Origin of the sequence: Shimia abyssi (assembly GCF_003014475.1) — a bacterium.
GTDB classification, from domain to species: domain Bacteria; phylum Pseudomonadota; class Alphaproteobacteria; order Rhodobacterales; family Rhodobacteraceae; genus Shimia; species Shimia abyssi.
Genome location: NZ_PYGJ01000004.1, coordinates 1 through 55,446 on the forward strand (window position 1 = coordinate 1; position 55,446 = coordinate 55,446).

At 58.0% G+C, this 55,446-nt stretch carries 62 protein-coding genes, 1 tRNA gene and 1 pseudogene (1 of these 64 only partly in view); 26 read left to right on the plus strand and 38 right to left on the minus strand.

Translation table 11 applies throughout. The annotated features are described in order from the left end of the window. Positions 1-296: 296 nt before the first annotated feature. Positions 297-373, minus strand: a tRNA-His gene (locus CLV88_RS08510). 44 nt (positions 374-417) lie between these two features. Beyond that, on the minus strand, positions 418-909 hold the full coding sequence (locus CLV88_RS08515; protein WP_106607975.1) for a GNAT family N-acetyltransferase: 492 nt from the start codon (positions 907-909) through the stop codon (positions 418-420). Positions 910-977: 68 nt separating this feature from the next. Between CLV88_RS08515 and CLV88_RS08520 the strand changes: the two genes are divergently transcribed. The 9 genes from CLV88_RS08520 to pdeM all read left to right on the plus strand — a co-directional run bounded on the left by CLV88_RS08520 (position 978) and on the right by pdeM (position 9,685). Beyond that, positions 978-1,166 carry a DUF6324 family protein gene (locus CLV88_RS08520; RefSeq protein ID WP_106607976.1) on the plus strand — a complete coding sequence of 63 codons (189 nt, stop codon included), beginning with the start codon at positions 978-980 and terminating at the stop codon, positions 1,164-1,166. Positions 1,167-1,331: 165 nt separating this feature from the next. Next, positions 1,332-2,546, plus strand: a complete 1,215-nt coding sequence (locus CLV88_RS08525; protein WP_106607977.1) for a TCR/Tet family MFS transporter — start codon at positions 1,332-1,334, stop codon at positions 2,544-2,546. A 91-nt stretch (positions 2,547-2,637) separates the two neighbouring features. Then, the gene (locus CLV88_RS08530) at positions 2,638-3,723 is read left to right on the plus strand and encodes a zinc-binding dehydrogenase (RefSeq protein WP_106607978.1); all 1,086 of its coding nucleotides are present in this window, start codon (positions 2,638-2,640) and stop codon (positions 3,721-3,723) included. Positions 3,724-3,795: 72 nt separating this feature from the next. Then, positions 3,796-5,025, plus strand: a complete 1,230-nt coding sequence (locus CLV88_RS08535) for a mandelate racemase/muconate lactonizing enzyme family protein (protein ID WP_106607979.1) — start codon at positions 3,796-3,798, stop codon at positions 5,023-5,025. A 79-nt stretch (positions 5,026-5,104) separates the two neighbouring features. Continuing rightward, entirely contained in the window at positions 5,105-5,518 is a 414-nt protein-coding gene (locus tag CLV88_RS08540) for a thiol-disulfide oxidoreductase DCC family protein (RefSeq protein WP_341477154.1), read from the plus strand. Continuing rightward, the gene (locus tag CLV88_RS08545) at positions 5,515-6,054 is read left to right on the plus strand and encodes a DUF4166 domain-containing protein (RefSeq protein WP_106607981.1); all 540 of its coding nucleotides are present in this window, start codon (positions 5,515-5,517) and stop codon (positions 6,052-6,054) included. The genes CLV88_RS08540 and CLV88_RS08545 overlap by 4 nt, the downstream gene beginning before the upstream one ends. A 132-nt stretch (positions 6,055-6,186) precedes the next feature. After that, entirely contained in the window at positions 6,187-6,477 is a 291-nt protein-coding gene (locus CLV88_RS08550) for an ArsR/SmtB family transcription factor (protein WP_106607982.1), read from the plus strand. Between the two features lie 24 nt (positions 6,478-6,501). Continuing rightward, the gene (locus tag CLV88_RS08555) at positions 6,502-8,919 is read left to right on the plus strand and encodes a ligase-associated DNA damage response DEXH box helicase (protein ID WP_106608234.1); all 2,418 of its coding nucleotides are present in this window, start codon (positions 6,502-6,504) and stop codon (positions 8,917-8,919) included. 103 nt (positions 8,920-9,022) lie between these two features. Continuing rightward, complete coding sequence (gene pdeM, locus CLV88_RS08560; RefSeq protein ID WP_106607983.1) at positions 9,023-9,685, plus strand: ligase-associated DNA damage response endonuclease PdeM; 663 nt, start codon at positions 9,023-9,025, stop codon at positions 9,683-9,685. Positions 9,686-9,711: 26 nt separating this feature from the next. On the opposite strand, the gene CLV88_RS08565 is transcribed toward pdeM, so the two are convergent. After that, positions 9,712-10,476: a LytTR family DNA-binding domain-containing protein gene (locus CLV88_RS08565; RefSeq protein WP_165798843.1), complete on the minus strand. Its 765-nt coding sequence runs from the start codon at positions 10,474-10,476 to the stop codon at positions 9,712-9,714. Positions 10,477-10,594: 118 nt separating this feature from the next. Here CLV88_RS08565 and CLV88_RS08570 point away from each other — a divergent pair, with 118 nt between their 5' ends. After that, positions 10,595-11,023: a PaaI family thioesterase gene (locus CLV88_RS08570; protein WP_106607985.1), complete on the plus strand. Its 429-nt coding sequence runs from the start codon at positions 10,595-10,597 to the stop codon at positions 11,021-11,023. A 46-nt stretch (positions 11,024-11,069) separates the two neighbouring features. On the opposite strand, the gene folD is transcribed toward CLV88_RS08570, so the two are convergent. The 7 genes and pseudogenes from folD to CLV88_RS08600 form a co-directional block, all read right to left on the minus strand. Further along, a complete protein-coding gene (gene folD, locus CLV88_RS08575; RefSeq protein WP_106607986.1) occupies positions 11,070-11,972 on the minus strand; it encodes a bifunctional methylenetetrahydrofolate dehydrogenase/methenyltetrahydrofolate cyclohydrolase FolD in 903 nt (300 codons plus the stop codon). Positions 11,973-11,982: 10 nt separating this feature from the next. Beyond that, positions 11,983-12,288, minus strand: a complete 306-nt coding sequence (locus CLV88_RS08580; RefSeq protein ID WP_106607987.1) for a chorismate mutase — start codon at positions 12,286-12,288, stop codon at positions 11,983-11,985. 57 nt (positions 12,289-12,345) lie between these two features. Further along, entirely contained in the window at positions 12,346-14,022 is a 1,677-nt protein-coding gene (locus CLV88_RS08585; RefSeq protein ID WP_106607988.1) for a formate--tetrahydrofolate ligase, read from the minus strand. 174 nt (positions 14,023-14,196) lie between these two features. Then, positions 14,197-14,484: a cyclic nucleotide-binding domain-containing protein gene (locus CLV88_RS08590; protein ID WP_106607989.1), complete on the minus strand. Its 288-nt coding sequence runs from the start codon at positions 14,482-14,484 to the stop codon at positions 14,197-14,199. Between the two features lie 199 nt (positions 14,485-14,683). Continuing rightward, a pseudogene (locus tag CLV88_RS23760) lies at positions 14,684-14,911 on the minus strand (CBU_0592 family membrane protein); the annotation flags it as partial. Between the two features lie 91 nt (positions 14,912-15,002). Continuing rightward, on the minus strand, positions 15,003-15,602 hold the full coding sequence (locus tag CLV88_RS08595) for an MOSC domain-containing protein (RefSeq protein WP_106607990.1): 600 nt from the start codon (positions 15,600-15,602) through the stop codon (positions 15,003-15,005). An 11-nt stretch (positions 15,603-15,613) separates the two neighbouring features. Beyond that, positions 15,614-16,378 carry a methyltransferase domain-containing protein gene (locus tag CLV88_RS08600; protein ID WP_106607991.1) on the minus strand — a complete coding sequence of 255 codons (765 nt, stop codon included), beginning with the start codon at positions 16,376-16,378 and terminating at the stop codon, positions 15,614-15,616. 140 nt (positions 16,379-16,518) lie between these two features. Between CLV88_RS08600 and CLV88_RS08605 the strand changes: the two genes are divergently transcribed. Together CLV88_RS08605 and CLV88_RS08610 are read left to right on the plus strand one after the other, a co-directional pair. Continuing rightward, positions 16,519-16,908 carry an antitoxin Xre-like helix-turn-helix domain-containing protein gene (locus CLV88_RS08605; RefSeq protein ID WP_106607992.1) on the plus strand — a complete coding sequence of 130 codons (390 nt, stop codon included), beginning with the start codon at positions 16,519-16,521 and terminating at the stop codon, positions 16,906-16,908. Further along, the gene (locus tag CLV88_RS08610) at positions 16,905-17,600 is read left to right on the plus strand and encodes an RES family NAD+ phosphorylase (protein WP_106607993.1); all 696 of its coding nucleotides are present in this window, start codon (positions 16,905-16,907) and stop codon (positions 17,598-17,600) included. Before CLV88_RS08605 ends, CLV88_RS08610 begins: the two co-directional genes overlap by 4 nt. Positions 17,601-17,668: 68 nt before the next feature. Here the strand turns inward: CLV88_RS08610 and ftsH are convergent, their stop codons facing one another. The 9 genes from ftsH to ybgC all read right to left on the minus strand — a co-directional run bounded on the left by ftsH (position 17,669) and on the right by ybgC (position 26,507). Then, positions 17,669-19,588: an ATP-dependent zinc metalloprotease FtsH gene (gene ftsH, locus CLV88_RS08615; protein WP_106607994.1), complete on the minus strand. Its 1,920-nt coding sequence runs from the start codon at positions 19,586-19,588 to the stop codon at positions 17,669-17,671. 101 nt (positions 19,589-19,689) lie between these two features. Beyond that, a complete protein-coding gene (gene tilS, locus CLV88_RS08620; RefSeq protein WP_106607995.1) occupies positions 19,690-20,895 on the minus strand; it encodes a tRNA lysidine(34) synthetase TilS in 1,206 nt (401 codons plus the stop codon). 20 nt (positions 20,896-20,915) lie between these two features. Continuing rightward, positions 20,916-21,752, minus strand: coding sequence for a tol-pal system protein YbgF (gene ybgF / locus CLV88_RS08625; RefSeq protein ID WP_423827729.1), 837 nt, complete (start codon positions 21,750-21,752; stop codon positions 20,916-20,918). 3 nt (positions 21,753-21,755) lie between these two features. Beyond that, positions 21,756-22,274, minus strand: coding sequence for a peptidoglycan-associated lipoprotein Pal (gene pal / locus CLV88_RS08630; protein ID WP_106607996.1), 519 nt, complete (start codon positions 22,272-22,274; stop codon positions 21,756-21,758). Positions 22,275-22,349: 75 nt separating this feature from the next. Continuing rightward, positions 22,350-23,675: a Tol-Pal system beta propeller repeat protein TolB gene (gene tolB, locus CLV88_RS08635; protein ID WP_106607997.1), complete on the minus strand. Its 1,326-nt coding sequence runs from the start codon at positions 23,673-23,675 to the stop codon at positions 22,350-22,352. Beyond that, entirely contained in the window at positions 23,672-24,802 is a 1,131-nt protein-coding gene (locus tag CLV88_RS08640; protein ID WP_243403608.1) for an energy transducer TonB, read from the minus strand. Before CLV88_RS08640 ends, tolB begins: the two co-directional genes overlap by 4 nt. Then, positions 24,771-25,274, minus strand: a complete 504-nt coding sequence (locus CLV88_RS08645; protein WP_106607998.1) for an ExbD/TolR family protein — start codon at positions 25,272-25,274, stop codon at positions 24,771-24,773. The genes CLV88_RS08640 and CLV88_RS08645 overlap by 32 nt, the downstream gene beginning before the upstream one ends. A gap of 3 nt (positions 25,275-25,277) precedes the next feature. Beyond that, complete coding sequence (tolQ, locus tag CLV88_RS08650) at positions 25,278-25,952, minus strand: protein TolQ (RefSeq protein ID WP_106607999.1); 675 nt, start codon at positions 25,950-25,952, stop codon at positions 25,278-25,280. 168 nt (positions 25,953-26,120) lie between these two features. Continuing rightward, positions 26,121-26,507, minus strand: a complete 387-nt coding sequence (gene ybgC, locus CLV88_RS08655) for a tol-pal system-associated acyl-CoA thioesterase (protein ID WP_106608237.1) — start codon at positions 26,505-26,507, stop codon at positions 26,121-26,123. Between the two features lie 50 nt (positions 26,508-26,557). Between ybgC and CLV88_RS08660 the strand changes: the two genes are divergently transcribed. Beyond that, positions 26,558-27,148, plus strand: a complete 591-nt coding sequence (locus CLV88_RS08660) for a histidine phosphatase family protein (protein WP_106608000.1) — start codon at positions 26,558-26,560, stop codon at positions 27,146-27,148. Here the strand turns inward: CLV88_RS08660 and CLV88_RS08665 are convergent. From CLV88_RS08665 to ruvC, 5 genes are all read right to left on the minus strand, one after another. Then, on the minus strand, positions 27,141-28,682 hold the full coding sequence (locus tag CLV88_RS08665) for a glutamate synthase-related protein (RefSeq protein WP_106608001.1): 1,542 nt from the start codon (positions 28,680-28,682) through the stop codon (positions 27,141-27,143). The genes CLV88_RS08660 and CLV88_RS08665 overlap by 8 nt on opposite strands. 167 nt (positions 28,683-28,849) lie before the next feature. Continuing rightward, the gene (locus CLV88_RS08670) at positions 28,850-29,494 is read right to left on the minus strand and encodes a hypothetical protein (protein WP_207797037.1); all 645 of its coding nucleotides are present in this window, start codon (positions 29,492-29,494) and stop codon (positions 28,850-28,852) included. Positions 29,495-29,722: 228 nt separating this feature from the next. After that, positions 29,723-30,760 (minus strand): Holliday junction branch migration DNA helicase RuvB, encoded by a 1,038-nt coding sequence (gene ruvB / locus CLV88_RS08675; RefSeq protein ID WP_106608002.1) that lies wholly within the window; start codon positions 30,758-30,760, stop codon positions 29,723-29,725. 3 nt (positions 30,761-30,763) lie between these two features. Further along, on the minus strand, positions 30,764-31,465 hold the full coding sequence (ruvA, locus tag CLV88_RS08680; RefSeq protein ID WP_106608003.1) for a Holliday junction branch migration protein RuvA: 702 nt from the start codon (positions 31,463-31,465) through the stop codon (positions 30,764-30,766). Beyond that, complete coding sequence (ruvC, locus tag CLV88_RS08685) at positions 31,462-31,968, minus strand: crossover junction endodeoxyribonuclease RuvC (protein WP_106608004.1); 507 nt, start codon at positions 31,966-31,968, stop codon at positions 31,462-31,464. Before ruvC ends, ruvA begins: the two co-directional genes overlap by 4 nt. A gap of 333 nt (positions 31,969-32,301) precedes the next feature. On the opposite strand from ruvC, the gene CLV88_RS08690 reads away from it, so the two are divergent. Beyond that, positions 32,302-32,490 carry a DUF1127 domain-containing protein gene (locus CLV88_RS08690; protein WP_106608005.1) on the plus strand — a complete coding sequence of 63 codons (189 nt, stop codon included), beginning with the start codon at positions 32,302-32,304 and terminating at the stop codon, positions 32,488-32,490. 230 nt (positions 32,491-32,720) lie between these two features. Here the strand turns inward: CLV88_RS08690 and CLV88_RS08695 are convergent, their stop codons facing one another. From CLV88_RS08695 to CLV88_RS08725, 6 genes are all read right to left on the minus strand, one after another. Continuing rightward, the gene (locus CLV88_RS08695) at positions 32,721-33,065 is read right to left on the minus strand and encodes a hypothetical protein (protein WP_106608006.1); all 345 of its coding nucleotides are present in this window, start codon (positions 33,063-33,065) and stop codon (positions 32,721-32,723) included. A gap of 249 nt (positions 33,066-33,314) precedes the next feature. After that, complete coding sequence (locus CLV88_RS08705; protein WP_106608008.1) at positions 33,315-34,184, minus strand: 50S ribosomal protein L11 methyltransferase; 870 nt, start codon at positions 34,182-34,184, stop codon at positions 33,315-33,317. A 63-nt stretch (positions 34,185-34,247) separates the two neighbouring features. Next, positions 34,248-35,003 (minus strand): sulfite exporter TauE/SafE family protein, encoded by a 756-nt coding sequence (locus CLV88_RS08710; protein WP_106608009.1) that lies wholly within the window; start codon positions 35,001-35,003, stop codon positions 34,248-34,250. Beyond that, the gene (locus tag CLV88_RS08715) at positions 35,000-36,328 is read right to left on the minus strand and encodes an MATE family efflux transporter (RefSeq protein ID WP_106608010.1); all 1,329 of its coding nucleotides are present in this window, start codon (positions 36,326-36,328) and stop codon (positions 35,000-35,002) included. The genes CLV88_RS08710 and CLV88_RS08715 overlap by 4 nt, the downstream gene beginning before the upstream one ends. Positions 36,329-36,331: 3 nt before the next feature. After that, complete coding sequence (locus CLV88_RS08720) at positions 36,332-37,564, minus strand: MFS transporter (RefSeq protein ID WP_106608011.1); 1,233 nt, start codon at positions 37,562-37,564, stop codon at positions 36,332-36,334. 155 nt (positions 37,565-37,719) lie between these two features. Then, positions 37,720-39,930 carry a primosomal protein N' gene (locus CLV88_RS08725; protein ID WP_106608012.1) on the minus strand — a complete coding sequence of 737 codons (2,211 nt, stop codon included), beginning with the start codon at positions 39,928-39,930 and terminating at the stop codon, positions 37,720-37,722. Positions 39,931-40,050: 120 nt separating this feature from the next. Here CLV88_RS08725 and fsa point away from each other — a divergent pair, with 120 nt between their 5' ends. Beyond that, positions 40,051-40,704, plus strand: coding sequence for a fructose-6-phosphate aldolase (gene fsa / locus CLV88_RS08730; RefSeq protein ID WP_106608013.1), 654 nt, complete (start codon positions 40,051-40,053; stop codon positions 40,702-40,704). A gap of 110 nt (positions 40,705-40,814) precedes the next feature. On the opposite strand, the gene CLV88_RS08735 is transcribed toward fsa, so the two are convergent. Continuing rightward, positions 40,815-41,243, minus strand: a complete 429-nt coding sequence (locus CLV88_RS08735) for an FKBP-type peptidyl-prolyl cis-trans isomerase (protein WP_106608014.1) — start codon at positions 41,241-41,243, stop codon at positions 40,815-40,817. A gap of 141 nt (positions 41,244-41,384) precedes the next feature. On the opposite strand from CLV88_RS08735, the gene CLV88_RS08740 reads away from it, so the two are divergent. The 6 genes from CLV88_RS08740 (at position 41,385) to CLV88_RS08765 (ending at position 46,693) form a co-directional block, all read left to right on the plus strand. Continuing rightward, positions 41,385-42,071 (plus strand): haloacid dehalogenase type II, encoded by a 687-nt coding sequence (locus CLV88_RS08740; RefSeq protein WP_106608015.1) that lies wholly within the window; start codon positions 41,385-41,387, stop codon positions 42,069-42,071. After that, the gene (locus CLV88_RS08745) at positions 42,071-42,913 is read left to right on the plus strand and encodes an alpha/beta fold hydrolase (RefSeq protein WP_106608016.1); all 843 of its coding nucleotides are present in this window, start codon (positions 42,071-42,073) and stop codon (positions 42,911-42,913) included. The genes CLV88_RS08740 and CLV88_RS08745 overlap by 1 nt, the downstream gene beginning before the upstream one ends. Continuing rightward, positions 42,910-43,884 (plus strand): threonine ammonia-lyase, encoded by a 975-nt coding sequence (locus CLV88_RS08750; protein WP_106608017.1) that lies wholly within the window; start codon positions 42,910-42,912, stop codon positions 43,882-43,884. The genes CLV88_RS08745 and CLV88_RS08750 overlap by 4 nt, the downstream gene beginning before the upstream one ends. 93 nt (positions 43,885-43,977) lie before the next feature. After that, positions 43,978-45,171, plus strand: coding sequence for an endonuclease/exonuclease/phosphatase family protein (locus tag CLV88_RS08755; RefSeq protein WP_106608018.1), 1,194 nt, complete (start codon positions 43,978-43,980; stop codon positions 45,169-45,171). An 18-nt stretch (positions 45,172-45,189) separates the two neighbouring features. Next, on the plus strand, positions 45,190-45,978 hold the full coding sequence (pcaD, locus tag CLV88_RS08760; protein WP_106608019.1) for a 3-oxoadipate enol-lactonase: 789 nt from the start codon (positions 45,190-45,192) through the stop codon (positions 45,976-45,978). Then, entirely contained in the window at positions 45,971-46,693 is a 723-nt protein-coding gene (locus CLV88_RS08765) for an alpha/beta fold hydrolase (protein WP_106608020.1), read from the plus strand. Before pcaD ends, CLV88_RS08765 begins: the two co-directional genes overlap by 8 nt. Here CLV88_RS08765 and CLV88_RS08770 read toward each other — a convergent pair. Continuing rightward, complete coding sequence (locus tag CLV88_RS08770) at positions 46,690-47,142, minus strand: MmcB family DNA repair protein (RefSeq protein ID WP_106608021.1); 453 nt, start codon at positions 47,140-47,142, stop codon at positions 46,690-46,692. The genes CLV88_RS08765 and CLV88_RS08770 overlap by 4 nt on opposite strands. Positions 47,143-47,433: 291 nt before the next feature. Beyond that, a complete protein-coding gene (locus tag CLV88_RS08775) occupies positions 47,434-48,795 on the minus strand; it encodes an adenylate/guanylate cyclase domain-containing protein (RefSeq protein ID WP_106608022.1) in 1,362 nt (453 codons plus the stop codon). A gap of 229 nt (positions 48,796-49,024) precedes the next feature. Here CLV88_RS08775 and CLV88_RS08780 point away from each other — a divergent pair, with 229 nt between their 5' ends. The 3 genes from CLV88_RS08780 (at position 49,025) to CLV88_RS08790 (ending at position 50,689) form a co-directional block, all read left to right on the plus strand. Beyond that, a complete protein-coding gene (locus CLV88_RS08780; protein WP_106608023.1) occupies positions 49,025-49,393 on the plus strand; it encodes an ArsR/SmtB family transcription factor in 369 nt (122 codons plus the stop codon). Further along, positions 49,365-49,793, plus strand: coding sequence for an SRPBCC family protein (locus CLV88_RS08785; RefSeq protein WP_243403609.1), 429 nt, complete (start codon positions 49,365-49,367; stop codon positions 49,791-49,793). Before CLV88_RS08780 ends, CLV88_RS08785 begins: the two co-directional genes overlap by 29 nt. Positions 49,794-49,996: 203 nt before the next feature. After that, complete coding sequence (locus CLV88_RS08790) at positions 49,997-50,689, plus strand: nitroreductase family protein (RefSeq protein ID WP_106608025.1); 693 nt, start codon at positions 49,997-49,999, stop codon at positions 50,687-50,689. On the opposite strand, the gene CLV88_RS08795 is transcribed toward CLV88_RS08790, so the two are convergent. Beyond that, positions 50,690-50,998, minus strand: coding sequence for a hypothetical protein (locus CLV88_RS08795; RefSeq protein WP_106608026.1), 309 nt, complete (start codon positions 50,996-50,998; stop codon positions 50,690-50,692). 182 nt (positions 50,999-51,180) lie between these two features. On the opposite strand from CLV88_RS08795, the gene CLV88_RS08800 reads away from it, so the two are divergent. Then, the gene (locus CLV88_RS08800) at positions 51,181-52,134 is read left to right on the plus strand and encodes a tetratricopeptide repeat protein (RefSeq protein WP_106608027.1); all 954 of its coding nucleotides are present in this window, start codon (positions 51,181-51,183) and stop codon (positions 52,132-52,134) included. Positions 52,135-52,291: 157 nt separating this feature from the next. Here the strand turns inward: CLV88_RS08800 and nusB are convergent, their stop codons facing one another. From nusB to CLV88_RS08820, 4 genes are all read right to left on the minus strand, one after another. Beyond that, complete coding sequence (gene nusB, locus CLV88_RS08805) at positions 52,292-52,762, minus strand: transcription antitermination factor NusB (RefSeq protein ID WP_106608028.1); 471 nt, start codon at positions 52,760-52,762, stop codon at positions 52,292-52,294. Beyond that, complete coding sequence (locus CLV88_RS08810; protein WP_106608029.1) at positions 52,759-53,310, minus strand: 6,7-dimethyl-8-ribityllumazine synthase; 552 nt, start codon at positions 53,308-53,310, stop codon at positions 52,759-52,761. The genes nusB and CLV88_RS08810 overlap by 4 nt, the downstream gene beginning before the upstream one ends. A 3-nt stretch (positions 53,311-53,313) precedes the next feature. Beyond that, positions 53,314-54,435, minus strand: a complete 1,122-nt coding sequence (ribB, locus tag CLV88_RS08815; protein WP_106608030.1) for a 3,4-dihydroxy-2-butanone-4-phosphate synthase — start codon at positions 54,433-54,435, stop codon at positions 53,314-53,316. 129 nt (positions 54,436-54,564) lie between these two features. After that, positions 54,565-54,999 (minus strand): ester cyclase, encoded by a 435-nt coding sequence (locus CLV88_RS08820; protein WP_106608031.1) that lies wholly within the window; start codon positions 54,997-54,999, stop codon positions 54,565-54,567. Between the two features lie 154 nt (positions 55,000-55,153). On the opposite strand from CLV88_RS08820, the gene CLV88_RS08825 reads away from it, so the two are divergent. Beyond that, positions 55,154-55,446, plus strand: partial view of a proline racemase family protein gene (locus CLV88_RS08825; protein ID WP_106608032.1) — the start only. 760 nt of this gene lie beyond the right edge of the window; only the first 293 of its 1,053 coding nucleotides appear in the window; the start codon lies at positions 55,154-55,156; its stop codon lies beyond the right edge, outside the window.

Sequence of the window (55,446 nt, forward strand, 5' to 3'; positions counted from 1 at the left end):
CGAATATCGAAAGGGCCAAAGTGGACGACTTTTACGCCGCCCGCGACGGCACAACGCCGACGCTACCGTGGACGAGTATTGCTCCGCCGTTCACAGCAGGCTTCGATTTACGCATTCGCGCACCATTCGTTAATCACCTCCAGCTGCCCTAAACGACGATTGCGCTCAGCTGGCTCGCCAAAGTGCCGCCTGGGAACTCATTTGATCTTAGAAACGGAAATTGCCTAGAATAATCGCGAATAGGCCCGCACAGCAACAAACGCATGCGTGACGACAACCAAGCGGGTTAGGGTAAATGGTACCGCCTTCCCGGTTTGAACGGGAGACCTCTGGATCCACAATCCAGCGCTCTAACCAACTGAGCTAAGGCGGCACTGTGCGGGCGACTTAGCGCTCTACGACGACGATTGCAAGCGCCTAAAATGTAATTTCCCAAGTTTGTTCGACAAGATCGACACCAAAACTATGCACCGGTTCAGAGCGTGTCAGCGACCACCCATTCGCCGCATAAAGCGCACAGGCGGCCCGGTGGCTCTCATGTGTCCAAAGTTGCATCCCGTGATACCCGCGGTCGCGCGCAAACCTCATACAAGTCTCAAGCATCCGCCGCCCTAACCCCGTTCCACGTGCCGTTGGCAACAGCAGAAAAAGCCGCAGCTTGGCCACATCCGGTACGTCGCTCCTAACACAAAAGATGCTGCCCAAGGGCACGCCCTTCGCTTGTGCGACCCAGCCCGCCTCGACGTCGATTTCTTGTTTGGCAACAAATTCTTCCAGAATCTCGCGCACCAACACACCGAAACTTTGATCAAAGCCCTCGTCACGGGCATATAGCTGCGCATGCGCATCCACCAACCAATCGATATCCGACGCCACAAACGGCCGTAAACCCGCGTTTTCGCCTACCATTGCCGCTCCCCCGCCTTGCCTTGGACTTGCTTTCACGCTACCCGAGACGCAGTCACAGGAGAAGACCCATGGGCATCAACACCGAACGCGACGTCGAAGCCAACCTTCAAATAGGCCCAACCGATCAGGGATTCGTGCGTATCTTCATCGAAGCAGGTGATGTGGAGATCCCAATGGATTTCGATCCTGATGAGGCACAGGAAATCGCAGAAGAAATCCTTGCCGCTGCGGCCACGGCGCGGGCTGTCACCGACTAGGTAGGGGGCCAGCCCCCATCGCAGCAAGCTGCGATTCCCCCGGGGTACTTTTGCAACATTGAGAAACAACGAAGACGCCTGCGCGGGTGGATGAGCAGGCGCGCCTCCAAGCTTGACCTGCGCGTCATTTCATGGCCCCTTGCCTGAAATTGAACCGGTGAGTCTATGTTTTCCCGTTTACCTGTCCTCGTAATTCTCGCCACCGTGGTCATTGACGCCATGGGCATTGGTCTGATCCTTCCCGTCATGCCCGACCTCATTCAAGAGGTTGCCGGTGGCGACATCGCGCAGGCCGCGATCTGGGGCGGCATTCTTTCGGCTGTTTTTGCAGTCATGCAATTTATCTTTGGCCCCTTTCTGGGCAGCCTGTCAGACCGTTTCGGGCGTCGCCCGGTCTTGCTGGTCTCCCTTGTGGTCATGTCTGCTGATTATGTTGTCATGGCCCTTGCCGACACGATCTGGCTATTGTTCTTGGGCCGCGTCATTGCTGGCATCACCGCGGCCACCTATGCCACCGCGTTGGCCTATATGGCGGATATCTCTTCCCCCCAGGACAAAGCCCGCGCCTTTGGTGTTGTGGGCGCAGGTTTTGGCATCGGCTTTGTCCTTGGTCCCGTCTTAGGCGGTGTGCTGGCCGAATTTGGCACCCGCGCGCCGTTCTGGGCTGCTGCCGTCCTTGCCGGTCTTAACGCTCTCCTTGGTTGGGCGGTGCTCTCAGAAACCGTCACCGACGCCACGCGTCGCGTGTTCCGTTGGTCGCGCGCCAATCCGTTGGGGTCCCTCATGGCACTGGGTCAACTGCCCGCCATGGGCAAACTACTCATGGTCTTTTTTCTTTACCAAATTGCCGGTGCCGTGTGGCCGTCGATCTGGCCCTATTTCACCACCGAGATGTTTGACTGGTCACCGCGTATGATCGGCATATCCCTTGCCGCTTATGGCATCGGCTTTGCCTTGGTCCAGGCGTTCCTAATCGCCCCATCCATCAAACGTTTTGGCAATCGATTAACTGTTCTCATAGGCCTCTGGATCGAAGTCGCTTCCTTTGTCTTTGTCGCCTTTGTCGCAAATGGCATGCTCCTGATGGCCATGATTCCGGTCTTTGCCTTAGGCGCGATTGGCCTTCCAGCGCTTCAGGGCATCCTGTCGCGCCGTGTCCCCGACGATTCCCAGGGTGAATTACAAGGCGTACTGGCCTCCCTTACATCGCTTGCCACCATCCTCGCACCGCTGGTGATGACCCAGACTTTTGCCCGGTTTTCGGGTGAAGACGCCACAACATATCTACCTGGCGCACCTTTCCTCGTTTCTGCGGTCCTGATGGTCCTTGCTATTCTCGTCTTCATGGGATCGCGCCGCCCCAACTCCCAACCGACGTGACGTAAAAACGACGCGCAGCCGTCGATTTAGACTAGCTTTCACTCAAAACCGCGCCAATCTGGTCTCAACAAACCGGGAGGGAGCGCCCCAAATGAAAACCATCAAAGCCGCCGTGTGCCACGCATTCGGAGAACCGCTTGTCGTCGAAGAGATCCATCTCGCAGACCCACAGATGGGCGAAATCGAAGTCACTTTATCTGCGGTTGCTATCTGCCACTCTGACATCACATATGCCTCAGGTGCTTGGGGCGGCACGTTGCCGGCCGTCTACGGACACGAAGCCGCCGGACGCGTCACCGCACTTGGCCCCGGCGTCAATGGCCTTGCCCTTGGTGATGCCGTCATTGTCACCCTGATCCGCGCCTGTGGGTCCTGCCCGTCTTGTGCTGGCGGCAAACCCACGCTCTGTGAAACCCCGGTTGATGGCGACAGCCACCCCCTCAAAACCACCCAGGGCGGCAACCTCCATCAGGCCATGGCCACTGGCGCCTTTGCTGAAAAAGTTGTGGTCAGCCACCGTCAGGCCGTGAAAATTGGGCCCGACATGTCGATGGAGGCCGCCTCTCTGGTGGCCTGCGGTGTCATCACCGGCGTCGGCGCGGTCGTCAACGCCGCCCAACTGCGCGCTGGCCAAGATGTCGTGGTGATTGGCGCAGGCGGTGTTGGCCTCAACGCGATCCAGGGCGCGCGTATCGCCGGGGCCCGCCGCATCGTTGCGGTCGACATGAGCGAGGAAAAACTCGCCATCGCCCGCGAATTTGGCGCCACCGATGGGGTCCTCGCCACCGACAAGAAACCATGGATCGCCGCGCAACGCGCCATGGGCAAAGGCGCAGATGCCGTTATCGTCACTGTTGGCGCAATCCCCGCCTATGACGATGCCCCCCGATATCTGGGCAGCGGCGGCAAGGTGATCATGGTCGGCATGCCTCATTCCGGCGCAAAATCCACCTATGAACCCGTCATCCTCGCCGCCATCGGCCAGGGAATGCAGGGTTCAAAAATGGGCGACGTGGTGATTCAGCGCGACATCCCTTGGATGGTTGATCTCTATGAACAGGGCCGTCTCAAACTCGACGAGCTGATCTCGGGCCGCTGGACACTCGATCAGATCAACGAAGCGATCGAAGACACCAAAACCGGCTCGGCCAAACGCAACGTCATCCTGTTTGACTGACCCTGCCTTTTCCTTTCGCTCCCAATATCCCCGCCGGAGGCATCCGCCCGCGCCACACCCAAGGACCTCACCATGAAACTCACTGACCTCGATATCATCGTCACGTCCCCACCGGCTCCGGGCTGGGGCGGGCGCTATTGGATCCTTGTCAAACTGACCACCGACACCGGCATCACCGGCTGGGGCGAAGCTTACGCCTCCTCCATCGGCCCCGACGCCATGACCCACGTGATCCGCGACCTGTTTGAGCGGTATTTCCTCAACGCAAACCCCGAGAACATCGAGCGTCTGTTTCGCCAATCCTACTCCTCGGGTTTCACCCAACGGCCCGACCTCACCGTCATGGGTGCGTTTTCCGGCCTCGAAATCGCCTGCTGGGACATCTTGGGCAAAGACCGCGATCGCCCGGTGCACGCGCTGATTGGCGGGCAAATGAACGAACGTTTGCGCGCCTACACCTATCTCTATCCCCTACCACAGCACGACATCACTGATTTCTGGTCCTCCCCAGAGATGGCCGCCGAATGCGCGCTGGCTATGGTCGATCTGGGTTACACGGCCGTAAAATTCGACCCCGCTGGCCCCTACACCATGCGCGGCGGGCACATGCCCTCGATGAACGACATCACCAAATCCGTCGCCTTCTGCGCCGCCATCCGCGACGCGGTGGGCGACCGCGCCGATCTTCTCTTTGGCACCCATGGCCAGTTCTCAACCGCCGGGGCCATCCGGCTTGGCACCGCGCTGGAACCCTACTCCCCACTCTGGTTTGAAGAACCCATCCCACCTGACAATATCCCCGAGATGGCCAAGGTCGCGCGCGCCGTCACCACTCCTGTGGCCACCGGCGAGCGCCTGACCACCAAGGCCGAGTTTGCCGAGATCCTGCGTCAGGGCGCGGCCACCATACTGCAGCCGGCTTTGGGCCGTGCAGGCGGTATCTGGGAAATGAAAAAGGTCGCCGCCATTGCCGAGGCCTATAACGCCCAAATGGCCCCGCACCTTTACGCAGGTCCCGTGGAATGGGCTGCCAATATCCAACTTGGTGCGTCAATCCCCAACCTGCTTTTGGTCGAAAGCATTGAGACTGATTTCCACTATAATTTGATCAACCACAGCTTCCGTGTCGAAGATGGCTACATCCGCCCTCCCACCGGCGCGGGCCTTGGAATCGACGTCAACGAAACTCTGGCGCGCGCTCACCCTTACACCGGGGACGGCTTGCACCTGCAAATGCAGGACGATCCCTGCTCTTATCAAGGTGACAACAATTTTGCGGGCGGCTCGCCGGTAAAAGAGTAACGAGACCCTTGTAGCGCACACCAGCGCGCGTCATATCACCCTCATGCACGCGCGTTACTCCTACCGCACTGACCCATCAGTGCCAGAATTTGACGACGCAGCGCCCATCGCGGTGATGGACGCTGAATGCGCTGTCTGTAGCTGGGGCGCGCGCATGATCCATCGTCTGGACAAAACTGGTACCGTGCGCATTTGCCCGATCCAAACCCCATTGGGCCGCGCCTTGCTGACCCACTACGGTCTCGACCCTTCTGATCCTTCGACTTGGCTGTTTCTCCACGACGGCGCAGCCCATATCGACTTTGACGGCGTCATTCACGCCGGTCGCCATTTTGGTGGGCTTGGAACTCTGACCAACACCCTGCGCCTGTTCCCGCGCCCTATGCGCGACTGGCTCTATCAGCGCCTTGCGCGCAATCGTTACGCCCTTTTTGGCCACGCTGATATGTGCGCCTTGCCGGATCCGGCTTTTCAGAAACGCCTCATGCAATGACTGTCACTATGTTCGAGCGGATCCTCGGTCCCACCTTTCACGCGCTTCCTGACCCATTGCGCGCCGCCCACAGTACCCGCAAACAAAGCCTTTGGCACGGTCACGCAACCATTACGCGTGGGCCGGGCGCTCTGCCAAACCTCATCGCCACTCTGTTCCGGTTCCCCAAACCCGCCACGGACCTGCCTGTGACAGTATCTAAGACCGTTACTTCTCGGGGCGAAACGTGGCAACGCACCTTTGGCAATACCACCTTGCGCTCACACCTCAGCGCCACCAATCGCGGTCTGACCGAACGCCTAGGCCTACTCACCTTTTCGATCAATCTCGACTTTCGTGACAACGCGCTCCACTGGCCCGTAACGCATGCACACCTAGGCCCCATCCGCTTGCCCCATTGGCTCCTACCGCGCTCAGAGGCGCGCGAGTTTGCCCAAAACGACCAGTTCCATTTCGACATCGCCCTCTTCGCGCCCATCACTGACGCGCTAATCGTGCACTATCGCGGCGCGCTGACCCCATACAACATCTCATGAGACAGTGATCACCACACGTTCCCATCGCCTCGCATTGCACAGGTACTCGTGCTATAGCACCCCGACCATTCAAGACCGCCCAAGGAAATACCTCGCGTGACCAATCCCATGCCCCCCGCGCCCCCCTCAGAAATGGCGGCCAACGCCGCGTCTGCCGCCGCTTTTCTCAAAACCCTCGCCCACGAAGGGCGCCTGATGATCTTATGCTACTTAGCATCCGGGGAGAAATCCGTGGGCGAGCTGGAATCCCTACTCGAAATCCGCCAAGCCGCCGTATCCCAGATGCTGTCCCGCCTGCGCGAAGAACGGTTGGTCTCCACCCGTCGAGATGGCAAGACGATCTACTACTCACTTGCCGACAAAAAAACGGCCGAAGTGATCGAGACACTCTACCGCCTGTTTTGCGCCCCTCCGCAGGATTGATTGCTTTTGTCTCAGCCGGGTCAACTGCCTTCCGCGCTTGAAAACTGGTTCGCATCGCGCGGCTGGCAACCGCATCCGCACCAGCGCGACATGGTCGCGCGCAGTAATGCGCCCTGCCTCCTGCTGATTGCGCCCACCGGCGGGGGTAAAACTATGGCTGGGTTTCTGCCAACCCTTGCCGATCTCGCCACCGCGCCGCATGACGGCCTGCACACGCTCTACGTCTCCCCTCTCAAAGCGCTTGCCGCCGACATCAAACGCAACCTGCGCACCCCGGTTGACGAGATCGGTCTCGATATCCGGATCGAGGATCGCACCGGCGACACCTCGGCCACCGTCAAAAAACGCCAACGCGCTGATCCGCCCCACATCCTGCTAACGACACCGGAAAGCCTAGCATTATTAACGTCTTACCCTGACGCCCCGCGCATCTTTGCCGGACTCAAACGTGTCATCGTCGATGAAATACATGCCCTCGCCGAAAGCAAACGCGGTGATCAGCTTTTCCTTGCCCTGGCCCGTCTGCACACACTCTGCCCCGACCTGCGCCGCGTCGGCCTCTCAGCCACCGTTGACCGCCCCAATGACATTGCCCGCCTGCTCGCCCGCCATCCAGACCCGTGCGAGATCGTCACAGCAGACCCCGGCCCCGACCCAGACATCGCGATGCTGCAATCAGCCGAGGCCCCACCGTGGTCTGGCGGTGGGGCCGCTTACGCGATCCCGGCAGTGCTTGAGCAGATCAAACAGCACAAAACCACGCTGATCTTTCACAACACCCGTGCCCAGGCCGAGATATTCTTTCACAATCTCTGGCTCGCCAACGAAGACAGCCTGCCTATTGGTATCCATCACGGCTCGCTCGACCGTCAACAGCGCGAGCGTGTCGAAGCCGCCATGGTGCGCGGTGACTTGCGCGCCATTGTCTGCACCGGCTCTCTTGATCTCGGCATTGACTGGGGTGATGTCGATCTTGTCATTCAAGTTGGCGCCCCCAAGAACGTCAAACGCTTGGTTCAGCGTATTGGCCGCGCCAGTCACCGCTACAACGCCCCGTCCAAGGCCCTGCTCGTTCCGGCGAACAGGTGGGAAGTCATCGAGTGTTTTGCCGCCTTGCAAGCGGTGCGCGAACATGACCTCGACGGTGATCCACTTGGCCCCGGACCACTTGATGTGCTCTGTCAGCATATCCTGCTCACTGCCGCATCCGGCCCTTTCTCTGCGGACGATTTATTCAACGAAATGAGCCGCTCCGGCGCCTTTCTTGATCTGGATCGCGCAACCTTTAACGCCTGTCTCGACTTCTGCGCCACCGGTGGCTACGCCCTGCGCGCCTACGATCGCTGGCAGCGCCTGCAACTGCGCGCCGATGGTCTGTGGCAATTGCGCGACCCCCGTGCTGCGTCCCAGATTCGCATGAATGCCGGCACGATTCAGGATATCGACACCCTCAAGGTCCGCATGCGCCGCAACCGAGGCGGCAAACCGCTTGGCGAGGTCGAAGAATCCTTCGCCGCCTCGCTTTTGCCGGGCGATACATTCCTCATTGGCGGAAAAATCGTGCGTTACGAGGGGCTGCGCCAAATGACCGTCGAAGTTTCCAGAAATGCTGCAAGAAAGCCGCGCATCGCTGTGTTTTCCGGCACAAAATTCTCAACCTCCACCCAGCTTTCGCAACGTATCCTCCGCCTGTTGAACAACAGCGATTGGTCCGATCTACCTGCCCACACCGCCGACTGGCTCCGGTTTCAGCAATCCATGTCGCGCCTGCCAGAACCCGGCCGCTTACTGATCGAGACGTTTCCGCGCGACGGACGTGAAAATCTCTGCGTCTACGGCTTTGCGGGACGCAATGCTCAGCAAACACTTGGCTTGTTGCTCACCAAACGCATGGAGGAGATGGGGCTAGCCCCAATGGGCTTTGTCTCCACCGATTACGCAACGCTCATCTGGGGTTTGGATGCGGTCACCGATCCACAACCGCTCTTTGATCTCAACGCTTTGCGCGAAGGTCTTGATGGATGGCTTGCCGGCAATCTTTTGATGAAACGCACCTTCCGCGGTGTCGCAACCATTTCCGGGCTGATCGAACGCAACACGCCCGGCAAACGTAAATCGGGGCGTCAGGCGACCTTTTCGTCTGATATTCTCTACGACACACTCCTCAAATACGATCCAGACCACCTTTTGATGCAAATCACCCGCACTGAAGCCATGCGCGGCCTTGTCGATTTCGCCCGCATCGAAGACATGCTTACCCGCGTTGATTCCCGCGTCGATCACATCCGCACCCCACATGTCACCCCTTTCGCGGCCCCACTATTCCTCGAAGTGGGCAAGGTTTCCGTGCAATCCGGCAGCGCAGAAGAACGCCTTCTCGCCGAAGAAACCGAAGCACTCATGCGGGAAAGCGGATTGGCCCAAATGTCACCTTCTGTCTAAGATTTCTCTATATTTCACCCTTTCAAACAGTCAAATGTTCCATTTGTGGAATCTCAGAAACAAGCCTCTTGCCACAAGACTCTCCTCAAGTTACGAACATTTCATGAACGGAGTGCAATTTACAATCGCTGGCGCCACACTCACCGCCCTTGGGTCCGGAGCACTTTGGTGGGCAGAGCAGCGTTTGCTCGTTGTCTCTGATCTGCACTTGGGAAAATCGTCCCGCATCGCACGACGAGGCGGTTCAAACTTGCCACCTTATGAAACGCGCGACACCCTAATCCGCCTCGAAAATGATCTCAACGGCACAAATGCGGCCACCATTGTCTGTTTGGGCGACAGTTTTGATGATCTGGAGGCCGCAGAGGCTATTTCCCAAGCGGATCGGCTTTGGATCAGCAGATTACAAGCCGGGCGTCGTTGGGTCTGGATCGAGGGCAATCATGATCCCGGTCCGGTCGATCTTGGCGGAACGCATTTGGCTGAACTCCCTGTCGCGCCGCTCACGTTTCGCCACATTGCACAGTCGGGTAAAAGCGGAGAAGTTTCGGGCCATTACCACCCAAAAGTTCGCGTACAAACGCGCCTGCGCGCCATCTCGCGCCCAGCGTTCCTTTTTGACAGTGATCGCGTCATTCTGCCCGCCTTTGGCACCTATACCGGTGGGCTGCGCAGCACTGATGCCGCTCTGAGCGACCTAATGCGCCCAGAGGCGCGCGCAATTCTCACTGGTCAAACCCCGCGCATGGTGCCCATGCCACGTTAAGCGCGTCCGCCAAACATTTGACTCTTCTAAAGAACACCCGCCTCAACCAGTGTCGGTTTGTAATTGCGCGAAACTGGCACTTCGCGCCCGCAATTCAAGACCAAACCGGTTTTCCCCTGTCGCGTCTCGGCTAGTTTTATTGCATCACGCGCCACCCAATGCGATCGGTGAACCCGAAACCCGTCCACCCCTTCCATCTCAGAAATCGCATCACTTAGCCGCATCCGCAAATGCGTTTCTCCGCGATCTGTCGACACTCTTACAAAGTGATCCGACACTGACAAATGCATTACATAACCGCCTATTTCACTGGGTAGACGTTGCGCGAGACGAGGTTCAAATCGGGTTTCAACTTGCGACTTCGCGCCAATAGCCTGCACCACAATCGCCCGCAAAGTGACAACGGCTGCAGTAATAAGAGCAACAAAGCCAAATGCTTGCAACAATGACAGCTCGCCAGCACTGCCGATGGTCGATTTCAATCGCCCAATGCCCCACACCAACATCGTTATCGATAAAGTCGCAAAAATGCCCTCCAAAGCATAACGCGCAGACAGTGACAGCTTGCGACCAACGACAACGGACAACGCAAAGGACACGTACCCAAAGATCACCGAAATCGGAACGATCAAACCCCAGTACAATAATCGCTCCGCAAAGCTCATCGAAGTGTAAGTTCCAAACGGTCCCATTCCGACAGCGGCGATCAACGCTAGGAAACAGATTGCCAAAACCCGTGGGCGAACCAGTGACTTGAATGTCAGCCGGAAAATAACTCTTAACTTCTTCAATACCTTACTCGACCAAGCTGTTAAGAATTCACAACCTTGTCGCCTCTTGACGCAGACACGAAACAAATACTTCGCTTACCATACTCTATCCCGTTTACCCCGGTACAAAGCTCAAACAATGACCTTAGCCCCCGACCTCACGCAAAAATTACAAGATAGCTTTGCCAAACAATCCATGATGGAAACATTCGGCGCGTCACTCTCGTATTTGGCCCATGGAAATATCGAGATTTCCGCACCAATTCTAGAAATTTGTCAGCAACAACATGGATTTGGCCATGCAGCGCTCACTTTTGGAATTGGTGATTCGGCTGCAGGCTATGCCGCACTTTCGGTCATGCCGTTAGAGGCAGAGGTGCTCACCAGCGAGATGAAAATCCACCTGTTGGCTCCGGCCAAGGGTGATATCCTGTTGGCCAAGGGACGAGTGATCAAACCCGGTCGTCGGCTGGTAATTGTCGAATCTCAGGTCTTTGCCGTCGAGAACGGCGTTAGCACACAAGTCGCTTTAATGACGGGCACCATGGTCCCGGTGACACCAAAATAAAAAGACGGCCCAATTGGGCCGCCCAAAGTCAAAATTATTATTCTTTTCAGGCTGTCAGGCCATCAGGCTCAGCCAATCCATTCGCCCGGCAACATGCGGTAACCGTATTGGCCAGCAGGCAGGCAATGGTCATCGGACCAACGCCACCTGGCACGGGTGTGATCGCCCCTGCGCGAGCGGCGGCGCTTTCAAAGTGCACATCGCCCACCAGACGCGTTTTGCCTTCGCCCTTTTCCGGCGCATCAATACGATTGATGCCCACGTCGATTACGGTGGCGCCTTCCTTGATCCAATCGCCCGGCACCATTTCTGGTCGACCAACTGCGGCAACCACAATATCGGCCCGACGCACAACATCTGGCAGGTCCTTGGTGCGGGAATGCGCAATAGTTACGGTACAGCTATCGCCCAGAAGCAGCTGCGCCATGGGCTTACCGACAATGTTGGATCGACCAATTACCACCGCATCCATACCCGACAAGCTGCCGTGATGATCACGCAGCATCATCAAACAGCCCAGCGGCGTGCACGGTACCATTGATTTTTGCCCGGTCCCCAACAGACCCACATTCGAAATATGAAAACCATCAACGTCTTTGGCCGGGTCAATCGAGTTGATCACCAGATCTTCGTTCAGATGGCTCGGCAGTGGTAATTGCACCAGAATTCCATGCACTTGAGGATCATTATTCAACTGATCAATCAGCGCCAAAAGGTCCGCTTCAGACGTCTCGACATCCAGCTTGTGCTCATAGCTGTTCATGCCCACTTCAACGGTCTGCTTACCCTTGGAACGCACATAAACCTGGCTCGCTGGGTCTTCGCCCACCAGCACAACGGCCAAACCTGGTGTGATGCCGTTTTCTTCTTTCAAACGGGCCACATGCCCCGCAACCTTCTCGCGCACCGTGGCCGCAAATGCTTTGCCGTCGATAATCTGAGCCGTCATCACTTTCTCCTCAGTTCAGATCGATCACTCGCGCCTCTCGCGCGATGGACCAATCAATCAATTTCCGCCACAACGCTTCGCTCAGCGCCGGGTCTAACCCTGCGGCCTGCGCTTTGGCACAGACCTTGGTCACCACCTCCTCAACACGTGCGGGAATACGCGCCGGTAGGCCCTCGGCCTGTTTAAGCGCGATCGCCCGGTCGATATAACTGGCGCGCACCGCCAACAGGTCGACCAACTGCGCGTCCAGCGTATCAATCTCGGCGCGCAGCGCCTGCATCGTAGTGCACTGATGCGGAGGAGTTAATTCAGCCATCTAAAAGTCTCCTGCGGCCCAAAGGATATGGGCCGCAGGAAAAGCATTTACCAGCGCTTAGAACAAGCCCTGAACCAGACCTTCTTCGTCAATCCCGATGGTTTCCGCGGCAGGTTTGCGCGGCAGACCCGGCATTGTCATGATCTCACCGCAGATCACGACAACAAAACCCGCACCCGCGCTCAAACGCACTTCGCGGATCGGAACCGAGTGGCCGGTCGGCGCGCCGCGCAGGCTTGGATCGGTCGAGAACGAATACTGCGTTTTCGCCATACACACCGGCAGATCGCCATAGCCCGCATCTTCCCACGCTTTCAGCTGATCGCGGATTTTCTTGTCCGCCAGCACCTCGTCCGCGCGATAGATCGACGTTGCTACACGCTCGATCTTTTCAAACAGGCTCAGATCGTCTTTGTAGAGCGGCGCAAACTGGCTCACACCAGCATCGGCAATCTCGGCCACACGGGTGGCCAGCTCAACAGTACCTTCCGATCCTTTGGCCCAGTGCTGACACAGGATCGCTTCGGACCCTTGCGTCGCGACATAGTCCAGAACGGCCTGCACTTCGGCATCAGTGTCGGTGACAAAGTGGTTCACGGCCACAACAACCGGTACGCCGAACTGCTTGAGGTTGCCGATGTGGCGACCCAGGTTGGCACAGCCCTCGTTTACTGCGTCCACGTTCTCCGCACCCAGATCGGCCTTGGCGACGCCACCGTTCATCTTCATGGCGCGGATAGTGGCCACCAGAACCACACAATCGGGTGCAAGACCCGCCTTGCGGCACTTGATGTTCATGAACTTTTCAGCACCCAGATCGGCCCCAAAACCAGCTTCGGTTACAACGTAGTCCGCGATTTTCAGCGCAGTGTTGGTCGCAATAACCGAGTTACAGCCATGGGCGATGTTGGCAAATGGGCCACCATGCACAAAGGCCGGGTTGTTTTCCAGCGTCTGCACCAGGTTTGGCTGCATCGCGTCTTTCAACAGAACGGTCATCGCGCCGTCCGCCTTGATGTCACGCGCATAGATCGGTGTGCGATCACGACGATAAGCCACGATCATGTCGCCCAGACGCTTCTGCAGGTCTTCCAGATCGTTGGCGAGACACAGGATCGCCATCACTTCGGACGCCACGGTGATGTCAAACCCGGTCTGACGCGGGAAGCCGTTGGCCACGCCACCAAGGCTGGTCACAGTGTCGCGCAGCGCGCGGTCGTTCATGTCCAGAACACGGCGCCATGTCACACGACGCTCGTCGATTTCCAGCTCATTGCCCCAGTAAATGTGGTTGTCGATCATTGCCGACAACAGGTTGTGCGCCGACGTGATCGCGTGGAAGTCGCCCGTAAAGTGCAGGTTCATGTCTTCCATCGGCACGATCTGCGCGTAACCACCACCTGCGGCGCCACCCTTCATGCCAAAGTTCGGGCCGAGCGACGCTTCGCGAATGCAGATCGCGGCCTTTTTGCCAATCGCGTTCAGGCCGTCACCCAGACCAACGGTCGTGGTGGTTTTACCTTCACCCGCCGGGGTCGGGTTGATCGCCGTCACGAGGATAAGCTTACCGTTTTCGCGGTCCTTTACCGAATTGATGAACTCCTGGCTCACCTTCGCCTTGTCATGGCCAAATGGCAGCAGGTCATCAGAACTGATACCCAGTTTTGCACCAATTTCCTGAATCGGACGTTTCTTTGCCTCGCGGGCAATATCGATGTCGGTCTTAAAGCTCATGACGGTCCCTTACTGTCGGAAAAAGCAATCTGGCGAATCTTTAACCGCTTAGGCCCATGTCGTGGCTCTGCATTTCCGACATTTCCGGCTCAACTTACGTCGGACAAACACGGCTCACGCCGTTTTGATATTGCGCTTCGCACCGGAATAGCATCCCACCGCAGGGGACGTTAATCACCCATCCGTTCCGGTCCGGCCTTGCAAGGCGGCCTGCAACCGCGCATTTGTCGCCACCAACTTGGCGCGCACCGCATGGGCAAACGCTGCCTCCAGATGCGCTTCAATCTCCGCGTTCTTGCGGATCAACCCATTCAGCGCATCCGACGAAATACTAAAATACCGCGACGGCTGGTTGATCTCTACTGTCGCACTCGCTGGACCTTTCGCCAGACACGCCATCTCTCCGATGAACTCGCCGCTGCCAAGTTCGGCAATTACATTGCCGCCAACCACAATATTCACGCCCCCCCGGCATCACATAGCTTAGCCGCGTCACCGGGGTGTCCGCTTTGGTCAACTCCTCGCCCCGCACGCCGTCCCGCCACTCACTCGCCCGAAACAACCGCTTCGCATCCAGCCGCCGCATATGTGAAAAATGCCGCGCTCTCAGGGCCTCTTCCTCTTCGGAAAATCGCAAGCCGCGCGTCAACAACCATACGCGCGTCATACCCACCACAGAGATCACTATCCAACTGGTCTGAATTATAGCTGACCACAGGTTCCACCCGTTGAATAGCGACACCAGAACAAGGCTCGCGGCCAGCAAGTTCAGCGTTGCATAAACATAGCCGTTTCCCTTAAGAACTCCGGCCTGCAAAAGCGCATAGCTACCAAGATAAAAGGCAACGCCAATCAGCCCCGCAATTTCAAATAGTGTTTCCTGCGTCAATCAACTCACCCGCCCGAAAATAAATGGACGCAATACTGATACCGCGAGTCTTCATCGGGTCAAAAGGTTTTCCCACAGACGCAAACACGCATTACCCGGCGCGCGCCACATCCAGATGCGCCCAAACCGGCTGGTCCGGCACATGCAGCCGCAGACGCTGGCCCAGCCGAAAAACGCCCTCGCGCTCAACCCAAGCCGTGACCCCGCGCCGATCTTTGGCCGCCGCTTTGAACGCCGCTCCATGCCCCGGATGCGCCCCCTCTATCACCCGACCGGGCAGCACACAGGGACGGTTCTCCATGTCGATCACGATGGTTGCCCCATCTTCACCCTGCAACCGGGATCCGGGCAGCACATGGGTAAAATCTGGGATACCCCGCACCACCAACGACGCACCCATCATGGCAGGGCTCAATGCCTCAAGCCCGATTGCAGCCCCAATAGCATCCACCTCTTCCTGACTGAGCACTGATAGCTGGCGCGCATTGGCGATCTCGGTACCGCGCGGATGCTGCGCTAAAACCCGGCTACAGGATTTGCGCGTCATTCCCGCATGCCCTTCGCCCTCCGGCCCCGCAAACCTCAGCGTCAGCGCCTCACGCGCCACCGCGCTCAAATCCACATCAGAATCCGCAACACACCCAAGCCAGGTGATTTCCCCAAAAAATCGCGTCGGTTTCAAAGCTGGCATAAGGTCCCCACTCAAATCTCTACCGTCAAAAACAAGCGTCGGAACGGGAAGAGAACCGACCCGTCCGCGCGCAATGGATATGCCTTTGCCATAGCCGCCTCATACCCGGCAATCAACTCCAAGCGCTCCGCCGAAGTCACCGCATCCAAATATGGACGGGCAAAAGTGCTCTCGGTGAACCGACGCACCGGATGTCCGTCTTCCGAAGCCGCAAGGTATTGATAATAAAGCACCTCCCAAACGCGCACATCCCCTATTGTGGCCAACAGATCGAAATACGCCCCGGCAGACAGAATCTCTGGCCCGCGCGCCACATCCCGCCCCTGAAACAGCGTACTAAACACCTCGCCCCAAGCCGCGTGTGACGGTGCCTGGTTCTGCGCGGGCATCTGCACCGCTAATATCCCGCCCGCCCGCAACATTCCGGTTAATTGCGGCAGCAACGCGTCGTGGCCATCCAACCACTGCAACGCCGCATTAGAAAAGATCACCGCAGGTGCGCGTTCCGGAACCCAATCGGCAATATCCGCCGTAACCAGCGCGTCATACGCCCCACCCACGTGCGCTTTCTCTAGCATCGCCTCCGAATTATCTACCCCAACCAACACACGCCCCTCAAATCTGTCCCGCAACCGCGCGCCCACTGCCCCATTGCCGCAGCCCAGATCAACCACATCCCCTTCAGGCACCGCCCCAATTCGCGCAAGCAAATCTAGCGCAGGCTGCAACCGCACATCCCCAAACCGCGAATATTTGTCCGGGTTCCAATCGCTCATTATCGCGCTCCCTCTGGCCCGCATTCCACATCCATCACCTAAACACGCTCCCCTCTTGGCCGCAATTATGTCAAATGAGTAGATCACTTGAACTTGCTTTTGGGTCCAAATGATCCCATATTGATATCAGGAGACTCATCATGCAGATCACCAAACCCAAACCCCAGCCCGCTGAGATCACCGCCGTCGCCCTCAAGGCTTACGCGCGCATCGCGCATCACTGGGGTCTGTCGCAAAAGGACGCTGCACAGCTTGCTGACATGTCCGAGAGCACATGGAAACGTGCCAAGAAACCCAACTTCACGGGCGAGCTGAGCAAAGATCAGCTGCTGCGCCTTTCGGCCATAATCGGCATCTACAAGTCTCTGGAACTCTACTTTTCTGAACCTGTCGCAAGCGGTTGGATGACCCGCGTCAACGCCGGTCCCCTGTTCAACGGGAAACGCCCCGTAGACTCCGCAATTGATGGCGGTTTGCCGCAAATTCTTAACATCCGAACTTACCTCGATGCAGTTCGAGGTGGTGCGTGAAACAAACAGATCTCTCGGACCGGGGTCTCGTAAGGCTGCTGCCCGCCACCTACCATAAGCCTCCCGTGCTGCGCGGACTGGTCGACACCGATGCAGAGGCCGATATCTTAGCCGAGATAGAAGGATTGACCAGCGCCCGCCTCGTGGCCGAAGCAGGCCGTAATCCGCATCTCGATCCACGCGAACTGGCTTGGTACCGCCGCCAATCGGACCTGCGCGTCTATGGAAACACCCACGTCAATGCCGCCTTCACATACACTCGTTCGGGCGGCAACAGGTTCAATTCTGAACGTCGTGGCGCATGGTATTGCGCTTGGGACGTTCAGGTCTCCATTGCCGAGGTGGCGTTCCACCGCACCCGAGAGCTGGGCTATTCCGGCGTTTTCGAAGATCATGGGCGCTATGTCGAATTGCGCGCCGACTTTATCGGCCATTTTGATGACATGACCGACACCCCCGATCACACCGCTCTGCATCCTAATACAGACATCGGCTACCCGGCTGGACAGGCCCTTGCCCGTGACCTGCGCGCCAACGGCTCTCGCGGGCTGATCTACCCCTCTGTGCGCGCGCCGCGGGGCGACTGCCTTGTCTGCTTTGACCCCAGCGCCATTCAAAACGTCACCCCCGGCGCGCAATGGGATCTCTACTGGGACGGCTCTCCCAACTACACGGTCAAATTCGTCGCCTAATGCCAACACCCATGCCAAAAAGAAAAAGCCGGGGACTCCCCCGGCTTTCCTGCATCTAATGCTGTCTTTTAGGCCGTTGGCTCCGGCTCCATCCCACCATCACCGCTTGGCTTGTTGCGCGGTTTGGTTTTCGGGATCGCCGTTACACTCGGCGCGTTGCCCTCGTCGGATTTGTCGCCATCGTCGTCATCCGATTGCGGCAGTTCGCCTTTCATCACGCGTTTGATCTCGTCGCCGGTCAAGGTTTCGTATTCCAACAACCCTTGCGCCAGACGTTCCCATTCGTCGTGCTTCTCTTTGAGGATTTCCAGCGCCTTGTCGTAACCCTGCTGGATCAGACGTTTCACCTCTTCTTCGATCAGCTCTTTGGTATGCGCCGACACCGAGAACCCGGCGGTGTTGCCGCTATAGCCCTCATGCGCCTCGGCATAATCAATGTTACCAACCTTGTCGGACATGCCCCAGCGCATCACCATCGCGCGCGCCAATTGGCTGGCCTGCATGATGTCGCCCGCCGGGCCGTTGGACACATGGTCCTCACCGTATTTGATCACCTCAGCGGCTTTGCCTGCCATGGTCATCGCAAGGCGCTGTTCACACTCATCCCGGTGATAGTTCAACCGATCCATTTCGGGCAAGCTCACAACCATACCCAGCGCGCCACCGCGCGGAATGATCGTCGCTTTGTAGACCGGATCACATTCCGGCAGCGCCAGACCAACCACCGCGTGACCGGCCTCGTGATAAGCTGTCTTTTCCTTCTGGTCCTGCGTCAACACCATCGAGCGGCGCTCGGCACCCATCATCACCTTATCCTTGGCGGATTCAAAATCCTCCATGGTGACAAACCGGCGCCCCACGCGCGCCGCCATCAGTGCGGCCTCGTTCACGAGGTTGGCCAGATCAGCGCCCGAGAATCCCGGTGTCCCGCGTGCAATGATGCGCAGATCCACATCCGGGCCCAGCGGTGTCTTGCGGGCGTGTACACCCAAAATCTTTTCGCGGCCCTTGATGTCCGGGTTGCCCACGGTCACGTTCCGGTCAAAACGACCTGGGCGCAACAGAGCCGGATCCAGAACATCCTTACGGTTGGTCGCCGCCAGAATGATCACACCTTCATTGGCCTCAAAACCGTCCATCTCGACCAGCAACTGGTTGAGCGTCTGTTCGCGCTCATCGTTACCACCGCCATAGCCCGCGCCACGATGGCGGCCCACGGCGTCGATCTCGTCGATAAACACGATGCACGGAGCATTCTTTTTCGCCTGCTCGAACATGTCGCGCACACGAGACGCACCCACACCCACAAACATCTCAACAAAGTCAGAACCCGAAATGGTAAAGAACGGCACACCCGCCTCGCCCGCAATTGCGCGCGCCAGCAATGTTTTACCCGTACCCGGAGGGCCCACCAGCAGCGCTCCTTTAGGGATCTTGCCGCCCAATCGCGAGAATTTCTGCGGGTTGCGCAGGAATTCCACGATCTCTTCCAACTCTTCCTTGGCTTCATCAATGCCCGCTACGTCATCAAACGTCACACGGCCATGCTTTTCGGTCAGCATCTTGGCTTTGGATTTGCCAAAGCCCATCGCGCCGCCTTTGCCGCCACCCTGCATCCGGTTCATGAAATAAATCCAGACACCAATCAACAGCAGGAAGGGCAGCAGGCTGATCAGAAAGGATTGGAACCCAGACTGTTCCTGACTTTCGGCGCGAACCGGAATACCCTGATCAATCAACAATGCCGTCACCTCGGCGTCGGTCGGCTTGATCGCTACATAATTCGTGCCGTCACTGGTGGCATAGCGCACCTTTTCACCATCCAGTGTCACGCTGGCCACGGTGTCGTTTTCCACGGCGGTAACAAAGTCTGAATAGCTGGTTTCGCGGCCCTGCAAGGTCGCGCTATCTCCACTGAACAGGTTGAACAGTGCCAGGATCAGCAGAAAAAGTACGACCCAGAATGCAATATTGCGTGCGTTGCCCAAGGCAATTCTCCCAAGTAAATCGTCGCCGTGCCTAGCACAGCGGTCGTTACAGTTAAATAGACATCACGCGGCCATGTTCAATGCGATAATTGGCATTGAAATCAGCACAATCCCACAAAGTCGCCATGCTCTGGCACAATTTCAGCATACCACCCCGCATCCAAACCCGCCAAGGGTGCCGCAACAAGCACTCCGTTGTGCCACACAGACGGGGATGCCAAGAGGCTCTGGCGGGGCCGCCCCGTGGCGCGCCACTCGGTGCACTCGGCCAATCCGGCTTCTCCCAATGCTCTGATTTCCATGCCATTTTGCGCATCACCAGTCAGCCTCCAACGCCCATCCCATAATTCTCCCACAGCACAGCAGCTTTCCGCCACTGCCGCCCATTCTCGGGTGATACGCAGCTGGTCCCGCTTGCGGATCACAAGACAGCCGCTTAGCGCAAAGACCGTTTTGCTTTTCAACGCGGCCTCAAGTGCCGAATATCGCGGTTTATAAGCATCCCCGGAAATCCAGCCCAACGCCCGTGCAAGCAGGCGGGTTTGCAGGTCTTCGGGCGCGGCCGCAAATTTGGGTAACGTAATAACCACATCTCCCGAATCCAGCGTCACAACCTCGCGGACCAGCGCCCCCAAGGCCCAGTCCAGCGCATCCCGCGCGCGCGCCATGTGGGCCGCTGTGCGCGCCAACCGCTTTGCGCTCAGACCCATCGGCTCCAAACCTTCAAGCAATTTGCGTACCCGCACCCGATCATAAGACGTGTCATCATTCGACGGATCGTCCGCCCAGGCCTGCTCTTCTGCCCTCAGATACGCGCGCAGCTCCGCTCTCTGTACGCTCAACACTGGGCGCAGCCAACGCACCCCTAAACGCTGCGAAACGGGCATCATCGCGGCCAACCCATCCACGCCGGACCCGCGCGACAGACGCATCAGAACCGTCTCGGCCTGATCATCCAGCGTGTGCCCCAGCGCCACATGGCCCAATCCGCGCGCAACGGCCCAATCCGCAATCAACGCCGCGCGCCCTTCCCGCGCCGCATCCTGCTTGTTGCCACGCCCGTCCCAGCTCCAACTCAAAACATCATGCCTTAGCACGTGCCGCGCGCAATACCGCGCCACCAGCGTCATCTCGTCTGCGGCTTCGGCGCGAAACCCGTGGTCCACGCTCACCACGTCCAGCGCAACACCTGCACGCCGCAACAGGTCCAGCATCGCCATGCTGTCCCCTCCGCCGGACACCGCCACACCGATCCGTGGCGCATCGCCCACAAAAAAGCCGGCCAGCGTCTCCGCCAGCCGGTCCATCAATGGTCTCGTATCGTCGTTTACGGGCACTGCAACCGAGCGATTTCAGCGTTTGCCTGAGACACCTGTGGCGTTCCGGGATACCTCACACCAACCTCGTTCAGAGTCACGCACGCTTCGTTGATCTGTCCCAGCACCGCCAGCGAACGCCCCAGATGATACAGCGATTCTGCGGCCACCGGCCCTTGTGGATCGCCGGAATAGGCCGCCAGAAACGCGCGCGCCGCGCGGGTGTTTTCGTTCAACCCTTCCAGCGCCTGTCCCCGGCGCAAATGGGCCTCTTCTTCCAATGGGCTACCGGGATACGTGTCGACAAACCCGGCAAACTGATCCACCGCAGACTGGAAATCCGCGTTGTCCAGCGCTTGTCTGGCGCGACCAAAGTCCGCGCTTTCGCCAACGGCCAACTCGCTGCCTGTACTGTCCCCAGAGCCCGTATCAGGCGTGCCAAAGGATGGCACCTCCTCAACGTCACCTCCCAATGTCGTTGTCTCGCCAAGCGCGCTCAGATCGCCGCCCTCCAGCTCGACCAGACGAAATTCCAGATCGCCAATGCGGTTGGTGCCGTCGTCAACAATCCGCTGAACCCGAAACTCCAGTTGCTCCGTCCTGCCCGTCAGGTTTTTCACCTGCTGCTCAATCGCATCCAACCGTTCCAACGTGCTTGCGCCCGCCGTCACGCCGCCCGGTGCGCCGGTGGTGCTCAGCTCACGTTTCAACCGCTGGATATCGACATACAGCACCGTCAATTGCTGGCGAATATCGGCCAACGTCTCGTCACGCGATTGGCCGAACCCCGCCACCGGGGCCAATGCCAGCCCGATCACAATCGCATATGCAAAGCCCCGACGCATCATCGCTTACCCCGTGACATCGGCTGTCAGCACCGTGACTGACCGGCGGTTTTTGGCATAACAGCTTTCCTCGGAACAAACCTCCAACGGGCGTTCCTTGCCATAGCTCACAGTACGAATGCGGCTGTCAGCAACCCCTTGGGCGACCAGCAATTCGCGCACCGCGCTCGCACGACGTGCCCCCAACGCAAGGTTATATTCCCGTGTGCCCTGCTCATCCGCATGACCTTCGATCACGGTTGTATACTCGCCATTGGCCAGCAGCCAGTTTGCCTGCGCCAGCACAACCAGGCGCCCCTGTTCGTTCAATGTCGACTGGTCAACTTCAAACAACACACGATCCCCGATCACCTCTTGGAAATGCGCCACCGATGTCGGGTCATCCACGCTGCCCGCCTCGGCCTCTCCGGCGCCTAATGCACCGTCATTTGTGTTGTAATTGTCGCTCCCCAAATAGCCGGGATCGTTACACGCTGCCAGCGCCAAACCAGCCATCAACAGCGCCGCTTTTGTCCAATGTTTCATCTCAAACCTGCCTCGCCTCAGTTTTCTTTTCTTGGCCGCGTCTTTACCACACTGGCCAATCTTTCAAAATACCCGTTACTGTAATGGCGACCAGCTCGGATCAGATCCGCCGCCGTTCAACTTCACCCGTTTAAGGTTGCGCCCGGACACATCCACCGAATAAAGCGCAGATACACCGTCGGTGCCCCGCGTCTCGCGGGTGAACATGATCACCCGGCCATTGGGCGCCCATGTTGGGCCCTCGTCCAGAAACGACGCCGTCAACAGGCGCTCTTCAGATCCATCCGTGCGCATCACACCGATGTGGAACCGACCTTTGTTCTGCTTGGTAAACGCGATCAGATCCCCACGCGGCGACCAAACCGGCGTGCCATACCGACCCTGACCAAAGCTGATCCGTGTCGCTTCGCCGCCATTGGCGCCCATCACATAAAGCTGCTGCGTGCCCGAGCGGTCGCTCTCGAACACGATCCGGCTGCCATCCGGGCTAAAGCTCGGGGCGGTGTCAATCGATGCTCCGCTGGTCAGGCGCTGACGCTGACCGCCATTAATGCCAACCTTGTAAATATCTGTATTACCGCCACTTTCCACCGACAACAGCACACTCTTGCCATCTGGCGAAAACCTCGGAGAAAAGCTCATGCCGCCATTATTCGTGGACAAAACATTGCGCCTAACCGACCCAACATCTAACACAAACACCTCGGGAAAACCCGTCTCATAGCTGGTATACAAAACCTTGTCGCCCGTCGGCGAGAACCGTGGCGCCAGCACAATCGCGCTGCTGTCGGTCAAGTATTGCAGGTTCGCCCCGTCATAATCCATGATCGCCAGCCGCTTCTTGCGGTCGCTCTTTGGGCCGGTCTCGCTCACGAACACGACGCGGCTGTCAAAATAGCCGCCCTCGCCCGTGATCCGGCTGTAAACCTCGTCGGCCACTTTGTGTGCCATGCGCCGCCAGCCATCAACCGTGCCCTTGAACCTCAACCCCGAACCCAGCTCTTGCCCGGCAAAAACATCCCAAACCCGGAACTTCACCTCAAGCGAATTGCCGCTCACGCTCACGCCACCCGTGATCAGCGCCTGTGCGTTGATCGCTTTCCAATCGGCAAACTGCACCGGGCTGCCAAAATTGGTGATAGACGAAATATGTGCGCTGGCCGGAATTTCGCGGAACAGCCCGGTACCGCTCAGATCTTCCGCGATCAAACGGCTGATGTCTTTTGACACCTGATTGGACCCTTGGGTCTCGGCCACAAAATCTGGCACCGCATACGGCAACGGCTCTATCACACCTTCGGTGATCTCGATCCGCAAAGGGCCGTTCTGCGCCACAGCTTCAGGGGCGGCCATGCCCAGCCCCATCAATCCAATCAATATCGTTGCAAGCAATCTTGTCATCTGCGCCTCATGGCATCCGGGTTGAATGTAATCTCTATATCACGCCAATGGTCGTATTTTTCGACAGGCAATTCATATCCAGTCTTCTGACAGCGCAAAACCGCCCGTCTTGCAGACTGAAACGCTGTTCTGGCTGCCGCTTCGTCGCCACCTTCGGCATTTATCAAACGAATGTCACCCTGAACCCGGCCATCCCGATCCAATGAAAAGCCCACCGTCACGGTCACATCCGCCGCGCGCGACCCGACATCCACGACCCAGCAATTCTGAACCGACACCCGCAAGGCGTCTTTCTCTCCGCTGGTCAGCGGCGGGCCTGACGGGGCGGTCGGCTGGTTTGGTGTGCTTTCTTCTGCGCCCGCTTCGGCCAGTGCCGCAGCCACGGCCGCATCCGTTCCCGTGCTCGGCTCGGCCCTTGCAACCGGGCGCGTGCGCGGCCTGACCGACCGCGTCGGGGCCGCACTGGCCACAGGGGCGTCATCATCTTCGTTGGCCTCGGTGGCAATCTCGGTCGAGGCCGCCTCGGGAGCGGTCTCTTCAACCACTTCTTCTTGGGTCTCTCCGGCGGTGTCCGGCTCAGTCGACTCGCGCACCTCGTCATCAATCGTCACATCCGGCTCAGGCTGGGCCACAGGCTGAGGCGCAACCCGTGGTGCAGGTCGCACAACAGGGCGCGGTGACACATCCGGAACCACCACGGCCGTATCTACCTCTGGTGTCAGCAAAACCGGCGCTTCTTCGGTCACGTCCTGAGGCTCAGGCGCGGTCAGGTCACTCAGGTCCGGTGTCGCATCCGGCTCTGCAGCTTCTGTGCTGGGGGGCGATGGTGTCTCGACCGGCGCATCCGTCGCCGATGACAAGTCTGGCGTTTCCAGCTCTGCCTCGGGAATGATGGGCACGGCAATATCAGTCGATGGCGCGGGGGCCTCTTGTGCGCGCAACACCGCTTGATACTCTTCTGCGGTGATCACCGACACACCTGTCACTTCAAGAGGTGGCGGCTCAGACTGAAAAGCCCCGCCAAACAGCACCCATCCGATCAATCCGGTATGGGCCACCCCCGAGATATAATGCCCGATGTGCACCGCAGCCGCCTCAGTTCCCGGTCTCGCCGGATGCGCCCGCATCTGACCCGTCCAGCGACGGGCCGCCAATATCCGTCACCAAACCAATATCCGCAAATCCACCGGCATTCAGCGCGCCCATGATCTGGACCACCGCTTCATAAGGGATCGACCCATCTGCGCGCAGATAAACCCGATCCGAAGCACGCTCCTCTGCAATCGCGCGCAGCTTGGGCACCAGCTCATCCGGTGCGACAGGCGTTGTCTGAATGGTAATGGTCAAATCCGGTGCTATTGTCACCGTCAGCGGTTCTTCCTGCTCGCCCGGCAACGGGTTCGCCGCCGTCTTGGGCAGCTCTACCGGCACGCCCACCGTCAACAACGGGGCCGCAACCATAAAGATGATGAGCAACACCAGCATCACGTCCACAAAGGGCGTTACATTAATCTCCGACATCGGCTGACTACGCCGCCGCGACCTACGCCGCCGCTTGCCACCGCCACCTCCGCCGGATTTCATCACACCCGCGCCCATGGCTCAGGCGTCCAACTGGCGGCTGAGGATCGTGGCAAACTCGTCGGCAAACGCCTCGTAGCCGGCCACGATCCGATCGCTGTCCGAACTGAGCTTGTTATAGAAAATCACCGCCGGGATCGCAGCGAGCAAACCCAAACCCGTCGCCAATAGCGCCTCGGCAATGCCCGGCGCGACCACGGCCAAATTGGTGTTCTGCTGGGCGGCAATCTCGATAAAGGCATTCATTATGCCCCACACGGTGCCGAACAAGCCAATGAACGGCGCGGTCGACCCGATGGTAGCCAAAATCGGCAATCCCTTTTGCAAGGTCTCGGATTCCTTGACAATCGCCACATCCATTGACCGGTCAATCCGGCTGGTGGCGTTAGCAATCAAACCGCCGTCCTGACGATGGCTTCTCTGCCACTCAACCATCCCTGCGGCAAATATCCGCTCCGAACGCCCCTTGGGTTCCGGTCCCAACTGTTCAAACAGTTGATCCAACGGTTCGCCCGACCAGAACGCGCGGTCGAACTTTTTCGCCTCACTCCGGGCACTGCGGTAAAGGATGATCTTTTGAACAATCACCGACCATGACCAGAACGACGCGACCACAAGGATCAGCATCACCAGTTTTACGGTCAGAGTTGCGCGCGCAAATAGCGCCCACATCGAAAAATCGACTGCTGCTTCCATTCTGCCTGCTCTTTGTCTGCGGCCTTGTTCGTCAGGCCTTGTTTTGCAGGAAAACTAGCTCAGTTCCATCGCGAAAGCCATCCCCTTGCCGCCAATCGCGGATTTTCGCCCAGAAAGGCATGTGCACCGCCGCGTAAGTCGGACAAATTTGTCCGACCTACCGAACCCTCAATGTACCAGCTTGCGCACTTCACCCGGCAGCCGAACCGGCTGTCCGGCCTCATTCATGCACACCACCGTGACCATTGCATGAAACAGAACATCCTCGCCTCGCTTCACCCTTTGCTCCATTATCAACCGCGCCGCAGTGACATTGGCAACCTCGGTTTCCACCGTCAGCAGATCATCCAGCTTGGCCGACCCAGTATAGTCCGCCTCTACCCGCCGCACGGCAAAGACAACACCATCCTCTTTCATCCTAAGCTGATCCAACCCGATTTCGCGAACCCATTCACTGCGCCCTCTCTCGATGAATTTGAGGTAATTGGCGTAGTACACGATCCCCGCCATGTCGGTATCTTCATAATAAACACGTACAGGCAAAGTATAAATCATGGCAAAACCCATCTAAGCTCGACTGACACCGCCATACACCGGAACCTTTCATGCGCGCAATCTACCTGAGCCACCCAGAGGTCACCATTGACCCGAACACACCGGTCCCCGACTGGTCACTCTCCCAGACGGGGCGCGCCCGAACATCTGCGCTCGCCACCTCCGGAGCCTTGCGCAATGTCACTCGCATTTTCTCAAGCGCCGAGCGCAAAGCCGTCGAAACTGCCACCCTGCTCGCCTTTCCACTCGGCCTCATCCCTGTGATAACCGACGCCATGCATGAAAACGACCGGTCCTCAACTGGCTTCCTGCCCCCCGATCAATTCAATGACGCCGCCGATGCCTTTTTTGCCGAGCCCGATCTCTCATATCGCGGTTGGGAAACCGCCGCTGCCGCCCAATCACGCATCCATGCTGCCGTCGCATCTGCCCTCTCCGCCCCCACCTCGGGCGACGCATTATTCGTCGGGCACGGTGGCGTCGGTACTCTTCTCTATTGCGCGCTGTCCAAACAGCCCATTTCACGCGCCCATGATCAGGCCAATACCCCCGGCGCCAATCCCGGCGGTGGCAATGTTTTCATCATCAAAGACAGCGTTCCCACCTCCGGCTGGCACCCTATGGAGGCTCTCGTTAACTGACGCCAGCAAACCTTACCCCACTCAGATCGGCCATCTCCCGCTTCCAGGTGGTGATATCATCTACGCAAAAATCGCCCAGCGACCGGTGTCCACAGGCCCTCGCCAACACCTGCATTAACTCAACGCTCGCCCCGAAATACCGCGCCAACTTTTCCGCACCCGCCTGCACATCCAGCAAACGCCGCAACTCCGGCTTTTGAGTCGCAACCCCCACCGGGCAATTGTTGCTGTTGCACATCCGCGCCGCGATACACCCAACCGCCTGCATGGCCGAGTTACTCACCGCCACCGCATCCGCGCCCAGCGCCATCGCCTTGGCGAAATCCTCGGCCACACGTAAACCACCGGTGATTATCAAGGTCACATCGCGCCCCACGCTTTTATCCAGATGCCGCCGGGCCCGCGCCAGCGCCGGAATGGTCGGCACCGATATGTGATCCCGGAAAATCAAAGGTGCCGCCCCAGTACCACCGCCGCGCCCATCCAAAATGATGTAATCCGCACCCGCCGCCAAAGCGAAATCAATATCCGCCTCAATATGGTTCGCCGACAACTTGAACCCAATCGGAATACCACCCGACCGCTCCCGCACCTCATCCGCGATCCGCGCAAAATCTGCCGGTGTCTCCAAATCCGCAAATGTGCTTGGCGAAATCGCACTCTGGCCCGGCTTCAGCCCGCGCACTTCGGCAATCTTGCCCTGCACCTTTTCCCCTGGCAAATGCCCACCTGTACCTGTCTTGGCCCCCTGCCCGCCCTTGAAATGAAACGCCTGAACCCGCGCCACCAATTCGGGCTGCCAACCAAACCGGGCCGATGCCAGCTCATAAAAATACCGAGAATTTTCCGCCTGTTCTTCAGGCAACATACCCCCTTCGCCTGAACAAATCCCGGTCCCGGCCATCTCGGCCCCGCGCGCCAGCGCTGTCTTGGCCTCTTCGCTCAGCGCACCAAAACTCATGTCCGACACGAATAGCGGAATCTTCAGCGTCAGCGGCTTCGCCGCCCTCGGCCCAACCACCACCTCCGTCGCAACCTCCGCCTCATCCAGCAACGGCTTACGCGCCATCTGCGCGGGCAGGATCTGGATATCGTCCCAATGCGGCAAATCCTTGCGCGGCACACCCATCGAGCCCATCTCGCCGTGATGGCCCAGCTTGCTCAGCCCGTCCCGTGCCAGCTCATGAATGCGTGCCACGGTTGGCTCCTCTGGTGTCGGCGCGGCCTTGGGCACATCAGATACCGGCGCCGGGGCAGCCGCCCCCACTTGCAAATCGCCCAACCTGGTGTGCGCCCCATCGCAAAACGGCGCATTGGCGCTCGCCTTGCACTGACACAGCACCGCGCTGCCCGTACTTTCTGCGACAAACTTGCTGGGCGTTATCCCGGTTCCCGAATGACTTCCATCGCAAAATGGTTGGGTCTTGGATCGCCCACACGCGCACCAGAAATAGGACTTCCCCTCCTCCAACTCAATTTTCTTGGGAAACTTCGCGGCGATGATCGGAACGGCATTTGAATCGAGATCTTGCATCTGAAATCCACTCTGGCTGAGGCGCGAAACCGCGCATTGGCGATAACCATCAGAGTGCACATTTTTTTTCGTCGGCCTAGGTCAACAAGCGCAAACGCCTTGTGCGCCCACACACATTCACCTCAAATTTCTTAAATACTTCGCCAAAAATGCACCGAACTGCGCGTTCAGCTGCCCTCTGGCCCCTGCAACCGCGCAAACAGCCGCAGCGCATGGCTCGCGTCATTCGCGGCCACCGGCATCATCCGATCATACCCCGCCGCAATCACCCCGGCGATTTCGGGGCGTAACACCGTCGCGCCTGTCTCAGGTAAAACCGCCAAAGGGGAGGTTTCGGAAAATGCATGATCCCCCCAAACCAAAATCGCCTGCACCGCTTGTGCCAACACAAGGCCTTCCGCCGGGATCTGCGCCATTGCCTCGTTCATCCGCAAGAACACGAAACAGGCCTGAATGCCGCCCTGATCATCAAACCGAAACGCCCGGTACTGGGTCGCATCCGCGTTGCGCAAACGCGCGACCAGCGGTTCCAAACCCGGTATCATCCGCCCTAGGTCAGGCACATCCAGCAATTCGTCCCATTCGCGGAAAAAGAACACCATCAGGTTGCTGCCCAGCTCCGGATCGGTCTCGGCCATCTGATGCCCGGCCAGCGTGACCACAGCCTCAACCGCACCCTTGACCATGGCCAGCGTCTCTTCTTGCACCCCGAACACAATCGGCGCAATCGGACGTCCCCAGCGCGCAAACCCATAGCTGCCATCAGTCCGCGTGAACAACGCTTCAATCTCTTCCGGGCTCAAACGGGCCATGATGCGCACTCCTTGAATTATCCGGTCGCTACATGCCCAAACCCGCGCCCCAAGGCAAGAGCAACGCTCGCCGCGTTCACCGGTCGCGCAACGCTTGGTCTACCGACGTAATACCGACGCAATACCGACGTTAAACCGATGTCGCTTTGGAGCCCACTCAGGCCATTAAACAATCCGCACAAACCTGCTCTTTCGCGGTTCCAAAAACTCGGAAACCCGCGAAGTTGGCTATTTGCGTCCCCCCCCAAACAGATCCCTCTGCTCCTTGGGTTTTGGCGCATGCAGCCCCAGATGTTGCCACGCTTTCTGAGCCAACATCCGCCCTCGTGGTGTCCGCTGAATAAGCCCCTGTTGCAGCAAAAATGGCTCGATCACTTCTTCAATCGCATCCCGCGCCTCACTCAGCGCCGCTGAGATCGTATCAATCCCCACAGGCCCACCTGCATAGTTTTCAGCAATGAATGTCAGGTACCGTCGATCCGCGCCATCCAAGCCCAGATTATCGACCCCGAGCCGCGTAAGTGAGCTATCTGCAAGAGTTTTTGTGATCCGCCCGTCGCCTTCGACCAGCGCGAAATCCACCACCCGGCGCAGCAATCGCCCGGCAATCCTCGGTGTCCCGCGCGATCGTTTCGCAATCTCGCGCGCCCCGCCTTCATCCGCCGGAACCTCCAGCTTGCGCGCATTGCGCGTCACAATCTCGTTCAGCTCATCTTCAGTGTAAAACTGCAATCGCGTCGGAATGCCAAACCGGTCGCGCAGCGGTGTCGTCAACAGCCCCAGCCGTGTCGTTGCCCCCACCAGCGTAAAGGGTTGCAACTCAATCCGCACCGTGCGTGCCGCTGGCCCTTCACCAATCACCAGATCCAACTCAAAATCCTCCATCGCTGGATAGAGGACTTCTTCAACTGCTGGATTAAGCCTATGAATCTCATCGATAAAAAGCACATCTCGCGCTTCCAGATTGGTCAGGATCGCCGCCAGATCCCCCGCCTTGGCCAGCACCGGCCCAGAGGTCATGCGAAAGCTCACACCCAACTCGCGCGCCATAATCTGCGCAAGGGTCGTCTTGCCCAATCCGGGCGGGCCATGAAACAACGTGTGGTCCATTGCCTCGCCACGTCGCCGCGCGCTTTCGATAAACACTTTCAGATTGGCGCGCGCTTCGCGCTGTCCGATGAATGCGTCAAGGTTCTGCGGCCTCAATGCGCGATCTGCGTCTTCGGGCCGAGGCTCCGGGCGCAATGTGGGGTCTGGCTGATCCATGACTTACCCCTTTGGCGCCAATAGCTTAAGCGCGGTCCGAATTAGTTCTGCTGTCTCTGCCCCTGGATAATCCTGCGCTGCCTGCGCCACGGCTCCGGCTGCCTCGGACGGCGCGTATCCCAAATTCCCTAATGCCGAAAGCGCATCCGCCTGCGCCGAGGCAGACCCGGCCCCGCTGTCCACCGACGCCACATTGGCCGCCGCCGGCGCTCGGTCGGGCGCCTCCAATACATCCTCAGACGCCGGCGCCTCCACCGGCACCCCGGCCAAGGACGCGCTCAATGACGCGCCCAACGCCATCACTTCCGGCGCTTTGTCCTTCAATTCGATCACAACACGCTGCGCTGTCTTGGGCCCGATCCCCTTGGCCGCCTTGATCGCGGCAATATCGCCCAGCGCAATCGCCCGGCCAACACCTTCGGCACCCAACGTTCCCAGGATCGCCATCGATGCTTTGGCCCCTATCCCCTGAACCGAGATCAACAACCTGTGCCATTCTTTTTCCAAAAGCGACGTAAAGCCGAATAGCTGCAACAGATCTTCGCGCACCAATAACTCAGTATAAAGCGCCACTGCTTCCCCCGGCCCCGGCAACGCCGCCAATGTTCGGTCCGAACAATAGACCACATAGCCAACGCCGCGCACATCAATCAGCACATGATCCGCCGCCCGATACTCAATACGCCCTGACAGCTTGCCAATCATGCCTGCGCCCTCCGCAGTGCCTTTTCATAACCCGCACCAGCCCGTGCGTGATGCGCGTGACAAATCGCAATGGCCAAAGCATCTGCCGCATCCGCACCCTTGATCACCGTACCCGGCAATTGCAGCTTAACCATATGCTCCACCTGCTGCTTCTCAGCATGACCCACGCCCACAACCGTCTTCTTGACCTTGTTGGGCGCATACTCTCCGATCTTCAGTCCAAACTGCGCCGGAACCAAAAGCGCAATCCCTCGCGCCTGACCCAACTTCAACGTCCCGGCCCCGTCTTTGTTTACAAATGTCTGCTCAATCGCCGCCTGTTCCGGCTGAAAACGCGCGAACACATCCGTCAACTGTTCATGCAAAGACAGCAACCGAGCTGCCAAATCCGAGCCAACTGAGTGGCAAATTCCGTTTGCTACATGACTGAGTCGGCTTCCATCAGCGTCGATGACCCCCCAACCCATGTTGCGCAACCCCGGGTCAATTCCCAAAACTCGCATGATTGTGCCCAACTGCCCCTGTTTTGTTGCTTTTTCACAGCACTAGCACGAAACAAGAACAAACACCAAGCCCATAACACCTTGGCGCGTTTGCGACAGGAACTATTCCAGCTGCGTCGCAAATGTATGGACCTCGCCGAAAACTGCCCAAGAGCGACAGTCAACATGTCGCTTTCGCCCCTTGTTTTCAACGCTAATTCCACCTTTCCGACCAATGCAAAAACTGCATGACAGCTATGATTTTTTTGCTGCTTGTTTGTTACGCAGACTGCTCATATCTGCGGCTTATCGAAAACGGACCATGACTAACCCACAAACAGAAGGAAGATTGATATGGCCACTTACGACAACGTCTACACCCCGAGTTTTTCTGGCCGCATTGGTCAAGGCATCGCACACACGGTTGCCGCCTTCTCGGCATGGAACACAAGCCGCGCTACCCGCAAAGCGCTGCGTGCCCTGACCGACCGCGAGCTGGACGATATCGGCCTGTCACGCGCCGACGTCGACGTACTGAGCTAACGAAATACGCCCAACCGGCGTTTCGTTTTCGGATCGTATGATCAAGGAACCGCGGACCCCTCTTGGGGCCGCGGTTTTTTCATGTCCAGATATCAGCCAAATGTAGCCCCCAAAAAACAATGGCTCCGCGGAGAGAGACGCGAAGCCATTGCAATGAGCTGATTGGAGGGTCAGCAAATATGTGACGCAGCCCCAAGCCGGGGAGCCCTCTGGACTGCGTCTTGAAACTTTTACTTCAGCGCTTTGATCTGCACCGCGACCCAGCGCGACATCGGGTCCGGTCGCATGGTCCAGGCCGCGACCTGCTCCACTTTCGACGCGCCATCCAATCGGGCAACTTTCTGGGTATAGAATTCGGGGCCGTAGCTGGCGATCATTGCGCCCTTGATCCCGAAAAATGCGACCGCAACCATTGCAAGACCCATCCACGGAAAACTACGTTGGCGTCCTGCGCCGCGGACGATAACATATCCATCGCGATTTACGGCGATCCGTTGGCGGGGCCGACGTCCCTTGGCCTCTTTGCGATAAATTTTGGCCAGGCGGTCGTGAAACTCTGCGTGTGATTCACTCATGGCAACATACTCTTCGTTTGGCCCCCACCAAACATGGCCAAATTGGCTTTCAATTGTGGCGGAAATGTGGCGCAAAGTGGAAAATACGGCGAATTCAAGACAAATGGGGCGGGTTTGCCCGATTCAACCTTCAACACGGGAAACAATACAATCATCTGACTGACATTGTTCACAAAATCAGAACGCCGCACCTTAATCAAGGCACGGCGTTCAAACAAGTTCAGAGGTGATTCTCGTGAAATCGAGCGCTTATCTGCGCTTCATTGTCAAAGTAGACCATTCACCCACTTCTTCGTGGAAGGACACGTCAAATCCAGCCGCGTCATAGGCCGCAATTACGTCCGCCGCCTGCTCGTTCAACAGACCCGACAGGATCGCATAGCCGCCCGCACCAATGTTGCTTCCCATATCCGGGGCTAGATCTACAAGCGGCGCTTTCAGGATATTGGCAAAAACCAGATCATATGGTGCCTTGGCTGCCAGATCCGGGTGCCCGAAACCCGCCGCTTCCAAACAGATCACCCGGCCTTGCAGGTCATTTGCCTTTACATTGGCCTCTGCCACGTCCACGGCCACCTCATCAATGTCGCTTGCCAACACCGGGTTTGGCCAAATCCGCGCTGCGCCCATCGCCAAGACAGCCGTGCCACAGCCAATGTCGGCCACGTTCTGCCCTTCGAACCCGTCGTTCGCCACGCGATCCAGCGCCTTGAGGCAACCCAGCGTCGTGCCATGATGTCCGGTGCCAAACGCCATTGCCGCCTCGATCAACAACGGCTCTGCGCCCTCTGGCACCTTGTCCGCATCGTGACTGCCATAAACAAAAAACCGCCCCGCCTCGACCGGCGCCAATTCGCGCTTCACATGCGCCACCCAGTCGGTCTCGGGCAGTTCGCTGACCACAAACGGTTTGGCGTCAAACGCCGCCGCCAAAACAGCCAACCCCGCCTCATCCGGGCTCTCGGTGAAATAACCGCCCACTTCCCACAGCCCCGATCCGTCTTCGATCTCGAATACGCCAACACCCGTGGGTTCAGGGTTCAACCGTTCCATCGCTTCGCCCAGCGCCTCGCCCTGGGATTTTCCGATCAACGTGGTCAACGCGGTGAATGTGGGCATTGCGGCTCTCCTGATAGGTTGCCAGCGGCCTAGGCCCAACAGCCAAAGACGTCAAGCCTGTGCCTATATCACAAACGTTGCCAACAGGCGCAATGCCACCAACGTCAGAATGACAAGGATCACCTTGTTAAACGCCTGCGGCGACACCTGGCGCGCCAGAAACGCGCCCACCGGCATAAACGCCGCAATCACCGCCACTGCCCCCAGACCCAGCCAGAACAGTGGCCATGTCATCAACCCAAAAAAGATCAACGACGGCACCTGCAGCACACCCACGGCCACAAAGAACCCAGAGATTGTCACGATAAACGTCCGCCGCTCCAACTGCATCGCGTTCAAAAATGTCACCGACACCGGCGCAGATATCCCCACCAGCGTCTGCAATACGCCCGCAACCACGCCAACCGCTGCCGCCATCCGCTCGGCCATCGGATAGCCCAACACCCAGCCCGGTCGCATCAGGCGAAAACTGACATAGGCCAGCACCATGAACGCCACGACCAGCATCAGGTTGTCGGCCTCGATATTGGCCAATACCACCGTGCCCAGCATCCCAGCCCCAGCACCGGTCAGGAAAAACCGCCATCGAAACCGGGCGGGCAAATTGTGTTCACGATACTGCCAGACTTGCCACAGGTTAGGTAGCAGGTTGGGAATGGCAAACAACACAATCGCCGTTGGCACATCATAGAGCAGCGCCAGCATTGGCACCGCCAACAAAGGCGTGCCCACCCCAATTGCCCCTTTTAGAATACCGCCCAGCGCAAATGCGCCACCGACCATGAGCACATTCTGCCAAAACGCCGCGTCTTCGATCATCGACCTAGCCCTTGCAGATACCGCCAGCTCCACAGCCCGCCAAGGATGCCCGTGACCACGCCCACAACGGCCTGCGCATAAATCACCCCCGGTGCCGCAAACACTCCGGCCAGCCACATCGCCGCAGGCAGGGTTAGCACACCATCCCGGAACCAATTAAGCATGGTCGATCGTGCAGGTTTGTCCACATTGTTGAACGCTGCGTTTGACACAAACAGCGCCCCCACGAAAAAGAACGCTCCAGCGCCCACCGTGACAAAGGTCTGATAGACAACCGCGCCGCTGCCTTGCAGGCCAAACCCATCAATCACCAGCCCTGCCGTCGCCAACAGCGCGCCCCACGCCACCAGCGTGTAGACCCCGGCAAAGATCAACGCATCGCGATAAGTGCTGCGCAGCCGCTCATATTGCGCCGCGCCAAAGTTCTGGCCAAAAATGCCGCCCACAGCACCTGAAAGCGAGAATATGCCGCCATAAGCCAGAACCGTCAGCCGGTTCACCACAGCCCACCCCGCCACCGCCGCATCACCGAACCCGGCAATCACCCCGGTCAGCAGAAAGTTCCCGAACGGCGTTGCAACTTGGGTCAGGATCGCAGGCACTGCCACCTTGGCAAACGGCCCCGCACTCCGGCGTACCGCCCACAGCTCCGGGCGCGCGTATAAGTCATGCACCCGCGTGGCATAATACAACGCAACTGCGGCCATTACGAACCGCGACAGCACCACGCCCAGCGCCGCACCATCCAGCCCCATGCCCAAGCCCAGGATCAGGAACGGATCCACCACCATCGCAACAATACCCGAGCTCAGGGTCACATACATCGACCGCCTCCCATCGCCCTCGGCCCGCAAACTTGCCTGTCCAGCCAGTCCCACGGCCATCACCACCAGCGACGGCATCGAGATCAGAATATAGCGCTCTGCCAACGCCAATGTCTCACCTTCGGCCCCCGCGAGCGTCAACATGGGCGCCCGAAATACCAATATGCCCATGGCGACGATCAGCTGCACCAAAACGGTCCACACCAATGCCCCGGTGGCATCATGGCGTACGCGGTCGTAATCTCCCATCCCGATCCTTCGGGAAATCACCGCCATCCCGGCAATCATCAGCCCAATCCCGATCGACACCGCAAAAAACTGAATGGCAAAGGCATACCCGATGGCCGCTACCAATTTCTGATCGCCCAGCCACGCAATCCAGAACAGGTTCGCCAGATCGACCAAAAACACGAATGTTATCCCAACAGTCCCCGCCATGGTCATGCGCACCACATGCCCCATCGTCGCCCCGTCCAGAAACCGCCCTCGCCGCACGGTCATAAATTACTCCGCAGCCGCAGGCGCATAGCGTTTCAACCGGGTCTCATTGCCCTTTTCCGGATGGCGCGGGATCAATGTCGCCAACCCAAGCGAAACACCCGCCATCGCCGCTGCAAGGGCGAACACCGCCCCGGGAGACACCAGCCACAACAGCCCCAGCAACACCGGCAGAAACACCGCCGCAATATGGTTGATGGTAAAGGCCACCGCCGCGGTAGGGGCAATATCTTCGGGGTCCGAAATTTTCTGGAAATAGGTTTTTAACGCCAGCGACAGTGCAAACAGCATATGATCGACAACATAAAGAACCGAGGCCAGCAACACCCCCCATCCAAAGAAATAGATGCCGCCATAGGCCAGGAACACGATCACCAAACCCGCATATTCAAAAATCAAAGTGCGCCGCTCGCCAAACTTCGCGACCCCTGCACCGATCATCGGCGCAATCACGATATTGGCCACCAGATTGATCAGGTAAAGCGACGTGATCTCATGCACGTCAAAGCCAAACCGCTCAACCATCATGAACCCGGCAAAAACGATAAAAATCTGTCGCCGCGCACCGGCCATGAACTGCATCGCATAATACAGCCAATAGCGCCGCTTAAACACCATCTTGCGCAGCTGCGGCGTACGCTCCTCAAACTGCGGAAACGCCAACAGGCAATAAAGCGCAATCGCCACCGTGATCCCGCCACCCACCATATAGACAGTATTGTAACTCAGATCGAACCGCTTCCATGACAACACAATCGCCACATAGGCCACCAACGTCGCCGCCGATGCGGCCGCCATGATCCAGCCCAGCATCTTTGGCGCGCGCGCCTTGTCCAGCCACTGCAACTGCAATGACTGGTTCACTGTCTCGTAATAGTGAAACCCAATGCTGCTCAGCATCGTGATTGTCAAAATGCCCGCCATGCTCGGAAACCACGCCGTCACCGCCGTCGCCGCCCCCAACATCAACAACGAGACCAGCCCCAAAACCTGCTCACGCATAAACAAAAGAATGGCAATCACGCCAACCGCAAAAAACCCTGGGATCTCGCGCACGGTATGCAACAAACCAATGTCAGCGCCATCAAACCCTGCAACCTCAATCACAAAGTTATTGAGCAAAGCAGACCACACATTAAAGGCGACCGGCATCGCCAGCGCCATCAGGAACAACAACGTGACCGGACGCCGCCACACCGGCAAATGCGCCGCATCATCAAGGCTTATCTTGTTAAACATATACCGCCAATACGCCTGCTCTCTGCAAAAAGCGAGACCCTATATGCGCACCCCATCTCTCGAAAACTGCACATCCCGCAACAGCTTCCACCGTCCAGCCTCTTCATCTTGCCAAAAACACTTCGGGGGTCTGGGGGCTGGCCCCCAGCCGCACGTCAATAAAAGCTCTGCGGATCAATATCCACCGCCAGCCGCAAATCCCCCTTCAGGCGAAATTGCCCAACCCATTGCGCCAAAGCCGCCTGCAACGGCGCGCTCTTGTCGGCTTTCACCAGCAACCGCACGCGGTGTCGCCCGCGCACGCGCGCTATTGGCGCAGGTGCTGGGCCGTAGACCTCGGCACCAATGGCCCGCAACATGCCCGCATTGCGCGCCAAGGCATTGCCCAAATCAAATACCTGCGACACATCCCCCCCCGACAGAATGATCCCCGCCATACGTCCATAGGGCGGCACGCCCGCGTGGCGGCGCTCATCCGCCTCAGCGCTCCAAAACCCTTTTTCGTCTCCTGCAAGAATCGCTCGGATCACCGGGTGCTCGGGTTGATAACTCTGCAACATCGCCACTCCGGGTTTCTCCGCCCGACCGGCGCGCCCCGCCACCTGTCGCATCAATTGAAACGTACGCTCGGCGGCGCGCAAATCTGATCCCTGAAGACCCAGATCCGCGTCAATCACCCCCACCAGCGTCAGCAATGGGAAATTGTGCCCCTTGGCCACCAATTGCGTGCCGATAATAATATCGGCACCCCCAGCGGCAATAGTCTCGATGCCCTCTTTCAATGCCCGCGCCGATCCAAACAGGTCCGAGCTCAGCACCGCCAGCCGCGCCTCGGGCCACAGCTTACCCGCCTCTTCGGCCAACCGTTCAACTCCGGGGCCAACCGGGGCCAACTTGCCCTCCACTTCGCAACTCGGGCACACCTCTGGCATGGCTTTGGTCTCGCCGCATTGATGGCACACCAACCGTTTCAGGAAACGGTGTTCCACCATGCGTGCATCACAATGATCACACCCAACCTGATGCCCACAAGCCCGGCAAATCGTCACCGGGGCATAGCCCCGCCGATTGATGAACAACAGGCTCTGCTCACCCGCCAATACTCTGCGGTCGACCGCCGCCTTCAAAGTTGATGAAATCCACCGATCTCGCGCCAAATCCTCAGCGCGCATATCAATCGCGCGCATCTCTGGCAGCACCGCGTCTCCAAACCGTGACATCAGCTCCAGCCGCTCATACTTCCCGGCTTGTGCATTGGCCCAGCTCTCCAGCGATGGCGTCGCCGAGGCCAGCACCACCTGCGCGCCGGACAGCGACGCACGCAGCACCGCCATATCCCGCGCATTATAAAGCACCCCGTCTTCCTGCTTGTAAGACGTGTCATGCTCCTCATCGACCACGATCAATCCCAGATCGCGAAACGGCAGGAATAGCGCAGATCGCGCGCCCACCACCAGCGAGGCGCCACCCTGACCCACCATCTTCCACGTGCGTCGCCGCTCGGTCATGGTCACACCGGAATGCCACTCTGCCGGACGCGCCCCGAACCGCGCCTCAACCCGCGTCAGAAACTCCGAGGTCAGCGCGATCTCGGGCAACAGAACCAACCCCTGCCGCCCCACCTTGAGACACTCAGCCACCGCTTCCAGATAGACTTCAGTCTTGCCAGAACCGGTCACCCCACGCAGCAGGGTTGTTCCATACCGCTCGGAACGAACCCCCGCCCGCAATGCCTCCGCCCCCGCCGCCTGATCCTCAGATAAGGTCTTGCCACCATACTCCGGATCAAGCCGGGCAAACGGCACATCGCGCGGCGTGTCTTCTTCGCGCACCACACCCTGTTTGACCAACCCCTTGATCACCGAGTTCGTTACACCCGCCATTTCACTGAGTTCGCCCAGCGTAAACGACAACCCGCCATAGTCTCGCAGCGCCTCAAGAACACGACGGCGCGCTTCGGTCTGACGGTCCGGCTCGCCTTCGCCCAGACGGTAGATCTTGCGCATTGAGGGTGGATCGCTCAGACCCGGGGCGCGCGTCGCCAGCCGCAACATTGCATGCAGCGGCGTCAACGTGTAATCCGCCGCCCGCTCCAGAAACGCCTTCATCCCCTGATCCATCGGCGCGACATCCAGCACCCGGTTGACCGACCGGATTTTCGAGATGTTATAATCGCCTTTACCCGGCCCCCAGATCACGCCCAACACCTTGCGCGGGCCCAAAGGCACCTCGACAAATGCCCCCTCAGCACAGCCGCCCTCGGGCGCCTTGTAATCCAGAAAACGATCCAGCGGTTGCGCGGTAAGCACCGCCACTAACGCGCCATGTTCGAAAAAGCCGGGTTCCTGCAAGTTGACCCCAATCATTATTCAGCATGTTTCCGCTAACGAATATTGCGCCCTGCCCCGGTTTCAGGGCTTTTCGCAACGTCCCCGATAGGGTAAAGCCATCCCAACCCAAGTCCAACCCGACAAAGGACCCTCCCCATGAAATTCTTTCTAGACACTGCCGACATCGACGCCATCGCCGAACTCAACGCGCTCGGTATGGTGGATGGCGTTACCACCAACCCTTCGATCATCAAAAAATCAGGCCGCGACATTCTCGAAGTGACCAAGGAGATCTGCGACCTCGTCGAAGGTCCGGTCTCTGCCGAAGTCACCGCCACCGACGCCGACGAAATGATCGCCGAAGGTCGCAAACTGGTTCAGATCGCGGATAATATCGCCGTAAAAGTTCCCCTCACCTGGGACGGCCTGAAGGCGTGTAAAGTGCTGACTGACGAAGGCAATATGGTCAATGTAACCCTGTGTTTCTCAACAAATCAGGCACTGCTGGCCGCCAAAGCAGGTGCGACATTCATCTCGCCCTTTATCGGTCGTCTGGATGACATCAACCTTGATGGCATGGATCTGATCCAGGATATCCGTCAAGTTTACGACAATTATGGATTTGAAACCCAGATCCTCGCGGCTTCGGTGCGTACTGTGAACCACGCATCGCAATGTGCGCTGGTAGGCGCAGATGTGATGACCGCACCTCCTTCGGTTGTCAAAAGCATGGTGAATCATGTGCTGACTGACAAAGGGTTGGCCGCGTTTTTGGCGGACATCAAGGATGCGGGCATTAAGATCCTCTGAGGGATTAGTTTCCAAAGCGGGGGCCAGCCCCCACACCCCCGAAGTATTTCTGGCAAAATGAAGAGGGCGGGCCTGTATGAGGTCCGCCCTGTTTCGTGTTGACTGTGTCCTTAGTTGATCGAGACCAGCTCGATGGCAAAGGTGAGATCCTTGCCTGCCAGCATATGGTTGGCATCCATCGTCACCGTGTCATCTGTCAACGCGGCAACGGTTACGGGCATGACCTGACCATCAGGGGCGCGCATTTGCAGTTGCAGCCCCACCTCGAGCGGTATTTCCGCCGGGATGTCGGCGCGTGGGACATCCTGCACCGCGTCATCGTGGCGCGGACCGTAGGCCTGATCACAGGCGATTTCAGCGACTTTCTTGTCACCTACCAACATGCCATCCACGGCCGCGTCGAATCCGGGGATCACCTGACCTCCGCCTAGTGTGAATTCCAATGGGTCGCGCCCTTCAGAGCTGTCAAACACCGTTCCGTCGCTCAGAGTGCCTTTGTAGTGGATGCGAACGGTATCGCCCGATTTTGCAGCTGTCATGAGATATCCATTCTGTCAGCGGGACCAACCCCCATTGGGCCAGTTTGAAGGCGCAATTTAACTGGCGTGCTTCCGAAAGACAAACAGCCCTTTTCGCCCTGCGCAATCTCTGTCAATCTTGCCCGGTCAAGGGAGGACACCATGCCGATCACCACCTGTATCTTCGACGCATATGGCACATTATTTGACGTTGCCGCCGCCGCCCGAGAGGCCGCTGCAGAACCGGGACGCGCCGTTTTTGCCGAGCATTGGCCGCGCGTGGCACAAGATTGGCGCCTGAAACAATTGCAATACACATGGCTGCGCGCCGTATCGGATGCGCATTGTGATTTCTGGGACGTGACCAAGGACGGGCTCGACTGGGCGCTTGAGGCCAGCGGGCTGGAAGGTGATCCAGAACTGCGTGAGCGCCTTTTGCAGCTTTATTGGGAATTAAGCGCCTACCCCGAGGTACCCAGAATGTTAGCTGAACTGAAAGAGCAAGGTATGAATACCGCGATCCTGTCCAACGGGTCGCCCGCAATGCTGGATGGCGCGGTGCAATCGGCCGGTATTGGCGCGTTTCTGGATGATGTGCTGAGCGTTGAAAGCGTCGGTATCTTCAAACCGGCCGCATCGGTCTACGATCTTGTTTTGAAACGTTTCGAATGTCAGCCCGATAATGTGCTGTTCGTCAGCTCAAATGGTTGGGACGCCGCCTGCGCCACCGGGTTTGGCTTTACCACCGCATGGGTCAATCGCGCGGGCGAGCCGATCGACCGCTTGCCATGGGTGCCAGAACTGGTGCTCAGCGATCTGACTGGCATCCCCGAGGAGACCAATCGATAATGCCCCAGTTTATCACGTCCGACGGCTTGTCCCTTTCCTTTGACGACACCGGCGGCGCCGGGCCAGCTGTACTTTGTTTGGCGGGGCTGACCCGAAATGCCAGCGATTTTGACTACGCCATGCCCGCGCTTAAGGGAGCGCGCGTGATCCGCATGGATTACCGCGGGCGCGGGCAATCGCAATGGGCCGAAAATCCAATGACTTACACAATCCCACGTGAGGCGCAGGATGCGCTGGAATTGCTTGACCACCTGAGTCTGCCGCGCGCTGCCATCCTTGGCACGTCTCGCGGCGGTCTGATCGCGCTGACCATTGCGGCACTGGCACCACAGCGGTTAAGCGGTGTGTGTTTCAACGACATTGGTCCGGTCATCGAACTTGGCGGATTGGAAACCATCGTCGACTATATCGGGCGCAATCCCGTCTGGAAAACCTATGACGAGGCCGAAACCGCCTTTGCCACCCGTGTTCCCGGCTTTTACAACGTGCCTGCCGGGCGTTGGCGGGAAGAGGTGGAAAAGCACTATGTCCAGACAGATCAGGGCCTGACGATCAATTACGATCCAAAACTGCGTGATGCGGTGCTTGCCAGCATTGACCCCAATGCCACACCGCCTGACCTCTGGCCGCTGTTTTCATCGCTCTCGGCATTGCCCCTTGCCGCACTCCGGGGTGACACTTCGGATATCCTCAGCGCCGAAACCTTTGCAAAAATGCAAGAATGTGCGCCCATGATCGCCGCAACCGTGCAAAATCGCGGACATGTGCCATTTCTGGATGAGCCAGAAAGCGTACATGTTTTGACCCGCTGGGTCGCCGAACTCAGGAAAGACATGCCATGAATATCGACATGATCCGTGCTGCCGCCACCCGTCTCAAAGGGCATGCGCGGCGCACACCTCTGCTGACGTCGCCCTTTCTGGACGAGATCGCGGGGCGACGCGTGATTGTCAAACCTGAATGCCTGCAACATACCGGTTCGTTCAAATTTCGCGGCGGATGGTCGGCGGTTTCGGCATTGGACGAGGCGACCCGCAAGCGCGGTGTGATCGCATTTTCTTCAGGAAACCACGCCCAGGGGGTCGCTTTGGCCGCAGCCAAACATGGGGCGCCCGCTGTCATTGTCATGCCCAATGACGCCCCTGCTCTCAAGATTGACAATACCCGCGCCTTGGGGGCCGAAGTCGTGCTCTATGATCGCCCCGGTGGCGAAAACCGCGAAGCGGTGGGCGACGTCATCGCCCGCGAACGCGGCCTCACGCTCATCAGACCGTACGACGAACCTCAAGTGATTGCTGGTCAAGGCACCACAGGACTTGAGATTGCAGAACAGGCCCGCGAACTTGGCGTTGAAAATGGCGATGTACTAATCTGTTGCGGCGGCGGCGGCCTGACTTCGGGCATCGCTATGGCGCTTGAGGCAGAAGCGCCTGGCCTGCGGGCCCGCCCGGTCGAGCCTGAAGGGTTTGACGATGTTGTCCGCTCGCTGATCACGGGCGGGATTGAGACCAACAATCGCCAATCCGGCAGCCTGTGCGATGCCATCATCACGCCTTCACCTGGCGAAATCACCTTTCCGATTATGTCGCGCCTTTGCGGTCCCGGCGTTGTGGTCAGCGAAGACCAAGCCATGCACGCCGTTGCCCTGGCCTTTAAGCGGCTCAAGATCGTGGTTGAACCCGGCGGTGCCGTGGCACTAGCGGCGGCACTTTTCCATGGTGACAAGATCGAGGGCGAGGCCGTTGTGGCCGTGTGCACAGGCGGCAATGTGGACAAGGATGTGTTTGGCGACGCGTTGGCGCGTTTTGCCTGACGGAAAAGCCAAGTGCTGGGGTTGGGTTAATGAGTATTTCTGGAACACTAATAGCAGCTGGTTCGAACAGAGCTGCGATTTTGGGAGAGTAAGATGACCCGTTTCACAATCGCATCCTTCAACGTCAAGAACCTGATTGGCGCGGATAAGGAATATTATCAGTTTCAGTCCTACACCCCCGAAGAATACGCATGGAAAACCGACTGGACAGCAAATCAAATCTTTACCATGGACGCCGACATTGTCGGTTTTCAGGAGATTTTTGAAGAAGACGCCTTGCGCAACGTGATTGCCGAGGCGGATCGCATCGGCGGCGCGTCCAATGAGGCCGCAATCCCCTCAAAATCAAAGAGCTATCACCGCAAGGCGATTTTCCGCAAACTCGGCTATACGCCCTATGGCGATGCCGCGCTTGCCTTTGCCCCAAACGCCAATGACACAGGTGTGCCCGGTGAACGACGACCCGGTCTGGCCATCCTGTCACGCTTTGGTTTTGTTGAGCCGCCCGAGATCATTCAGGACCTGCCCGAAGCACTGAACATCCCCTTTCGCGAACTTGGCGGCGACGATGGTGGCTCCTTCCGCCTCTCGCGCTTGTCACGCCCCATTCTCAAGGTGCGCATCCCCGTCGGGGATCAGATCATAACCGTTTTAAACTGCCACATGAAATCCAAGCTTGGCGAATATCTGCGCCCGGCTGGCGCTGATTTCGCACCGGAGTCCGACCTTACCCAGTATGACCCCGTTGGACGTGCCCTTGGTTCCTTGCGTGCAGCCGTGCGCCGCATGGCCGAAGCATGGGTGTTGCGCCGTGCCATCGTAACTGAGCTGGAACAGGGTCGCCCAGTACTCACATTGGGCGATTTCAACGATGGCGAACACGCGGTCAGCAGCGAAATCATCTCGGGCGAGACTCCATTCAAAAATTACTCATGGATGCTGCGCCACGATGCCAAGGACCACAGTGACCGCTATTCGCGCGGCGAAAACACACAGATCACCAATGCAGTAAATGATATGCGCCTTACCTCAGCCGAGGCGCTTTTTGTGCGCAAATCCCTGCGTGATATGGTCTACACCACGGCCTTTGGCGGCGTTTACGAAAGCATCGATCAGATCTACATGTCGCGACATTTTCACCCGGAATACGACAATCGCATTGGCGAAATGGACTATTTTAGCGTATTAAATGACCATCTAACCGATGGTAGCCATGCAGAGGCACCCTATAACAAACTTGCCAGCGACCACGGCCAGATTATGGCGCATATCGCACTAAACGACTGACTTATCAGGAGAAAGACGATGCGCGTTGCTGAATTTGACGGCACCCGCCTGCATTTTCGCGTCGATGGAGACCTCACCGGCGCGCCGGTTTTGTTCATTAATTCTCTGGGCACGGACCTGCGGCTCTGGGACCCGATTTTACCGTTCCTGCCTGCCGGGTTGCGCATAATTCGCTATGACAAACGGGGGCACGGCCTCTCTGATGCGCCGCCTGCGCCCTATTCGATGGGCACACTGGTGCGCGACGCGGAACAGCTGCTCGATATGCTGGATGTGCGCGACGCCATGGTCGTCGGGCTGTCCATAGGCGGCATGATTGCTCAAGGGCTCGCCGTCAAACGCCTTGATCTCGTGCGCGCACTTGTGTTGTCCAACACCGGCGCCAAAATCGCCACGCGTGAGATTTGGGACACCCGTATCGACACGGCCCGACGCGACGGCGTCGCCGCACTTGCGCAAGGCACAATGGAACGCTGGTTCAGTCGCGAATTTCTAGATCGCCCAGAATTGGCCCTGTGGCAAAACATGTTCGAACAAACCTCGCTTGACGGGTTTACAGGCTGTTCAGCGGCCATTCGGGGTACTGACTTTTACACCCCCACCTCGGGCCTGCGGCTGCCTACGCTGGGTATTGGCGGTTCAGAGGATGGCGGAACACCGCCGGACCTCGTGCGCGAAACCGTGGACCTGATCCCCGGTTCCCGCTTTGAGCTGATCCGCCGCGCCGGGCACCTGCCCTGTGTCGAGCGCCCGGAAACCTACGCCGCCATGCTTACGGATTTCTTCACGGAGACCGGCCATGTCTGACATCCTGCTCGTGCACGGGTCTTGCCATGGCGCATGGTGCTGGCGTGATCTGGAACCCGCCCTGACCGCATTGGGCCACACTGCACGCAGCATCGATATGCCCTCGCACGGTGCCGATCCGACCCCGCCGGAACAGGTCACGCTCGACAGTTGTGCGCAATCAGTGGTCGATGCGCTTGGCCGCGATACGGTTGTGGTCGGGCACAGCTGGGGTGGATTTCCGATATCACGAGCCGCAGACATGGCGCTTGGTTTCAGACGGCGCAAGATCGCGCGGCTGATCTATCTCTGCGCCTATGCGCCGTGGGATGGCCACTCGCTCGCGGATATGCGCCGCGCCGCGCCGCGTCAGCCGCTCAAGCACGCCATCGTCAAATCCGCCGATAGCATTAGTTTTGGCATCGACCCTGCCTATGTACGAGACGTGTTCTACCACGATTGCCCTGCGGGCACGCTGGAATACGCCCTCCCACGTCTGTCGCACCAGCCGATCAAACCGCAGGAAACACCAGTCGCGCTTGGTCCGGGTCACGCCGCGGCGCCCAAAAGTTATATCCGCTGCAACGATGACCGCACCATCCCGTCAGAATTTCAAATCACCATGACCAAAGATTGGCCCGCAAGCGATATCTTTGAAATGTCCACAGGCCACTCGCCATTTTTTGCTGATCCCGCTGGCCTTGCCACTCTGATCGACAGGATTGTCAGAGCCTAATCCTCTTCAGGCAATGCCGACATCTTAGGGTCGCGGTACCGATGCAAACGCCGCGCCGAATCCATTGCGAATTTCTGGATCAGTTTCTTGCGACGCGCCCCGGCCAGTTTGTCCTCTGGCCCCATTCGAATGATCTCTGCATCATACGCATCGGCCATGATCAATCCTGTACCCTCTGGCAGCAACTCGGTCGGAAACGCGGTATCCACGGCCCAGAAATATCGGTCACACCACTCAAGATAGCCTTGCCACTTCTTGTCTGTCTGGAAATCCGCGCGGCTGGATTTACATTCCACCACCCACAATTCTCCTTTGGGACCAAGCGCCATCACATCCACCCGCAAGCCACGAATTGGGACAAATTCTTCAATCGAAACATAGCCATGGCTGCGCAGATGGCGGCTGACACCGCGCGCAAGCAATTGTCCGGGTTGCAAGTCCTGTTCCATACCGCAAATGTGAACAATTCGTGAACAAATGGCAAGTCCAGTTTTTCGCGCGCCTTTCACCCACGTGACAGGTTCCCCCTTGCCCCGGCCCGCTCGCACCCCTAGATAGGTCAGTGGCGGGTGCTGCCCTTCTCGTGATACGGTTGCATTCCGGTGGCCTTAAGCAATTCCGAGGGAGCTGGCTCTGTCCTGGTCCTGGCCTAGTTACCTGGCGCCCACCTGTATAAACAGGTCCTCGGGAATGAGATAACCACACGGCTGCGTTTGCGGGCCCGCCACTTTTCCACCCGCTCAGGCGGCGTTTGCCTGGTCACGTGTCACCCAAACACCCACCTGTTCGCGCCGCCCACGCACAGCCTGATCGCCTCTATCCTCCAACCGTCTCAACAATATCTGCCCGGTTTTATCATCCGCTGCGATGGCATCCACCACGGCATCACTCACCGCGATCGGTCGCCCAAATGCACGTGTCAGCTGTTCCAACCGGCTGGCCACATTAACCGTGTCACCAATCACTCCAAACTCCAGCCGCCGCGCGTTGCCGATATCGCCCACGACAACTGGCCCGAAATGAATACCGATGCCAATCTTGACCTCGGTCTGCCCATCAGCTTCGCGTTCAACGTTCCACTGCTCAAGCAACGCGCACATGTCAAACGCACATTGCAACGCGCGACGCGCATCATCCGGGTGGGTATCCGGCGTGCCAAAAGTCGCCATCAGCCCGTCACCGAGATATTTGTCCAACGTCCCGCCATTCTCAAATACAGCCCTGCCAAGGCGGTCATGATAGCCGCGCAGTAATGCCACAACCTCGCTGGCGGAATATTGTTCGCAGAGCGCCGTAAAACCTACGATATCCACAAACAGAACCGCCACATCCTGTTCACGCGCTACGCCCAAGTCTGAATTTCGCTGGCTGATCCGCTCTACAACGTTGGGTGAAAAGTACCGCGCCAAACTAGCACGTGACCTTTCGGCTTCAACTTGGCTCGTAACCAGTCGACGCGACCGGCGCACCAACGCCGCCAACCCCGCAGACAGCAAGACCGTAATCAGAATCTCCTGCGCCCAGAAGCCAAGATAGATGAAATCAGGGTCTGCACGTGCCGCGACAAACGCGTCCACCGACTGTTCCGGCAAGTCCAGATTTGTGAAGGCATCCGGCCGACTTGCGAACCAGGCCAACATGCCCGTACGGGCCAAAACAATACTGGCGCCACACCACAACACCAAGGATGGGCGAAAGCTAAAGGCGGCCTGCATTAGAAATAGGTAGAAAAACATGAACTGGCTGCTCGCCATCATGATAGCAGGGGGTAAAACATAGCTCGCCAGCGGGTTTTGTGCGCTTGAAATCACCGCCAACAACGCACAATCAATCGCTACAAATCCGTATTTTGCCCTGTCCGAGAACCAGCCCAGCTTGGCCGAATAGAACTGCAACACCCCAATGAGCACAAAGACAACTACTTGAGAAAGCTGAAATAAATAGCTCCACCCGTGGTTTGGATTGTCAATCGCAACCCATATAACAACAACCGTTAGCGCAACGATCCGAACGCGCGCTGCCAGCATCAAACCCAGCTGCTCTGCGCCGTCAAAACTCACGTCAGGAACTCTTGCCGCTTGCGTGCCTTGATCCAAACTCATTGCATTCAACGCCTTTGCTCATTTTGCCCAACGCCATCACCAGCGTGTCTAAACAGCATGCTGCCTTGCCACCAGATGCACGATTTTTTTCAGGCTTCGGACCCAGGAACCGTCTTCCCAGATGATACGACAGATTACACGGGTGAGTGGACAAAACATTCCTCTTGACGTGATACCCTTTGGCATCATATCAATAATAATACTAAATGGTATCACTTCTGGAGCCCCTATGCCCCCCAACTTACAACCAACTTTCCGGGCCCTCTCCGACCCTACGCGCCGAAACATCCTGCGTATGCTGGGCCAACGCGACATGACAATCGCCGAAGTTTCCGCGCAATTCGACATGACACGCGCGGCGGTCAAAAAGCACCTCGTTGTGCTGAGCGATGGCGGATTGATCACGGTCCGAACCGAAGGGCGCGAGCGTATCAACACGCTGAACGCACAAGCGCTGAAACCCGTGACCGACTGGCTCAGCTGGTTCGAACGGTTCTGGGACACACATTTGGATGCCCTCAAGGATGCCATCGAAACCGAAGACACCGAATTGGAAAAGGACACAAAAGATGACACTGGACACCACACAAATGACTGACACTACCATTCGCAAATCCGTATTTCTCGCCGCGCCTAAATCGCGCGTATGGGATTTTCTGACAAAATCCGACCAATTGGCAAAATGGTTCCACCCCGCCCAGTCCGACCTCAAACCGGGCGAAGACTATCTGCTCACCTCCCAAAAAGACGGAGATCGCATGTGCTGGGGCTCAGTCCAAGAAATGCAGCCACATGATTACATGAAGTGGTCGTTCACCGTTGGCCCTCTCAATGGCGTCATGACAACCGTGGAATGGTCTCTCGCCGACGCTCCCGGCGGCACCCGCTTGACGCTGGAACATCGCGGCCTTCCGGCCAATTCCGACGGCTACGGTCTTGTTCTTGCGCTGGACAAAGGTTGGCACGGTTTCCTGCTCAACCTCCACGATCTCGACTGATCCCACCGGTGGGCCTCCCGCCCTTTGTCAGCGCATCAAAGATGCACTTCCTCTCGTTGGGCCCGGCGTGGCAGGTGGCTTAAGCCACCTGCCACGCCTCCCGCTCCCCGCAGGGGCGCAAGGCCTCATCAGGCCTTGCTGACACCTCTTTTCAAGGGGTTCACACTCCGTATACGGTGCCTGAACACCAACCGGAGCGCGCGATGTTTTCACAAGACAATCTAAAATACGACCCCATCCCACTCCCTGATCATGTTGCCCAATGCGATGCGGACATGGCCACAGCCGCTAAAGGGTTCTTTGAGACAATGGCCCGTCGTCACACAGTGCGCGACTTTGACAAAACCCCGGTCCCGCGATCCATCATCGAAACCTCAATCGCCACTGCCGGGCGCGCGCCATCCGGTGCCAACCACCAGCCCTGGTTTTTCGCCGCCATCTCTAACGCCGACCTCAAAGCACGTATCCGCGCCGAAGCCGAAGTGGAAGAGCGCCGGTTTTATGCAGGCGGCGCTGGCGACGAATGGATCAAAGCGCTAGAGCCTATTGGCACCAACGATCACAAACCTCATCTGACAGACGCACCTTGGCTTATCGTAGTCTTTGCACAGCGCTACGGCGAATTTTCTGACGGCATGCGCTACAAAAACTACTACGTCCCGGAAAGTGTCGGCATCGCCTGTGGTTTTCTGATCGCCGCCTTGCACCACGCGGGTCTATCGGTGCTGACCCACACTCCAAACCCAATGAAGTTCCTAACACCAGCGCTCGACCGCCCCGCGTCGGAAAAGCCAATCATGATCCTCGCGGTAGGGCGCGCCGCACAAAACGCAACCGTCCCGGCGGTGGCCAAGGTCAAGAAACCCCTCTCTGAAATCATGACTGTCTGGGATTGATTAGCGCGCTCTTGCACGTACAGACACCGGACGCGTTTCGGTGGTCAAAACCGGCGTGGCATCTCGCTTGCCGCCCGATCCGTTGTCATCACGCGCCATACGCATCACAGAAATCGCAAATTGCACACCGGCAAAAACGATTCCATTGAACACCCACAACAATCCCACGGCCAGAACACCGCCCTGCGCAGCACTTACCAAATGCCAGAGATTGCCAACATTGAACCACAGCAACAGCGCGACAAAAATGGCCGACAAGCCGAACCCGGCAACCACTTGCATGACATACAGTCGAATGAGCTTGGGCACATTACACCTCCTGACACATCAAAAGGCTACGCCCTTGCGCTACAAGTGCAATGATAATCCGCGACCCAGCCGTCTTGCGCGACACCCCGCCGCACACCGTAACCTATCTGATTGCAACACTCTTGCCAGACACCAAAAACTGACGAAAACTGAAAATCCATACAAAGTGAGTTGGGTAGAACATGTGGCAGGATTTCCTCGATGCATCCCTTAGGGACAACTTAACACTGATTTTCAGCATCGTCGGAAGCCTAAGCGGCCTTAGCTTTTTTCTGTCCCTCGGCTGGCTGCGGCGTGCCCGCAATTCCAGTCAAACCATTCTGGCGCTGGAAGACGAAAACAAGCAATTCCGCAGCGATTTTGCCAAAGCTCAGGTCCGGCTCAAGGAAATTGATCCGGACATTATTGTAATGCAATTGACCGGTCCCTCCCGCTTGCCCGACAAATCAGCCCGCGCGAAACGCGCCGGCATTTATTTGAACGCCATCGCACCTGCGGTCACACATTCGGCCGCAACCATTGCGCAACAGGCAATTTTCGAGTTCTCCGAAAACCCTGATAAATCGGTCAAAACTGCTTTGTCCCAAATTGCACTGGCGGAACACTTTACCAGTGACGACCCCGAACTCGAACGCTTGAAATCCGCAGGCAAGCGGCTGGAAACCGTTTTGGCTTTGCCTGAAACTGTCCTGACCCCAGAAGTCTTTGTTCTACAAGATTTTGAAGTTCAGGCGCTTGCCAACACGGCTATGGAAAAGGGAAATCTCGACGAAGCTCTGTTTCTGTCGACTCTGTGCGCAGAAAAATCCGAACAACGCACAGGGCAAATGTCTTCCAATCACGCGGCCGCACTGACCACGCTAAGCCAAGCACAATCCCGTGTTGGATTGCATCTAGAGGCGATGCAAACCCACGATCGCTGCATTGAAATCTACCGTGAAATCCTTGGCTCCGAAAACCCCGATTTTCTGTTTGCAGAGGTCGATCGCGCCACCAAGCTATTGCGCGCGGGCCGCGCCGAAGATGCGCTCGATCACCTGACCAAATTGGAAAAAAAACATCACAATGGCGCTTGGCCACGCAAACGACCCCGCTATGGTACATTGCCTGTCAACTCGGGCATCTGTTCTGGATGAGCTGGGCCAAGTTGAAGAGCGGGACGCGACTCTAAATCGAGCTGGCGCCATCTTTGACTTGATCAAGCTGTCACACAAGATTGGAAACGCTCAACGGCTCGACGATCCTCGCGACTATATTCCTCGCGACTCGATCGTCATTCTTTGACACTCAGCCTTAAAACGCTTCGGGTCTGGCCTCGCGCGCCATGTGATCCAGCACCGCGTTCACGAACTTGCTTTCCTTGCCTTCGGGAAAGAACGCCAGCGAGATTGCCACATATTCGCTGATCACCACCTTTGGCGGCGTGGTGGTTTGGGTCAATTCCGCACCGGCGGCACGAAACAGCGCGCGCAAGGTCGGATCAATTCGGTTGATTGGCCATTTCGCCACCAGCGCGCGATCTGTCATCTGGTCAATCGGCGCCTGATAATTCACCGCATCTTCCAGCGTCTTTATGAACAGCCCGGTATCACCCTCGATCATATCCGTGCCGTCATCGACCTCAGCTCCAAACCGATGGTCCAAAAACTCGACCCGCACCTGATCATAGGTCTGGCCCGACGCCTCCATCTGAAACAGGGCCTGCACCGCATATAGGCGCGAGGCGGATTTCATCTTGCGTTTCTGGTTGCCGGACAGGGTCATGCGGTCGGGGTATCCTTTGCTGCACCAGCAAGCTTGATCTCTTCGGCATCCGGCAAAAACCCGACACCCTTACGCTGGCCGCCCCACTTACGAGCGAGCGCGATCAAATGCAAGGCCGCAGCCGCAGCACCCCCGCCCTTATTTTGATCCGCGACATCCGCGCGCACCTCGGCCTGCTTACGGTTTTCAACGGTCAGAATACCATTGCCAATGCACAGGCCCTGCAACCCTAAAAGCTGAATCGCGCGACTGCTATCATTGCAGACCGTTTCATAATGCGTGGTCTCGCCCCGGATCACACAACCCAGCGCCACATAACCATCAAAGTTGCTCATGCGCTCGGCCATGGCAATGGCCGTTGGTACCTCTAGCGCGCCGGGCACATCAACCAGCTCCCACGTGCCACCTGCCGCTTCAATTTCGGCGGTGGCCCCCGCCAACAAGTTGTCACCGATATCTTTGTAATAAGGTGCGCGCACCACCAAAAGCTTGACCGGCTTGTCAAACTCAGCCCGTGGCAGGATGTAATGTTGTTCAGCCGTCGCCATGGTTTACTCCTCGGTCAAAATTGGATGCGTGCCCACAATGCTGAGGCCATACGCATCAAGCCCCAGATACACTGTCTCCGGCGAATCTGTCAGCAGGATCAGTTTACTCAACCCAAGGCTAGACAGCATCTGCGCGCCCAACCCGGTGTTTTTGATCGTGCGCGGTCCTTCATCTTCATCAGCATACAGACTATTGCGCGGTTCGCGGAACAAACACACAACGCCCTGCCCGGCTTCGGCAATTTTCTCCATCGCCCGCGGTAGCTCTCGCGCCGATTTTGGGCCAAGCCCCAGAACATCACTTGCTCCATGCAAGGCGTGGGTGCGCACCAACACCGGTTCATCCGTGTCGACATCACCCTTGATAAGAACGACATGCTCGATACCGTGGATCTGGTCTGTAAAAATGCGCATATCCCACGCACCGCCATATTCAGATGTGACCATCTCGCGAGATGTCTCGACAACCAGATTGTCATTGCGCGCACGATAGGCAATCAAATCGCTGATCGTTCCGATCTTGAGACCATGTTCCTTGGCAATTTCAACCAGCTCAGGCAATCGGGCCATGGTGCCGTCCGCGTTCATGATCTCACAGATCACAGCGCTGGGGTGCAACCCGGCCAGGCGGGAAATATCCACAGAGGCTTCTGTATGACCTGCCCGCACCAAAACGCCGCCACGCTTGGCGCGCAACGGAAACACATGGCCAGGTGTCGCGAGCGACGCCATTGTGTTTTGCTCGTTGATTGCGGCTGCAATGGTCAAGGCACGATCACCTGCAGAAATGCCCGTGCTGACACCTTCGCGCGCCTCAATAGACACTGTAAATGCCGTCTCGTGACGCGACGAATTGTTAACGGCCATCATCGGCAGGCCCAACCGATCCACACGCTCAGCTGTCATCGGCAAACAGATCAATCCGCGCCCATGTGTCGCCATGAAGTTAACCGCTGCCGCATCCGCAAACTCGGCCGGAATAATAAAATCCCCTTCGTTCTCGCGATCTTCGTGATCGACAAGAATATACATGCTCCCATTGCGCGCATCTGCGATAATTTCTTCAATTGGGCTAATCGCATCGCGCAGGCTTTGCTCGACGGGCCCCGGGTTCTCAAAGGACATGAACGTGTCTCCGGCAAGTGATTGCGCAGGCAATATCGCATGCCCCTTTCAATTGCCAGTACCACATGCGCCTTGTTCCTGCACAAACGCGACCGCATCAGCTAACAGATGCAAGCGTGCGCCACTTCTTCATCCGGTCCGAGCGTCATTCAGTTGTTGCCTGAGGGCAGTTTCATCCTGAAGTCCCCAGAATTCCTGAATTTTCCCATTCCTAACGCGGTAAATGCTTACAATCCGAAACGCGACCTGCGCCCCTGTGGCCGGAATATCGAGCCAAGTATCAGAATGTGTACCCGTTAATGTCTTATAAGCCACCACCCGATCGCCTTCGGCGATAATGGCCTCAACAGTGGCCTGCAAGTCCGGAAATGCTTTCAGAAACAACGTGTACCCCGCTTTCAGACCATCAAGTCCGCCGACAAATGCGCCGCCACCGCTGGCCGTGTGGTCCATAAAATCGACGGCAAAAATATCGTCTATGGTTTCTATGGCGTGGCCGTTCTGGATCTCGTCGATATAGCGTTGAACAACAGCTTTGTTCGCACTCAAGGTCTCGTCATGCATAGGAATTCCTTCATATTCGACCGCACAGCCAGTCTAGCACAGTTCCGCGCCGGGCGGTTCCACAGGCATCGGGCCGATCGACCAGACAGATTTTTTCTTTCCCTGCACCAAGACGCATTCTACCCTTCCTGAAACAATCCGCCGAGGTTCATAAATGCGCACCACCCGCCTGCTGACAGCCGTCGAAGCCCACGCCGAAGGCGAGCCCGGCCGTGTCATCACCGGTGGGTTGCCACATATCCCCGGTGAATCCGTCTTCGCCAAGATGCAGTATATGCAGGCCAATCACGACGACATCCGCCTTTTAATGCTCCGAGAGCCGCGCGGTAATCCGGGCCTGTGTTGCAACGCCATCGTGCCGCCCTGTCACCCCACGGCTGACATGGGCTTTATCATCATGGAGCAAACCGAATACCCCCCGATGTCCGGCTCAAACGCCATCTGCGT

What these genes read in the sequence shown, in the direction of transcription:
- CLV88_RS08515 (WP_106607975.1), bottom strand. Translation starts at nt 909, where the DNA reads ATGGTAGGCGAAAACGCGGGTTTACGGCCGTTTGTGGCGTCGGATATC.
- CLV88_RS08520 (WP_106607976.1), top strand. Translation starts at nt 978, where the DNA reads ATGGGCATCAACACCGAACGCGACGTCGAAGCCAACCTTCAAATAGGC.
- CLV88_RS08525 (WP_106607977.1), top strand. Translation starts at nt 1,332, where the DNA reads ATGTTTTCCCGTTTACCTGTCCTCGTAATTCTCGCCACCGTGGTCATT.
- CLV88_RS08530 (WP_106607978.1), top strand. Translation starts at nt 2,638, where the DNA reads ATGAAAACCATCAAAGCCGCCGTGTGCCACGCATTCGGAGAACCGCTT.
- CLV88_RS08535 (WP_106607979.1), top strand. Translation starts at nt 3,796, where the DNA reads ATGAAACTCACTGACCTCGATATCATCGTCACGTCCCCACCGGCTCCG.
- CLV88_RS08545 (WP_106607981.1), top strand. Translation starts at nt 5,515, where the DNA reads ATGACTGTCACTATGTTCGAGCGGATCCTCGGTCCCACCTTTCACGCG.
- CLV88_RS08550 (WP_106607982.1), top strand. Translation starts at nt 6,187, where the DNA reads ATGGCGGCCAACGCCGCGTCTGCCGCCGCTTTTCTCAAAACCCTCGCC.
- pdeM (WP_106607983.1), top strand. Translation starts at nt 9,023, where the DNA reads ATGAACGGAGTGCAATTTACAATCGCTGGCGCCACACTCACCGCCCTT.
- CLV88_RS08570 (WP_106607985.1), top strand. Translation starts at nt 10,595, where the DNA reads ATGACCTTAGCCCCCGACCTCACGCAAAAATTACAAGATAGCTTTGCC.
- folD (WP_106607986.1), bottom strand. Translation starts at nt 11,972, where the DNA reads ATGACGGCTCAGATTATCGACGGCAAAGCATTTGCGGCCACGGTGCGC.
- CLV88_RS08580 (WP_106607987.1), bottom strand. Translation starts at nt 12,288, where the DNA reads ATGGCTGAATTAACTCCTCCGCATCAGTGCACTACGATGCAGGCGCTG.
- CLV88_RS08585 (WP_106607988.1), bottom strand. Translation starts at nt 14,022, where the DNA reads ATGAGCTTTAAGACCGACATCGATATTGCCCGCGAGGCAAAGAAACGT.
- CLV88_RS08595 (WP_106607990.1), bottom strand. Translation starts at nt 15,602, where the DNA reads ATGCCAGCTTTGAAACCGACGCGATTTTTTGGGGAAATCACCTGGCTT.
- CLV88_RS08600 (WP_106607991.1), bottom strand. Translation starts at nt 16,378, where the DNA reads ATGAGCGATTGGAACCCGGACAAATATTCGCGGTTTGGGGATGTGCGG.
- CLV88_RS08605 (WP_106607992.1), top strand. Translation starts at nt 16,519, where the DNA reads ATGCAGATCACCAAACCCAAACCCCAGCCCGCTGAGATCACCGCCGTC.
- tilS (WP_106607995.1), bottom strand. Translation starts at nt 20,895, where the DNA reads ATGGACCGGCTGGCGGAGACGCTGGCCGGCTTTTTTGTGGGCGATGCG.
- ybgF (WP_423827729.1), bottom strand. Translation starts at nt 21,752, where the DNA reads ATGATGCGTCGGGGCTTTGCATATGCGATTGTGATCGGGCTGGCATTG.
- pal (WP_106607996.1), bottom strand. Translation starts at nt 22,274, where the DNA reads ATGAAACATTGGACAAAAGCGGCGCTGTTGATGGCTGGTTTGGCGCTG.
- tolB (WP_106607997.1), bottom strand. Translation starts at nt 23,675, where the DNA reads ATGACAAGATTGCTTGCAACGATATTGATTGGATTGATGGGGCTGGGC.
- CLV88_RS08640 (WP_243403608.1), bottom strand. Translation starts at nt 24,802, where the DNA reads ATGCGGGCGCATCCGGCGAGACCGGGAACTGAGGCGGCTGCGGTGCAC.
- CLV88_RS08645 (WP_106607998.1), bottom strand. Translation starts at nt 25,274, where the DNA reads ATGGGCGCGGGTGTGATGAAATCCGGCGGAGGTGGCGGTGGCAAGCGG.
- tolQ (WP_106607999.1), bottom strand. Translation starts at nt 25,952, where the DNA reads ATGGAAGCAGCAGTCGATTTTTCGATGTGGGCGCTATTTGCGCGCGCA.
- ybgC (WP_106608237.1), bottom strand. Translation starts at nt 26,507, where the DNA reads ATGATTTATACTTTGCCTGTACGTGTTTATTATGAAGATACCGACATG.
- CLV88_RS08660 (WP_106608000.1), top strand. Translation starts at nt 26,558, where the DNA reads ATGCGCGCAATCTACCTGAGCCACCCAGAGGTCACCATTGACCCGAAC.
- CLV88_RS08665 (WP_106608001.1), bottom strand. Translation starts at nt 28,682, where the DNA reads ATGCAAGATCTCGATTCAAATGCCGTTCCGATCATCGCCGCGAAGTTT.
- CLV88_RS08670 (WP_207797037.1), bottom strand. Translation starts at nt 29,494, where the DNA reads ATGGCCCGTTTGAGCCCGGAAGAGATTGAAGCGTTGTTCACGCGGACT.
- ruvB (WP_106608002.1), bottom strand. Translation starts at nt 30,760, where the DNA reads ATGGATCAGCCAGACCCCACATTGCGCCCGGAGCCTCGGCCCGAAGAC.
- ruvA (WP_106608003.1), bottom strand. Translation starts at nt 31,465, where the DNA reads ATGATTGGCAAGCTGTCAGGGCGTATTGAGTATCGGGCGGCGGATCAT.
- ruvC (WP_106608004.1), bottom strand. Translation starts at nt 31,968, where the DNA reads ATGCGAGTTTTGGGAATTGACCCGGGGTTGCGCAACATGGGTTGGGGG.
- CLV88_RS08690 (WP_106608005.1), top strand. Translation starts at nt 32,302, where the DNA reads ATGGCCACTTACGACAACGTCTACACCCCGAGTTTTTCTGGCCGCATT.
- CLV88_RS08695 (WP_106608006.1), bottom strand. Translation starts at nt 33,065, where the DNA reads ATGAGTGAATCACACGCAGAGTTTCACGACCGCCTGGCCAAAATTTAT.
- CLV88_RS08705 (WP_106608008.1), bottom strand. Translation starts at nt 34,184, where the DNA reads ATGCCCACATTCACCGCGTTGACCACGTTGATCGGAAAATCCCAGGGC.
- CLV88_RS08710 (WP_106608009.1), bottom strand. Translation starts at nt 35,003, where the DNA reads ATGATCGAAGACGCGGCGTTTTGGCAGAATGTGCTCATGGTCGGTGGC.
- CLV88_RS08715 (WP_106608010.1), bottom strand. Translation starts at nt 36,328, where the DNA reads ATGACCGTGCGGCGAGGGCGGTTTCTGGACGGGGCGACGATGGGGCAT.
- CLV88_RS08720 (WP_106608011.1), bottom strand. Translation starts at nt 37,564, where the DNA reads ATGTTTAACAAGATAAGCCTTGATGATGCGGCGCATTTGCCGGTGTGG.
- CLV88_RS08725 (WP_106608012.1), bottom strand. Translation starts at nt 39,930, where the DNA reads ATGATTGGGGTCAACTTGCAGGAACCCGGCTTTTTCGAACATGGCGCG.
- fsa (WP_106608013.1), top strand. Translation starts at nt 40,051, where the DNA reads ATGAAATTCTTTCTAGACACTGCCGACATCGACGCCATCGCCGAACTC.
- CLV88_RS08735 (WP_106608014.1), bottom strand. Translation starts at nt 41,243, where the DNA reads ATGACAGCTGCAAAATCGGGCGATACCGTTCGCATCCACTACAAAGGC.
- CLV88_RS08740 (WP_106608015.1), top strand. Translation starts at nt 41,385, where the DNA reads ATGCCGATCACCACCTGTATCTTCGACGCATATGGCACATTATTTGAC.
- CLV88_RS08745 (WP_106608016.1), top strand. Translation starts at nt 42,071, where the DNA reads ATGCCCCAGTTTATCACGTCCGACGGCTTGTCCCTTTCCTTTGACGAC.
- CLV88_RS08750 (WP_106608017.1), top strand. Translation starts at nt 42,910, where the DNA reads ATGAATATCGACATGATCCGTGCTGCCGCCACCCGTCTCAAAGGGCAT.
- CLV88_RS08755 (WP_106608018.1), top strand. Translation starts at nt 43,978, where the DNA reads ATGACCCGTTTCACAATCGCATCCTTCAACGTCAAGAACCTGATTGGC.
- pcaD (WP_106608019.1), top strand. Translation starts at nt 45,190, where the DNA reads ATGCGCGTTGCTGAATTTGACGGCACCCGCCTGCATTTTCGCGTCGAT.
- CLV88_RS08765 (WP_106608020.1), top strand. Translation starts at nt 45,971, where the DNA reads ATGTCTGACATCCTGCTCGTGCACGGGTCTTGCCATGGCGCATGGTGC.
- CLV88_RS08770 (WP_106608021.1), bottom strand. Translation starts at nt 47,142, where the DNA reads ATGGAACAGGACTTGCAACCCGGACAATTGCTTGCGCGCGGTGTCAGC.
- CLV88_RS08775 (WP_106608022.1), bottom strand. Translation starts at nt 48,795, where the DNA reads ATGAGTTTGGATCAAGGCACGCAAGCGGCAAGAGTTCCTGACGTGAGT.
- CLV88_RS08780 (WP_106608023.1), top strand. Translation starts at nt 49,025, where the DNA reads ATGCCCCCCAACTTACAACCAACTTTCCGGGCCCTCTCCGACCCTACG.
- CLV88_RS08785 (WP_243403609.1), top strand. Translation starts at nt 49,365, where the DNA reads ATGACACTGGACACCACACAAATGACTGACACTACCATTCGCAAATCC.
- CLV88_RS08790 (WP_106608025.1), top strand. Translation starts at nt 49,997, where the DNA reads ATGTTTTCACAAGACAATCTAAAATACGACCCCATCCCACTCCCTGAT.
- CLV88_RS08800 (WP_106608027.1), top strand. Translation starts at nt 51,181, where the DNA reads ATGTGGCAGGATTTCCTCGATGCATCCCTTAGGGACAACTTAACACTG.
- nusB (WP_106608028.1), bottom strand. Translation starts at nt 52,762, where the DNA reads ATGACCCTGTCCGGCAACCAGAAACGCAAGATGAAATCCGCCTCGCGC.
- CLV88_RS08810 (WP_106608029.1), bottom strand. Translation starts at nt 53,310, where the DNA reads ATGGCGACGGCTGAACAACATTACATCCTGCCACGGGCTGAGTTTGAC.
- ribB (WP_106608030.1), bottom strand. Translation starts at nt 54,435, where the DNA reads ATGTCCTTTGAGAACCCGGGGCCCGTCGAGCAAAGCCTGCGCGATGCG.
- CLV88_RS08820 (WP_106608031.1), bottom strand. Translation starts at nt 54,999, where the DNA reads ATGCATGACGAGACCTTGAGTGCGAACAAAGCTGTTGTTCAACGCTAT.